The 56,182-nt window shown below is 69.1% G+C and carries 53 protein-coding genes, 4 tRNA genes and 3 pseudogenes (1 of these 60 cut by a window edge); 12 read left to right on the top strand and 48 right to left on the bottom strand.

What is annotated here, in order from left to right:
• The 17 genes from AB0B20_RS25850 to AB0B20_RS25770 form a co-directional block, all read right to left on the bottom strand.
• Positions 1–1,451, bottom strand: partial view of a DNA-directed RNA polymerase subunit beta gene (locus AB0B20_RS25850; RefSeq protein WP_013288641.1) — the 5' portion only. 1,981 nt of this gene lie to the left of the window's left edge; 1,451 of the gene's 3,432 nt are visible here — the first part of the coding sequence; the start codon lies at positions 1,449–1,451; its stop codon lies beyond the left edge, outside the window.
• Between the two features lie 575 nt (positions 1,452–2,026).
• On the bottom strand, positions 2,027–2,413 hold the full coding sequence (gene rplL / locus AB0B20_RS25845) for a 50S ribosomal protein L7/L12 (RefSeq protein ID WP_357383530.1): 387 nt from the start codon (positions 2,411–2,413) through the stop codon (positions 2,027–2,029).
• 54 nt (positions 2,414–2,467) lie between these two features.
• The gene (gene rplJ / locus AB0B20_RS25840) at positions 2,468–3,016 is read right to left on the bottom strand and encodes a 50S ribosomal protein L10 (protein WP_120573081.1); all 549 of its coding nucleotides are present in this window, start codon (positions 3,014–3,016) and stop codon (positions 2,468–2,470) included.
• A gap of 316 nt (positions 3,017–3,332) precedes the next feature.
• A complete protein-coding gene (locus AB0B20_RS25835; RefSeq protein ID WP_357383527.1) occupies positions 3,333–4,022 on the bottom strand; it encodes a hypothetical protein in 690 nt (229 codons plus the stop codon).
• On the bottom strand, positions 4,019–4,795 hold the full coding sequence (locus tag AB0B20_RS25830; protein WP_357383525.1) for an ATP-binding cassette domain-containing protein: 777 nt from the start codon (positions 4,793–4,795) through the stop codon (positions 4,019–4,021). Before AB0B20_RS25830 ends, AB0B20_RS25835 begins: the two co-directional genes overlap by 4 nt.
• Before the next feature lie 82 nt (positions 4,796–4,877).
• Positions 4,878–5,594: a 50S ribosomal protein L1 gene (gene rplA / locus AB0B20_RS25825; RefSeq protein ID WP_357383523.1), complete on the bottom strand. Its 717-nt coding sequence runs from the start codon at positions 5,592–5,594 to the stop codon at positions 4,878–4,880.
• A gap of 88 nt (positions 5,595–5,682) precedes the next feature.
• Positions 5,683–6,114 (bottom strand): 50S ribosomal protein L11, encoded by a 432-nt coding sequence (rplK, locus tag AB0B20_RS25820; protein ID WP_013288647.1) that lies wholly within the window; start codon positions 6,112–6,114, stop codon positions 5,683–5,685.
• A gap of 187 nt (positions 6,115–6,301) precedes the next feature.
• Positions 6,302–7,024, bottom strand: coding sequence for a transcription termination/antitermination protein NusG (gene nusG / locus AB0B20_RS25815; RefSeq protein ID WP_073828961.1), 723 nt, complete (start codon positions 7,022–7,024; stop codon positions 6,302–6,304).
• Positions 7,025–7,059: 35 nt separating this feature from the next.
• Entirely contained in the window at positions 7,060–7,467 is a 408-nt protein-coding gene (secE, locus tag AB0B20_RS25810; protein WP_357383520.1) for a preprotein translocase subunit SecE, read from the bottom strand.
• Between the two features lie 214 nt (positions 7,468–7,681).
• A tRNA-Trp gene (locus tag AB0B20_RS25805) sits at positions 7,682–7,754 on the bottom strand.
• A gap of 127 nt (positions 7,755–7,881) precedes the next feature.
• Positions 7,882–8,274, bottom strand: a complete 393-nt coding sequence (locus AB0B20_RS25800; protein WP_357474221.1) for a MaoC family dehydratase — start codon at positions 8,272–8,274, stop codon at positions 7,882–7,884.
• Between the two features lie 4 nt (positions 8,275–8,278).
• Positions 8,279–8,725: a MaoC family dehydratase N-terminal domain-containing protein gene (locus AB0B20_RS25795; RefSeq protein ID WP_357474218.1), complete on the bottom strand. Its 447-nt coding sequence runs from the start codon at positions 8,723–8,725 to the stop codon at positions 8,279–8,281.
• Positions 8,726–8,845: 120 nt separating this feature from the next.
• On the bottom strand, positions 8,846–9,013 hold the full coding sequence (rpmG, locus tag AB0B20_RS25790) for a 50S ribosomal protein L33 (protein ID WP_013288652.1): 168 nt from the start codon (positions 9,011–9,013) through the stop codon (positions 8,846–8,848).
• A gap of 132 nt (positions 9,014–9,145) precedes the next feature.
• Positions 9,146–9,218, bottom strand: a tRNA-Met gene (locus tag AB0B20_RS25785).
• A gap of 25 nt (positions 9,219–9,243) precedes the next feature.
• Positions 9,244–9,316, bottom strand: a tRNA-Thr gene (locus tag AB0B20_RS25780).
• A gap of 98 nt (positions 9,317–9,414) precedes the next feature.
• A complete protein-coding gene (locus AB0B20_RS25775; RefSeq protein ID WP_357474215.1) occupies positions 9,415–11,943 on the bottom strand; it encodes a bifunctional diguanylate cyclase/phosphodiesterase in 2,529 nt (842 codons plus the stop codon).
• 150 nt (positions 11,944–12,093) lie between these two features.
• Positions 12,094–12,228, bottom strand: a complete 135-nt coding sequence (locus tag AB0B20_RS25770) for a hypothetical protein (protein WP_357383512.1) — start codon at positions 12,226–12,228, stop codon at positions 12,094–12,096.
• A gap of 944 nt (positions 12,229–13,172) precedes the next feature.
• Here AB0B20_RS25770 and AB0B20_RS25765 point away from each other — a divergent pair.
• Entirely contained in the window at positions 13,173–13,847 is a 675-nt protein-coding gene (locus tag AB0B20_RS25765) for a GNAT family N-acetyltransferase (protein ID WP_357474212.1), read from the top strand.
• 169 nt (positions 13,848–14,016) lie between these two features.
• Here the strand turns inward: AB0B20_RS25765 and AB0B20_RS25760 are convergent, their stop codons facing one another.
• The 5 genes from AB0B20_RS25760 to AB0B20_RS25740 form a co-directional block, all read right to left on the bottom strand.
• Positions 14,017–14,523, bottom strand: coding sequence for an HNH endonuclease signature motif containing protein (locus tag AB0B20_RS25760; protein WP_357474209.1), 507 nt, complete (start codon positions 14,521–14,523; stop codon positions 14,017–14,019).
• 303 nt (positions 14,524–14,826) lie between these two features.
• The gene (locus AB0B20_RS25755; protein WP_357474206.1) at positions 14,827–15,408 is read right to left on the bottom strand and encodes a hypothetical protein; all 582 of its coding nucleotides are present in this window, start codon (positions 15,406–15,408) and stop codon (positions 14,827–14,829) included.
• A 55-nt stretch (positions 15,409–15,463) separates the two neighbouring features.
• Positions 15,464–16,900, bottom strand: a complete 1,437-nt coding sequence (locus tag AB0B20_RS25750; RefSeq protein WP_357474203.1) for a site-specific integrase — start codon at positions 16,898–16,900, stop codon at positions 15,464–15,466.
• A complete protein-coding gene (locus AB0B20_RS25745; protein ID WP_018784531.1) occupies positions 16,897–17,082 on the bottom strand; it encodes a helix-turn-helix domain-containing protein in 186 nt (61 codons plus the stop codon). Before AB0B20_RS25745 ends, AB0B20_RS25750 begins: the two co-directional genes overlap by 4 nt.
• A complete protein-coding gene (locus tag AB0B20_RS25740) occupies positions 17,079–18,845 on the bottom strand; it encodes a replication initiator (protein ID WP_357474201.1) in 1,767 nt (588 codons plus the stop codon). Before AB0B20_RS25740 ends, AB0B20_RS25745 begins: the two co-directional genes overlap by 4 nt.
• A 95-nt stretch (positions 18,846–18,940) precedes the next feature.
• Between AB0B20_RS25740 and AB0B20_RS25735 the strand changes: the two genes are divergently transcribed.
• Positions 18,941–19,294 (top strand): hypothetical protein, encoded by a 354-nt coding sequence (locus AB0B20_RS25735; protein ID WP_357474198.1) that lies wholly within the window; start codon positions 18,941–18,943, stop codon positions 19,292–19,294.
• 26 nt (positions 19,295–19,320) lie between these two features.
• On the opposite strand, the gene AB0B20_RS25730 is transcribed toward AB0B20_RS25735, so the two are convergent.
• From AB0B20_RS25730 to AB0B20_RS25705, 6 genes are all read right to left on the bottom strand, one after another.
• Positions 19,321–19,881 carry a DUF2637 domain-containing protein gene (locus tag AB0B20_RS25730; RefSeq protein WP_357474195.1) on the bottom strand — a complete coding sequence of 187 codons (561 nt, stop codon included), beginning with the start codon at positions 19,879–19,881 and terminating at the stop codon, positions 19,321–19,323.
• Positions 19,878–20,069: a hypothetical protein gene (locus AB0B20_RS25725; protein WP_013473706.1), complete on the bottom strand. Its 192-nt coding sequence runs from the start codon at positions 20,067–20,069 to the stop codon at positions 19,878–19,880. Before AB0B20_RS25725 ends, AB0B20_RS25730 begins: the two co-directional genes overlap by 4 nt.
• A 5-nt stretch (positions 20,070–20,074) precedes the next feature.
• Positions 20,075–20,329, bottom strand: coding sequence for a hypothetical protein (locus AB0B20_RS25720; RefSeq protein WP_357474192.1), 255 nt, complete (start codon positions 20,327–20,329; stop codon positions 20,075–20,077).
• Positions 20,326–21,942: an FtsK/SpoIIIE domain-containing protein gene (locus AB0B20_RS25715; protein ID WP_357474189.1), complete on the bottom strand. Its 1,617-nt coding sequence runs from the start codon at positions 21,940–21,942 to the stop codon at positions 20,326–20,328. The genes AB0B20_RS25720 and AB0B20_RS25715 overlap by 4 nt, the downstream gene beginning before the upstream one ends.
• Positions 21,943–22,215: 273 nt before the next feature.
• Positions 22,216–22,611 (bottom strand): transcriptional regulator, encoded by a 396-nt coding sequence (locus AB0B20_RS25710; RefSeq protein WP_357474186.1) that lies wholly within the window; start codon positions 22,609–22,611, stop codon positions 22,216–22,218.
• A 301-nt stretch (positions 22,612–22,912) separates the two neighbouring features.
• Positions 22,913–24,382: a hypothetical protein gene (locus AB0B20_RS25705; protein ID WP_357474183.1), complete on the bottom strand. Its 1,470-nt coding sequence runs from the start codon at positions 24,380–24,382 to the stop codon at positions 22,913–22,915.
• 194 nt (positions 24,383–24,576) lie between these two features.
• Between AB0B20_RS25705 and AB0B20_RS25700 the strand changes: the two genes are divergently transcribed.
• Positions 24,577–25,035: a hypothetical protein gene (locus tag AB0B20_RS25700; RefSeq protein ID WP_357474227.1), complete on the top strand. Its 459-nt coding sequence runs from the start codon at positions 24,577–24,579 to the stop codon at positions 25,033–25,035.
• Here the strand turns inward: AB0B20_RS25700 and AB0B20_RS25695 are convergent.
• The 3 genes from AB0B20_RS25695 to AB0B20_RS25685 form a co-directional block, all read right to left on the bottom strand.
• Entirely contained in the window at positions 25,019–25,795 is a 777-nt protein-coding gene (locus AB0B20_RS25695; protein ID WP_357474180.1) for a glycosyltransferase, read from the bottom strand. The two genes, AB0B20_RS25700 and AB0B20_RS25695, sit on opposite strands and share 17 nt — an antisense overlap.
• Positions 25,783–26,604 carry a GntR family transcriptional regulator gene (locus AB0B20_RS25690; RefSeq protein ID WP_357474177.1) on the bottom strand — a complete coding sequence of 274 codons (822 nt, stop codon included), beginning with the start codon at positions 26,602–26,604 and terminating at the stop codon, positions 25,783–25,785. The genes AB0B20_RS25695 and AB0B20_RS25690 overlap by 13 nt, the downstream gene beginning before the upstream one ends.
• A 149-nt stretch (positions 26,605–26,753) precedes the next feature.
• The gene (locus AB0B20_RS25685) at positions 26,754–27,095 is read right to left on the bottom strand and encodes a precorrin-4 C11-methyltransferase (RefSeq protein ID WP_357474174.1); all 342 of its coding nucleotides are present in this window, start codon (positions 27,093–27,095) and stop codon (positions 26,754–26,756) included.
• A gap of 878 nt (positions 27,096–27,973) precedes the next feature.
• Here AB0B20_RS25685 and AB0B20_RS25680 point away from each other — a divergent pair.
• Positions 27,974–28,396: a GntR family transcriptional regulator gene (locus AB0B20_RS25680; protein ID WP_357474171.1), complete on the top strand. Its 423-nt coding sequence runs from the start codon at positions 27,974–27,976 to the stop codon at positions 28,394–28,396.
• Positions 28,397–28,817: 421 nt separating this feature from the next.
• Here AB0B20_RS25680 and AB0B20_RS25675 read toward each other — a convergent pair whose 3' ends face one another.
• From AB0B20_RS25675 to AB0B20_RS25665, 3 genes are read right to left on the bottom strand one after another with little or no spacing between them, the layout of a single operon-like run.
• Positions 28,818–30,011, bottom strand: coding sequence for a GIY-YIG nuclease family protein (locus AB0B20_RS25675; RefSeq protein WP_357474168.1), 1,194 nt, complete (start codon positions 30,009–30,011; stop codon positions 28,818–28,820).
• Positions 30,008–31,993, bottom strand: coding sequence for a DEAD/DEAH box helicase (locus tag AB0B20_RS25670; protein WP_357474165.1), 1,986 nt, complete (start codon positions 31,991–31,993; stop codon positions 30,008–30,010). The genes AB0B20_RS25675 and AB0B20_RS25670 overlap by 4 nt, the downstream gene beginning before the upstream one ends.
• Positions 31,990–34,707: a DNA methyltransferase gene (locus AB0B20_RS25665; protein ID WP_357474161.1), complete on the bottom strand. Its 2,718-nt coding sequence runs from the start codon at positions 34,705–34,707 to the stop codon at positions 31,990–31,992. Before AB0B20_RS25665 ends, AB0B20_RS25670 begins: the two co-directional genes overlap by 4 nt.
• 599 nt (positions 34,708–35,306) lie before the next feature.
• Between AB0B20_RS25665 and AB0B20_RS25660 the strand changes: the two genes are divergently transcribed.
• Complete coding sequence (locus AB0B20_RS25660; protein WP_357474157.1) at positions 35,307–35,810, top strand: hypothetical protein; 504 nt, start codon at positions 35,307–35,309, stop codon at positions 35,808–35,810.
• Positions 35,811–36,623: 813 nt separating this feature from the next.
• On the opposite strand, the gene AB0B20_RS25655 is transcribed toward AB0B20_RS25660, so the two are convergent.
• Positions 36,624–36,707, bottom strand: a tRNA-Tyr gene (locus AB0B20_RS25655).
• A gap of 147 nt (positions 36,708–36,854) precedes the next feature.
• Between AB0B20_RS25655 and AB0B20_RS25650 the strand changes: the two genes are divergently transcribed.
• A complete protein-coding gene (locus tag AB0B20_RS25650) occupies positions 36,855–37,349 on the top strand; it encodes a YajQ family cyclic di-GMP-binding protein (RefSeq protein WP_013473720.1) in 495 nt (164 codons plus the stop codon).
• A gap of 397 nt (positions 37,350–37,746) precedes the next feature.
• Here the strand turns inward: AB0B20_RS25650 and AB0B20_RS25645 are convergent, their stop codons facing one another.
• From AB0B20_RS25645 to AB0B20_RS25610, 8 genes are all read right to left on the bottom strand, one after another.
• Positions 37,747–39,006, bottom strand: a complete 1,260-nt coding sequence (locus tag AB0B20_RS25645) for an MFS transporter (protein WP_357383506.1) — start codon at positions 39,004–39,006, stop codon at positions 37,747–37,749.
• A 138-nt stretch (positions 39,007–39,144) separates the two neighbouring features.
• A complete protein-coding gene (gene htpX, locus AB0B20_RS25640; RefSeq protein ID WP_357383503.1) occupies positions 39,145–40,023 on the bottom strand; it encodes a zinc metalloprotease HtpX in 879 nt (292 codons plus the stop codon).
• A gap of 149 nt (positions 40,024–40,172) precedes the next feature.
• Positions 40,173–41,639: a proton-conducting transporter membrane subunit gene (locus tag AB0B20_RS25635; protein ID WP_357383501.1), complete on the bottom strand. Its 1,467-nt coding sequence runs from the start codon at positions 41,637–41,639 to the stop codon at positions 40,173–40,175.
• Positions 41,636–43,141, bottom strand: a complete 1,506-nt coding sequence (locus tag AB0B20_RS25630; RefSeq protein WP_357474154.1) for an NADH-quinone oxidoreductase subunit M — start codon at positions 43,139–43,141, stop codon at positions 41,636–41,638. Before AB0B20_RS25630 ends, AB0B20_RS25635 begins: the two co-directional genes overlap by 4 nt.
• A complete protein-coding gene (locus AB0B20_RS25625) occupies positions 43,138–45,063 on the bottom strand; it encodes an NADH-quinone oxidoreductase subunit L (protein ID WP_357383497.1) in 1,926 nt (641 codons plus the stop codon). Before AB0B20_RS25625 ends, AB0B20_RS25630 begins: the two co-directional genes overlap by 4 nt.
• On the bottom strand, positions 45,060–45,440 hold the full coding sequence (nuoK, locus tag AB0B20_RS25620) for an NADH-quinone oxidoreductase subunit NuoK (protein ID WP_357383495.1): 381 nt from the start codon (positions 45,438–45,440) through the stop codon (positions 45,060–45,062). Before nuoK ends, AB0B20_RS25625 begins: the two co-directional genes overlap by 4 nt.
• Complete coding sequence (locus tag AB0B20_RS25615) at positions 45,437–45,961, bottom strand: NADH-quinone oxidoreductase subunit J (RefSeq protein ID WP_357383493.1); 525 nt, start codon at positions 45,959–45,961, stop codon at positions 45,437–45,439. Before AB0B20_RS25615 ends, nuoK begins: the two co-directional genes overlap by 4 nt.
• Positions 45,958–46,548: an NADH-quinone oxidoreductase subunit I gene (locus AB0B20_RS25610; RefSeq protein ID WP_357474150.1), complete on the bottom strand. Its 591-nt coding sequence runs from the start codon at positions 46,546–46,548 to the stop codon at positions 45,958–45,960. The genes AB0B20_RS25615 and AB0B20_RS25610 overlap by 4 nt, the downstream gene beginning before the upstream one ends.
• A gap of 218 nt (positions 46,549–46,766) precedes the next feature.
• Between AB0B20_RS25610 and AB0B20_RS25605 the strand changes: the two are divergent.
• A pseudogene (locus AB0B20_RS25605) lies at positions 46,767–46,934 on the top strand (Uma2 family endonuclease); the annotation flags it as partial.
• A 270-nt stretch (positions 46,935–47,204) separates the two neighbouring features.
• Here the strand turns inward: AB0B20_RS25605 and AB0B20_RS25600 are convergent.
• The gene (locus tag AB0B20_RS25600) at positions 47,205–47,627 is read right to left on the bottom strand and encodes an ester cyclase (RefSeq protein WP_357383489.1); all 423 of its coding nucleotides are present in this window, start codon (positions 47,625–47,627) and stop codon (positions 47,205–47,207) included.
• A 94-nt stretch (positions 47,628–47,721) separates the two neighbouring features.
• On the opposite strand from AB0B20_RS25600, the gene AB0B20_RS25595 reads away from it, so the two are divergent.
• The gene (locus AB0B20_RS25595) at positions 47,722–48,765 is read left to right on the top strand and encodes a glutathione S-transferase C-terminal domain-containing protein (protein ID WP_357383487.1); all 1,044 of its coding nucleotides are present in this window, start codon (positions 47,722–47,724) and stop codon (positions 48,763–48,765) included.
• Between the two features lie 149 nt (positions 48,766–48,914).
• On the opposite strand, the gene nuoH is transcribed toward AB0B20_RS25595, so the two are convergent.
• Positions 48,915–49,877 (bottom strand): NADH-quinone oxidoreductase subunit NuoH, encoded by a 963-nt coding sequence (gene nuoH, locus AB0B20_RS25590; RefSeq protein WP_013288672.1) that lies wholly within the window; start codon positions 49,875–49,877, stop codon positions 48,915–48,917.
• A 314-nt stretch (positions 49,878–50,191) separates the two neighbouring features.
• Positions 50,192–50,758: pseudogene (locus AB0B20_RS25585) on the bottom strand (NADH-quinone oxidoreductase subunit C); the annotation flags it as partial.
• A gap of 101 nt (positions 50,759–50,859) precedes the next feature.
• Here AB0B20_RS25585 and AB0B20_RS25580 point away from each other — a divergent pair.
• Positions 50,860–51,906: a glucose 1-dehydrogenase gene (locus tag AB0B20_RS25580; protein ID WP_357383485.1), complete on the top strand. Its 1,047-nt coding sequence runs from the start codon at positions 50,860–50,862 to the stop codon at positions 51,904–51,906.
• Positions 51,907–51,937: 31 nt separating this feature from the next.
• On the opposite strand, the gene AB0B20_RS25575 is transcribed toward AB0B20_RS25580, so the two are convergent.
• Both AB0B20_RS25575 and AB0B20_RS25570 read right to left on the bottom strand, forming a co-directional pair.
• Positions 51,938–53,254: a DUF2252 domain-containing protein gene (locus AB0B20_RS25575; RefSeq protein ID WP_357383483.1), complete on the bottom strand. Its 1,317-nt coding sequence runs from the start codon at positions 53,252–53,254 to the stop codon at positions 51,938–51,940.
• A gap of 35 nt (positions 53,255–53,289) precedes the next feature.
• Positions 53,290–53,850, bottom strand: a complete 561-nt coding sequence (locus AB0B20_RS25570; protein WP_357383481.1) for an NADH-quinone oxidoreductase subunit B family protein — start codon at positions 53,848–53,850, stop codon at positions 53,290–53,292.
• Between the two features lie 135 nt (positions 53,851–53,985).
• Here AB0B20_RS25570 and AB0B20_RS25565 point away from each other — a divergent pair, with 135 nt between their 5' ends.
• From AB0B20_RS25565 to AB0B20_RS25555, 3 genes and pseudogenes are all read left to right on the top strand, one after another.
• Complete coding sequence (locus tag AB0B20_RS25565) at positions 53,986–54,543, top strand: SigE family RNA polymerase sigma factor (protein ID WP_357383479.1); 558 nt, start codon at positions 53,986–53,988, stop codon at positions 54,541–54,543.
• Positions 54,536–55,723, top strand: coding sequence for a hypothetical protein (locus tag AB0B20_RS25560; protein ID WP_357474146.1), 1,188 nt, complete (start codon positions 54,536–54,538; stop codon positions 55,721–55,723). Before AB0B20_RS25565 ends, AB0B20_RS25560 begins: the two co-directional genes overlap by 8 nt.
• 100 nt (positions 55,724–55,823) lie before the next feature.
• Positions 55,824–56,182 (top strand): annotated as a pseudogene (locus tag AB0B20_RS25555) (hypothetical protein); the annotation flags it as partial.

The raw sequence follows: 56,182 nt of genomic DNA, 5'->3' as shown, positions 1-56,182 counted from the left end.
TACGGCGTCTCGATGAAGCCGAACGGGTTGACCCGGGCGAACGTGGACAGCGCGCCGATCAGGCCGATGTTCGGGCCTTCCGGCGTCTCGATCGGGCACATCCGGCCGTAGTGGGACGGGTGCACGTCCCGGACCTCGAAGCCGGCCCGCTCGCGGGACAGACCACCCGGGCCGAGCGCGCTCAGCCGGCGCCGGTGGGTCAGGCCCGCCAGCGGGTTGGTCTGGTCCATGAACTGGGACAGCTGCGACGTACCGAAGAACTCCTTGATCGCCGCCACCACCGGGCGGATGTTGATCAGGGTCTGCGGCGTGATCGCCTCGACGTCCTGGGTGGTCATCCGCTCGCGGACGACCCGCTCCATCCGGGAGAGACCCACCCGGACCTGGTTCTGGATCAGCTCGCCCACGGTACGCAGGCGACGGTTGCCGAAGTGGTCGATGTCGTCGGCCTCGTAGCCCTCCTCACCGGCGTGCAGCCGGCAGAGGTATTCCACGGTGGCGACGATGTCGTCCTCGGTGAGCGTGCCGGTGGTGATCGGCACGTCCAGCTCGAGCTTCTTGTTGAACTTGTAGCGCCCGACCTTGGCGACGTCGTACCGCTTCGGGTTGAAGAAGAGGTTGTCGAGCAGGGTCTGGGCGTTCTCACGGGTCGGCGGCTCGCCAGGGCGGAGCTTCCGGTAGATGTCGAGCAGGGCCTCGTCCTGGCCGGCGATGTGGTCCTTCTCGAGCGTGGTCATCATGAGCTCGGACCAGCCGAACTTCTCACGGATGCGCTCGGCGGACCACCCGATGGCCTTGAGCAGGACGGTGACGGCCTGGCGGCGCTTGCGGTCGATGCGAACGCCGACCGTGTCGCGCTTGTCGATGTCGAACTCCAGCCAGGCACCCCGGCTCGGGATGACCTTGACGCTGGAGAGGTCGCGGTCGGAGGTCTTGTCCGGCTGCTTGTCGAAGTACACGCCCGGCGAGCGGACGAGCTGGCTGACCACGACGCGCTCGGTGCCGTTGATGATGAAGGTGCCCTTCGGCGTCATCATCGGGAAGTCACCCATGAACACCGTCTGGCTCTTGATCTCGCCAGTGGTGTTGTTGGTGAACTCCGCGGTCACGAACAGCGGCGCGCAGTAGGTCAGGTCCTTCTCCTTGCACTCCTCGATCGAGGCCTTGACCTCGTCGAAGCGCGGAGCCGAGAAGGAGAGCGACATGGTGCCGGAGAAGTCCTCAATGGGACTGATCTCGTCGAGGATCTCCGCGAGACCCGAGCGTGCGTGCGGGTCGTCCGCCGACCGGCCCTGCCAAGCCTCGTTGCCGACGAGCCAGTCGAAGGACTCGTTCTGGATGGCGAGGAGGTTGGGGACCTCGAGGTGTTCGGTGATCCGACCGAAAGAAACTCGGCGGGGCGCGAATGCGCTCGACGTACGACTGGTCTTCGCAGGGCGGGAAGCTGCCAAGATGCGTCCTTCCGAGGACCGGTGCTGCAGAACGGCTGGTACGCGTGCACTCCAATGACCCCACCAGAAATATCCACAATCGGACATTTCCGAGCAGGGGTCAAGTCGGAAGGCAGCGCAAACTAGCAGTGTAGCCGAGAGGCTAACCGCTGTCCAGCCCAACCCGCAGGTCGTCGCGGAACAAGCCCTGGGACCTCGGAAAACCGGGTCGACCGGGCCGCTCGGAACGCGACGCTCCTGCCGGTCCGCTCGGGTGCCGCGGCGGCGGTGCTGCCGTTGCCCTTACCCGAGAGGCGGCCGTTGCAAGCGCGGAAGGTCTTGCTGATGTTCAGCGTGCCTGGCAGGCCGGTGCCGCGTCAAGGGCCGGTTACCGCTCGGGGTGTCTTTCCCACCGACGGGCTACCGGCAGACGTCGCTGACCGGCCGATGAGAGGACGCTGTACGCCCTGCTCACGCCGTTCGCCCGCGGGTGGCACCAACACGGCGGGCGGTGACCCGGTCTCCCGGATCACCGCCCGCCGCGACGCGGTGTGCCCCGGCTCACGTGAGCCGGACGCGCGTCAGGTGGAGCAAGGTCACTTGAGGGTGACCTTGGCGCCCTCACCCTCGAGCTTGGCCTTGGCCTTCTCGGCGGTCTCCTTGTTGGCCTTCTCCAGAACGGCCTTCGGAGCGGCCTCGACCAGGTCCTTGGCCTCCTTGAGGCCCAGGCCGGTCAGCTCACGCACGACCTTGATGACCTGGATCTTCTTGCCACCGTCGGCGTCGAGGATGACGTCGAACTCGTCCTTCTCCGGCTCGGCCTCGGCGGCCGGGGCACCCGGACCGGCCGGGCCGGCCACGGCGACCGGAGCGGCGGCGGTGACCTCGAAGGTGTCCTCGAACTGCTTCACGAACTCGGAGAGCTCGATCAGCGTCATCTCCTTGAACGCGTCGAGCAGCTCTTCGGTGCTGAGCTTCGCCATGTCTGGCGTCCTTTCTCGCAATGAAAACTAAGAACGTGGTGCGCCGGGAGGGCCTCAGGCCGCCTCGGCGCCCTCCTGCTCGCGCTTCTTGTCCGCCAGGGCGGCCGCCGCGCGGGCGGCCTTGGAGAGCGGAGCCTGGAACAGGGCCGCGGCCTTGCTCAGGTTGCCCTTCATGGCGCCGGCCAGCTTGGCCAGCAGCACCTCGCGGGACTCCAGGTCGGCGAGCTTCGTGACCTCGGCCGCGGAAATGGCCTTGCCCTCGAAGACACCGCCCTTGATGACGAGCTTCGGGTTGGCCTTCGCGAAGTCACGAAGCCCCTTCGCCGCCTCGACGACGTCGCCCGAAACGAAAGTCAGCGCGGTAGGACCGGAGAACAGCTCGTCGAGGCCGGAGATGCCCGCATCGGTCGCGGCACGCTTGGCCAGCGTGTTCTTCGCGACCGTGTAGCTGGTCTCCTTGCCGAGCGAGCGCCGCAGCTGGGTGAGCTGCGAGACCGTGAGCCCGCGGTACTCGGTCAGCACGGTCGCTCCCGCGTTGCGGAAGCTCTCGGTCAGCTCGGCGACGGCCGTGGCCTTGTCGGCCCGGATCGGCTTGTCCGCCATGTCCCTCCTCTCTCGTTGCTCGGAGCTGGTACGCCGACGGCGAGCCGGGGCTCGGCGACGGCGGCGGAGGCATCACGACAACGAAAAAGCCCCGGCGCAGGGCGCACGGGGCGAGGGCCGGGGACACGGGCACAGTCGGCGGACCGTGCGTGACACCGAGTTTCGCTTACCGCCCTGCGCGGGTCGCCCGTCGTCGCGGGACCTTCGACCGTGCCGGAGCACGGTGACCAGCGGTCTTTGGGTGGAACTACCGCACCAGGTTACGCGACGTGCGCCGCAGCACCAAATCGCCCGGGGTGCTCCCGGTCACCCCGGCTCAGGCCCGGGTGCGCCGTGCCCAGGCGTAGCCGGTCAACGCCACCGCCGCCCAGAGCGCCGCCCAGCCGGTGAGCAGCAGCCCCTCGCCGGCCGCCACCGGCCCGGTGACCGCCCGCGCGGTCGCCATGACCGGCGGGGCCAGCCACGGCACGAGCGAGCCGGAGAGCCCGAGCACCACGACCCCGACCGCGCCGGTGACCAGCACCGCCACCCCGTAGCCGGCGCTGCGGGTCACCGCCCGGCTGGCGAGCGCGCCGAGCGCCACCGCAGCCGGCAGCGCGAGCAGGTGCGCCCAGAGCCCCAGGGCCACCCCGACGAGCACCGGCCGCTCCCCCGGCTCGACCGCCGTGGTCAACCCACCGAGCGGCCACGGCAGCGCCAGCGCGACGAGCACCACGACGAGCCCCGCCACCAGCGCCGCGAGCAGCCCGGCGGCCCGTTCCCGGGCCGGCCCGGCCACCACCCGGGCCATCCGGCGCTGCACGTCGGGTTCCACGTCCAGCAGGATCTTGGTCTGCCAGGCCAGCACCGGGAACAGCACCACCGCGGAGACGCCGTAGGCCTCCGCCGGCTCCGCCCGGCCGCCGCCGTAGAGGACGCCGAGGACGAGCAGACCCGCCAGCACCGGCGCCAGCGCCCGTCCGGTACGCACGAAGCCGGTCAGCCGCAGCCGCGTCAGCGCGATCACCGGGCCACCTCCGGCGCCGGGGGCGTGGCGGGAGGCGGGACGGCGTGTTCGCGTACCCGAAGGATCTGGTGGCCGTCGGCGCGCAGGCGGGCGACGGCGGCGGACAGCCCGGCGGCCGGCACCGCCAGCTCGACCACGGCGACGGCCGCGCCGCCCGACGACGCCGCCTCGGTCACCGAGCCGTCGGCGACCGACAGGTGCCGGGCGCCGGGCAGCCGGACCGTCTCACCCCGGTGGTCGCTGACCAGCACCGTGCCGCCGTCGGCCAGCACCTCGCCGATGATCTCGGGGACCGACTCGCGGGCGGTGGCGTCCAGCCCCTCCCAGGGCTCGTCGAGCACCAGCAGGCCGGGCGGGCGCAGCAGCGCCTGCGCCAGGCCGACCTTCTGCGCGGTGCCCTTGGACAGCCGCGGCAGGCGCACGTCGTGGAAGCGAGTCAGGCCGAGCCGCTCCACCCAGTGGCGCACCGCGCGGTCGACGGCGGCGCCGGACAGGCCGGCGACGCGGCCCATCCCGGACAGGTAGGCCCCGACGGTGAACGGCTGGTCGGCGGGGAAGCGCTCCGGCACCCAGCCGACGACCGCCGGCCGGTCGGCGACTCGGCCCCGGCCCGGGCGCAGCACCCCGGCGGCGAGCTGGAGGATCGTGGACTTGCCGGCGCCGTTGCGGCCGAGCACCACAGCCGCCTCGCCCGGGCCGATCGCGACGTCGACCTGCCGCAGCACCCACGGGCCGCGCCTGTGGTAGCGGAGCCAGACGCCATCGAACCTCATGCGGCCGACAGTGCCACACCGGACGGACGAACGGGGCCCCGCCACAGCGTGGTGGCGGGGCCCCGTTCGGGAGTACGCGTGCTCAGCCCTCGGCCGAGCCCTCCTGGAAGTTCTTCACGACCTTCGGGTCGACCGGGACGCCCGGGCCCATGGTGGTGGTGAGGGTGACCTTCTTGAGGTAGGTGCCCTTGGCCGCGGACGGCTTGGCCCGCAGCACCTCGTCCAGCACCGCCGCGTAGTTGTCCACCAGCTGGTTCTCCGAAAAGGAGGCCTTGCCGATGATCAGGTGCAGGTTGGAGTGCTTGTCCACCCGGAAGGTGATCTTGCCGCCCTTGATGTCCGAGACGGCCTTGGTGACGTCCATGGTCACGGTGCCGGTCTTCGGGTTCGGCATCAGACCGCGCGGGCCCAGGATCCGCGCGATCCGGCCGATCTTGGCCATCTGGTCGGGCGTGGCGATCGCCGCGTCGAAGTCCAGCCAACCACCCTGGATACGGGCGACCAGCTCGTCGGTGCCCACCTCGTCCGCACCCGCGGCGACGGCCTCCTCGGCCTTCGCGCCGGCGGCGAAGACGATCACGCGGGCGGTCTTACCGGTGCCGTGCGGCAGGTTGACCGTGCCGCGGACCATCTGGTCCGCCTTGCGGGGGTCGACGCCGAGGCGCATCGCGACCTCGACCGTGGCGTCGAACTTGGTGTTGGTGGTCTCCTTGGCCAGCTTGACGGCCTCGACCGGGGTGTAGAGCTTCGACCGGTCGATGACGTCGGCGGCCTTGCGGTAGCTCTTGCTGCGCTGCATTTCTGGTGACTCCTGTGGTCTCTGGCGGGCGCGCGGCGTGCGCGGCCCTCCCACGAACAGAAAGATCGGGTGGAGCGGTGGAGCGAGGTCAGTCGGCGACGGTCAGGCCCATCGACCGGGCGGTGCCGGCGATGATCTTCTCGGCCTGGTCGATGTCGTTGGCGTTGAGGTCCGCCATCTTCTTCTCGGCGATCTCGCGCAGCTGGGCGCGGGTGACCGAGCCGACCTTCTCCTTGTGCGGGACGCCCGAGCCCTTCTGCACACCGGCGGCCTTGATCAGCAGCCGGGCGGCGGGCGGGGTCTTCAGCACGAAGGTGAACGTGCGGTCCTCGTAGACGCTGATCTCGGCGGGGACGATGTCGCCCCGCTGAGACTCGGTCTGCGCGTTGTAGGACTTGCAGAACTCCATGATGTTCACGCCGTGCTGGCCGAGCGCGGGGCCGACCGGCGGCGCCGGGGTGGCCTGGCCCGCCGGGAGCTGAAGCGTGAACGTCTTGACGAGCTTCTTCTTCGGAGGCATGTCTCTTCCTGGGGCTTGGAACTGGGATTCTCGCCGGTCCGCGGGCGCGCACGGTCAGCACGGTGCGGACAGCCGACGTTCTAGGGTAGCGCAGCCGTCGGCCACCCTCCGCGCCGAGGTCGGCGGGCGGCGAAACGGCGCACCGGCGGCCACCCCCGAGAGGGCGGGCCGCCGGTGCCGACGTACGTCAGATCTTGGCGACCTGGTTGAAGTTCAGCTCGACCGGCGTCTCCCGGCCGAAGATCGACACCAGCACCTTGAGCTTCTGCTGGTCGGCGTTGATCTCGCTGATCGTCGCCGGCAGCGACGCGAACGCGCCGTCGGTGACGGTGACCGAGTCGCCGACCTCGAAGTCGAGGACCTTGACCTCGGGCTTGGCCTTCTTCTGCTCGGTCTCGACCGCCGGAGCCAGCCACTTGAGCACCTCGTCGAGGCTCAGCGGCGCCGGCCGGTCGGCCCGGTCGGTCGCGCCGACGAAGCCGGTGACCCCCGGGGTGTTCCGGACGCAGGAGTAGGACTCGGCGGTCAGCTCCATCCGGACCAGGATGTAGCCCGGAAAGACCTTCGCCTGCACCTGCGACCGCTTGCCGTTCTTGACCTCGACCTCTTCCCGGGTCGGCACCTCGACCTGGTAGATGAAGTCCTCCATGTCGAGGGAGGTGATCCGGGTCTCGAGGTTGGTCTTGACCTTGTTCTCGTAGCCGGCGTACGAGTGCACCACGTACCAGTCGCCGGGCGCGTAGCGCAGCTTCTGGCGCAGCTCGGCGACCGGGTCGAAGTCCTCGTCCGGGGCCGGCTCGGTGGTCGGGAACTCCGGCTCGCTGGCGGCCTCGACCGACTCGTTGTTGGCCGCCGTCGCCACCGTGGACTGCTCGTCCGGGGTTCCGGCGGTCTCGTCGTACTCAGGCACGCTCGCTCACTTCCGTCAGTATCGCTGTCCGCAGGTCAGCTGGGCTCGCCGAAGACCCACAGCACCGCCTTGGCGAAGCCGTAGTCCAGGCCGGCCACGATCGCCAGCATCACCGCGACGAAGGTGACCACCACAGCCGTGTAGGTCAGCAGCTCCTTGCGGGTCGGCCAGATGACCTTACGCAGCTCTGCCACGACCTCGCGGAAGAACCGCGCGATGCGGGCGAACAGCCCGATCCGCTCGGTGTCCTTGCGGGTCTTCCGGCCCTCGGCCGGCTCGGCCTGCGCCCGCTTACGGGTCGCGGTGCCACCCCGGGAGACCGGTTCGTCCGCGTCGGTGGCGTCGTCGTCGGCCACGTCGTCGTCGGCTACGCCGTCGACGGTCGCGTCGTCGTCCAGACGCTCGTCGCCGTCGTCCTCGCCGCGGCGCTTGCTCTTGGCCACTTCGCCCTCCGTGCGGGATATGGGGTCGCACGCCGGGCGGCGTGCGCGGCGTGTTGGTCACGCCGGCCGGACCAACCGTCCCGCGACGGGCCGCGGCCGGCGGACCGGCCGGGAGGTCCCGAACGCCTCGGAGCCACCCCACCGATGCCACCACCACGGGCCGAGCGCCGCCGGTGAGGGCGGCGCGACCCACGGAACGGTCAGGCCTGAGGCGCAGGGGTGACAGGACTTGAACCTGCAGCCTGCGGTTTTGGAGACCGCTGCTCTGCCAATTGAGCTACACCCCTGTGCGGCAACTCACCTCCACCCGGACACGCTGTGCCGAGCGGGGGTCACTTGCCCCACGGCGGACCAGTGTACGGGTAGTCGTGCGACTTTCCCAACCGGTCTACCCCTCGCGCGTCGGGCGGACCCTCAGCGCGTCGTGCGGATCAGTGCCCGGGCCTGCGACAGCACCTTCTCACCATGGCAGGTGGCGGTGACGTCCAGCCTGGTCAGACCGTCTTCGGTGATCTCCTTGACCACCGCCGACACCTCGATCTCGGTGCCCTCGTCGGTGTCCGGGACGACCACCGGGCGGGTGAACCGGACGCCGAAGTCGACCACCGCGTCCGGCGCGCCGGCCCAGCCGGCCACCGCCCGGCCGACCAGGGCCATGGTGAACATGCCGTGGGCGATGACGCCCGGCAGCCCGACGCCGGTGGCGGTGCGGTCGTTCCAGTGGATCGGGTTGAAGTCGCCCGAGGCGCCCGCATAGCGGACCAGATCCGCGCGGGTCACCCGGTACGTCTGGGTGGGCAGCTCCATGTCCTCAGCCCTCCCCGCGTACGACGATCTTGGACCAGACGGCGACCACCGGCTCACCGTCCACGGTGCTCACGTCCGTGCGGGTGGTCAGGAAGCCGTGCCCGCCCCGGCTGGTGACCTCCTCGATGGTGTTCACGCACACCAGCTCGTCCCCGGCCACCACCGGCCGGGTGTACGCGAACCGCTGGTCGCCGTGCACCACGCGGCTGTAGTCGACACCGAGCGCCGGATCCTCGACGATCTGCCGGTTGGCCGCCATGGTGACGACCACCGGGAACGTCGGCGGCGCCACCACGTCGCGGTGACCGAGCGCCCGCGCCGCCTCCGGGTCGTGGTGGGCCGGGTCGGTCGCGCCGACGGCGGCGGCGAACTCGCGGATCTTTTCTCGGCCCACCTGGTAGGGGGCGGTCGGCGGGTACGTACGGCCGACGAAGGACGGGTCCAGGGACATGCCGCCGAACCTACACGGAAAACACGAACGCCGATCCGCCCGGTCGGGCGGCCCGGAGGCCACCCGTCAGGTGGATCGGCGTTCGAGAAGCTGGTGCGGTGCCGGCTGCGCCGGCCGCGATCAGCGGGTCTCGCGGTGGACGGTGTGCTTGCCGTCCCGGGGGCAGAACTTCTTCAGCTCGATGCGGTCCGGGTCGTTACGGCGGTTCTTGCGCGTGATGTAGTTGCGCTCCTTGCACTCCACACACGCCAAAGTGATCTTCGGCCGGACATCGGTCGCCTTCGCCACGGCGGAGTGCCTTCCTCGCTCACGGATAACAACTACGGCGTGTCAGCCTACGTGCTGACGACGCGGACATGCAAAGTGGGCGCCTGTGGCGCCCATCCCACCGGCCACCGGGCTGGGCCCGGAGGACGAGAGTAGCGGTGGCCGGACTTGAACCGGCGACACAGCGATTATGAGCCGCTTGCTCTGCCATCTGAGCTACACCGCCGTGGCGGGTCCAGCCGGACCCTCTGAGCCCCCTTACGGAATCGAACCGTAGACCTTCTCCTTACCATGGAGACGCTCTGCCGACTGAGCTAAGGGGGCCTGCCCGATCACCCCTGGGGGGGTGTCGCGCAGGGGAAACAGTACACGACCGCGTCGCGGAGGTGAAATCGGATCCCCCAGGTGAGTGTCCGCCCTGGTCAGGGCACCACTCGCAGGCGCGGCAGCTCCCCCGCCACCACCGTCTCCGGGTCGACCTGGGCACCGAACCAGGCCTCCAGCCGCTCGTACGGCAGCGGGCGGCTGAACAGGAAGCCCTGGCCGATCTCACAGCCGATGTCCTGGAGCAGCTCCAGGGTCAGCTCGCTCTCCACACCCTCGGCCACCACCGCCAGGCCGAACTGCTGGGACAGCGTCACCACCGCGTTGACGATCGCCAGGTCGCCCGGATCGGTCGCCATGCCCTGCACGAACGACCGGTCCACCTTCACCTCGTGCACCGGCAGCCGGCGCAGTTGCGCCAGCGACGAGTTACCGGTGCCGAAGTCGTCCACCGAGAGCCGGACACCGAGGTCCCGCAGGCTGCGCAGGGTGGGTATGGGACGTTCGGTGCCGTCCAGGACGCCCGCCTCGGTGACCTCGAGCGTCAGCTGCTGCGGCGGCACGCCGTACTCGGCCAGCAGATCGCGTACCAGCGCCGGGAAGTGCTGGTCGGTGAGCGTACGCGCGGCGAGGTTGACCGCGACGGACAGCGGCTGTTCGCCGTGGCTCCAGTCGCGGCTGCGCCGCAGGCTCTCCCGGAGCACGAACTCGGTGAGCCGGCCGAGCTGGCCGGTGTGTTCGGCCACCGCCACGAAGTCGTCCGGCGCCACCGTGCCGTGCGCCGGGTGCTCCCAGCGGGCCAGGCACTCCACGCCCACCAGGCGGCGGTCCCGCAGCGTGACCTTGGGCTGGAAGTAGACCTCCAGCTCGCCCTCGTCCAGCGCCCGTTGCAGGTCCCCGGCGAGGCCGAGCCGGCGCAGCGACCGGGACTCCAGCGCCGGACTGTAGAGCTGCACGCTGCCCGGCACCGACTTGGCCGCGGTGGCGGCCAGGTCGACGCGTTGCAGCAGCGCCACCGCGTCACTGCCGTGGTCGGGGTGGACGGCCACGCCGACGACCGTGTCCACGTCCAGGGTGAGCGCGTCGAAGACCATCTCGTCGCGGATCTGTTCCCGGAGCTGGGCGGCGAGGTCCAGCGCCGCCTCGGTGCTCTCCAGCCGGAGCGTCACCAGGAACTCGTCCCCGCCGGCCCGGCCGACGAGCGCCGAGGAGGGCGCGCAGGCGCGCAGCCGCTCGGCCACCTCGACCAGCACCTTGTCGCCCGCCGCGTGGCCAAGCGACTCGTTCACCTCGCGGAGCCGGTCGACGTCGAACAGCAGCAGCGCCACCACCTCACCGGGCGCCGCGATCCGGACCGCCTCCGCCACCGCCGCCGTCATCCGCCGGCGGTTGGGCAACTTGGTGAGCGTGTCGTGCTCGGCGTCGTGCCGCAGCCGGTCGACCAGGCGGGTGTTCTCCAGGGCCACCGCGGCGTGGGCGGCCACCGTCTCGAAGACCGCTATGTCGGCCGGGGTGAAGTGGTTGCCGTCGCCGAGCCGGTTGGCCACCTCCAGGGTGCCGATCACCACCGGCCCGGACCGCAGCGGCACGGCAACCGCGTCCTTGATCCGCCGCTCCGCGAGGTCCGCGCGGAACTCGTCGTCCGTCGTCACGCCGTGCCCGACGGCCACGGTACGACGGGCCGACCGCACCTTCTCCCGCAACGCCTGCGGCGTACGTGCCTCGTCGAGCAGGCCGGGGTCGTCGACCCGTGCGGTCAGCAGCGTCTCCGGGTGCCGGCCCTGGGCCGGGAGCCAGAGTGTGGCGTACTCGGCCTGCATGAGCGACCGCACCCGGCCGAGCAGGGCGTCGGCGAGCGTTCCGCTCTGCCCGCTCTCCACCACGGCACGGGTCAGGTCGTAAAGGTCGCTGAGGGTGCGGTGCTGCCGGAAGAACTGGGCGTACGACCGGTAGACCAGGACCAGCCCCGCGCCGAGGGCGGACAGCAGCAGCAGCGACCACCACGTGCTGCGCACCAGGATCAGCACGATCAACCCGACGGACACGTTGATGGCCGCCGTCAGCAGACCGGCCTTTGCGCTGCGCAGCGCGCCCCGCCCGGTCTGCCAGCCGTGCAGGAGGGTGTGCACCGCGACCACGCTGACGACGCTCACCAACAGCACCATGCTGACGGCGGCGACGATGCTCACCCAGGTGCGTGGCCCGACCCCCTGGATGGGCGGGAGCGCCTGGAGGACCAGCACCCCCAGCGAGGTGCCGGCGGCAGCCCGCGCCACGTTGAACCAGACCTTCGGCGCCGAGAACCGGTGCCGGATGTGCGTGATGACCGCCGTCAGCGTGTAGATGACCACCACAGTCAGCGGCGGCAGGAAGTAGAGCGCCAGGACCAGCGGCAGCTCGGTGAGGGTGACGCCGAGCGTCTGCCGGCGTACGACCAGGCTCAGCAGGGGCAGCCCGGCGACGATCATGAGACCCAGGAAGAGGAGCGCCTGCGGCCAGCGGCCGAAGGGATCGTCGGCGAGCAGGCCGGTCATCGTGGCGCACGCCACCGCGACGAGCGCCATCGGCGCCGTGATGATCCAGGCGTCCTCAGAGGACCTGCGTCGTGACTGATCGCGACGGATCATGCCGCTCCTTCGGATTGGCGGCGCGCCGCCCCCGTCGTCGACCCCGACAGTCGCCCGACTGATGCGTGCGAGTCGTGCCCGACTGATGCGCTGGTGTCGTGCCCGACTGACGCGCGGACGTCGTGCTCGACGGCAGACCGGAGAAGCCGGTCACTGCCAGACGATGTCCAGGGTCTGAATGCCCCCGTTGATGCCGCCGAAATCGACACCGCCGACACTGCCGCCCACGAGGGCGGCGAGCACAAGGAGTGAGCCAAGCAGCCGGCCCAGCCTTCGACCAGACATGATTGCTCCTGTCGAGAGAATTTCAGAGAGGGTGGAGGTTCCACGATCGTGCCACACCACACGCACCCACAAAAGCGCTGCGCGTGCCTCCATGACGCCCCGAACAGAGGAATCATCCGTTCGTCAGGCGTGCCCCGACCCTCCGGCCCAGGATGAGGTCACGATCAGTCCGGCCGCCGCCACGAAAGGCGCGCACAGCGACTTCAGGCGTAAAGCGCACCTTATCGTCTGATTCCCTCATCAGGCCCTCCACCGACTCACGCGCAGCCACAGTGACGGCTCACGCGCCTCGGCCTCCCGCTCCCCGGACAGCCTCTACCATCATCGATACCTGAGGCAAGGTTTCACGCCGGACGAACCGTGTCAATCATCAGTCAAGGGCTCTCCGGCTCATCTCTCCTCCCATGCCCGACAGATGCCGGTCCGACAGCCCACCTGGGGCGACGGCGCAGCGGCAGGGCTAGTGGCCGACTCAGGGACGACGTGCGGTCAGGGACCTACGAGGTGCGGTCCTCGTGTGAGTACGCGGAGCGGGGTCCGATCAAGTTCCGCAGGTGTCGTCGGCGTCTCCGGCCCCCGTCGCCCCGATCCAGCCTGTACCGGCGGTTCGGCCTCCTGCCTCTCGGCCTCCCAATCGCCACCACACCGCAGAGCCGATTCAGATGTCGGGTCTGAACCTCCGGAACGACAGCCATAGCCACTCCCTAAATCGAGGAGGCCGAGGTCGCAGGATGCTGCCGATTGAGCGACTGCACGTCCCGGACGCTGGGCCTAGCGGGCGGGCCGGCACCACAAGGGCTACCAGCCTTCCGGACGGGGCCAAGGTCGTTCGTCCGGTAGGGCGTCCCCGTTCGGGAAGGCTGGACTGTCTACGACTGCCCGGCAAGGAGATCCGCCAACCCCTTTGGGCGACGGCAGAGGGCAGGGCAGGGCATGATGCTCGGATGACGTTGGTCGATATCTGGCCCGTGCGCGGTGTGCGGGTGACGACGTCCGTGCTTGAGCTGGTTGTACCGGGTGAGGACGAGCTTGCCGAACTGGCGATTCATGCGGCAGCCGGCATCTACGATCCGCAGGACCGCTTTCTGGCGCGTTCGCCGGTAGCGGGGTGGGAGTCGGGGCCGTCTCCCCAGGCCGAGTGGTCGTTCCTGCGGTACTGCTGGGCGTCCCTGGCGGACTGGCGGCCGGGCAGATGGAACCTGGTAATGGCTGTGAAGGTCGATGGCGTCTGCGTCGGGGTGCAGGAGATCGGCGCGCAGGGCTTCGGGATCACCAAGACCGTCTCGACGGGGTCATGGATCGCGCGGCGGTTCCAGCGGCGTGGTTACGGCAAGGAGATGCGGGCCGCCATCCTGCACCTCGCGTTCGCCGGGCTGGGAGCGGAGCGCGCCGAGTCCGCCGCCTGGTCCACCAACGCGCCGTCGCTGGGAGTCTCGTGGTCGCTTGGCTATCAGTCGAACGGCACCACAATCCGGGCTTTCGAGGGTGCCCGCCAGGAGCAGATCAACCTGGTGCTCGACCGCGAGCGGTGGGAGAGCCACCGCGACGACATCACGATCCACGGACTCAGCGACGAGGTGCTTGAGCTGATGGACGCCAAGCGGGCCGCATCCCGGTGATGGCCGCTGCCCACGTGGCCGCACGTCCGTTGGGCTGTACGGCCACCGGTAAAACCAAGCTGGCCGACAGGCGTGGATGACGAGCGGCGGCAACCGACGAGTTGAGCAGGTCAGCCGCACCAGTCGACGCCAGCCGACAAACAGGCTTGATCCTTGCAAGGGCAATGGCTCAGCCCACCGGTTGAGCTTGCGCCCAGCGCGTAACGAACTCTCGGCCGCTCTGGGTGAGGCCAAAATGCTTCATCATGGGCATCCCCATGATGAAGCCCTTCGGTCCTCCCAGGTCGACCGGCACCAGCAGACCGTCGCGGATCAGGTAGCTAAGCATGATCCTGAAGCCACCTGGTAGCTGGATCACGGACATCTCGGGCTCCGCCGCGAAGATTTCCAACAACCTGCGTTCAAGGTCGCCGTAGCGGTGGTTCAAAACAGAGAGGTTTGCCTTGTACTGGAACATTGCCTTGCGATCGATGTGCCCTTGATCGTAACGGGAGTGACACGTCGGGCAGAGAGCGATGATGTTCGCGAAGGTGTGCTCTTGGACCTTGCACCAAGGGTCAATGTGAGCGAACTCCGTTGGCACCTGGCGACACGTCGGGATCGCGCAGCGGTGGCCGGCCTCGACCAGGACGTCCCGCTGTATCGCCATGGGGATCGGTGGCCTTCCCTCTGGCATCTCGTCTCCCATCAGTACGTGCCAGCTACATGCCCGATCAGACGGACTAGCAGGGTCGACCGTGGTAAAACCGCGCGGAGACGACGAAGGCCCCCAACCTTGCATTTCCGCAGGTCAAGGGCCTTGCCGATCCCTGGTGGCGGGTAGAGGATTCGAACCTCTGTAGCTTTCGCGACGGATTTACAGGGCGTCCGTGATCTTGCCCTGACTAGCGGCGTTGACCTGCTGTTTCTCTACATCGACCACCGCGCCCGCATACGAGCGCCCACCATCCGCCCACGCCCCGACACTGCCCACCTACCATCACGATTGACCTTCTCGAAGGACGTGCTCACACGGTCGTTCGGCGCCGAGGTGCCAGACGCTCCCCGCCACGGCGACGGTATAGGCGACCTCGCTCGCCTGCCGGTCCGCGGTCTCGACCGACAGTCGCATCGACAGAGGCTCAGTCCCGAACGCAGTCGCACATTCGAGCCTCAGCTTGACTTTGACCCATCCGGTACCGCCGGGACGTAGCAACAGGGACTCTCCGGTACCACGTACCAGAACGCCCGGTCCTTCCCCGGCAACCGCAACAAGCGTGATCGGCGCAGGGCCAGTGTTGATCACTGCCAGCTGTCCATCCATCTGGAAGACGCCTTTGACGTCCCCGCCGCCGGTTCCTGCCGACACAGGGATTGCGACGAGTGATACCGACCTAACCCGGTCCCGCTCTTCCTGCGATTTTCGCAGCTCGTTGACACCGACACCACCAAGCACAGCACCGATCAGCAAGGCCGCGACCAGCCGAACGACCCTTGACCTGCGCATCAGGCGGTCAGGGCGGTCCACCGCTGACTGGCGACCATCTTCGTCTAGATCGATCACTCCACGCTCCGCCAACATCGCGTCAGCCTAGGGCTCACCTCCGCGCCGGTCTGCCCTCTCCTCAGTTCTGCCATCAGCCGAGAGCCTCGCCGATCTTGTCGTTCATGGTGTCGTCGCCGCCGTCGATGCAGTTGGCGTAGACGCGGAGCAGGACGGCGACGCCGTGGCCCAAGCGCCGGGCGACCTCGGTCGGCGGGACGCCGGCATTCAGCCAGAGCGAGGCTGCCGCGTGCCGCAGGTCATAGGGCCGGCGAACGAGCGGCGAGGCGACCTGTGATTCGGTCAACGCCTTCTCCCGGGCGAGCTTCCACCACCGGTCGTAGACCGACTCGGAGAGCGGTCCGCCGTGCAGGCCGCGGAAGTACCGACCATCCGGACCGATCCCGTGGTTGTCGACGTGCTCGCACAGCAGCTCGACGAGTCGGGGCGGGATCGGGACCGTCCGAGTTTCGGCCCTCCCCCGGTGCTTGAGACCGCGCCGCTCGTGCGAGCCGCCGTCATCGGTCCAATGCGAGCCGGCGCACGGCGATGTGCCGGCGAGCACCAGGCGGCCCCAGCGATATTCGATCTTCTCGTGCTCACAGGACCGGGAAGGCTTGACCGCCGCCAGGTCGTCGAAGCCCGCGCCGCAGTCGGCGCACCGCCCCGACAGGTCGCAGTCTTCCCGCCGCAGGTCGGCCGCTTCCGAGGGCCGCATGCCCGCGTAGTAGAGGCAGCCGAAGAACGCCGTGACCTTGTCCGCCCGTTTGCCGAGAGATTTCACCGCCTCCAGCAGCGTGGCGACCTGGGCCGGGTTCGCCACCACCCGCCGGTCGATGGACTGCGCCACCTCGGGAGCGGTCCACTGGACCTTGTCGACCGGGTTGGAGTCGATCAGCTCCAGCTCGACGGCGTACCCGAGCACGTTGTAGAAGGTGGCCCGCTTCCGCTGGACGGTGGAGGCAGCCGCGGGCTTGCCGTCGAGCCGGACGCAGAGGCTGTCGAGGACTCGGCGGACCATCGCCGGCGAATCCAGCTCGACGACCGGCAGGGAGGCCGTTTCCAGCCAGGCCAGCGCCGCCGCGTGCTCGGTGGGGATCTCGTTGGACCAGCGGCGCGGGTTGAGGCCGTAGAGGTACAGCGCCTCACGGAGCAGGGGTTCCGCCGGTCGGCCCCGCTTGGCCGGGCGGGTCAGGGTCACCGTGATCGAGGTCAGCGCCTCGACGATCGACCGCCGGGTCTTGGCCGCCGCCCGGGGCCACTTCATCTCGACGTACGCGCGGCTGTGCGCGTACCAGGTGGTGGTGTTCCTGGCTCTGGCCTCGGAGACCGGGCGGCCGGTGGCCGGGTCGAAGGGCTCCCCCGCGTTGGCCGCCTGGACCAGCTCTGCGCGGAACGAGTGCGCCAGGGCCTTGGTACGGAACATCTCCTCGAAGCGTTGGCCGCTGACTGCCCAGCGAACTCGCCAGGGTCGCGCCTTCCGGTCGGCGCGTTTGGTGATCTCCCAGATCTGGACCTCGTAACTCTTCACGCCGCGTCCTGCTCCAGCTCACCGAGCCACCGACCAAGCGCCGACCGGCGGACCCGAAGCTGCCCGTTCGGGAGCTTGATCACCCGTGGTCCCTTGCCGGTCTGCCGCCAGTAGAACCAGGTCGAACGCGGTACCCGCAGCTCGGCGAGCACTTCCGGCACGGTCAACAACTCCTCGTTCACTGCCTTACCTCCCCGTGGTGCTGTGCGTCGTGCTGAGTTGCCGAAAGATCTGGCGACCCCTGGGCGGCCCGGTCCTTGGCGGCGAGTAGTTCGGACCGCCAGCGGGCGCGTTCGCTGATGGAGCGCATGAGCCGGTGGGCCAGCGGTCCCACGTCGGGGTCGTCGGGTCGGGCGAGTTCCCAGGCGTGCCGGATCCGTTCGGCGGTGGCGCCCTGGTCGTCGGCGAGCTGCCCGGCGGTGGCGCTGTCGGTGGTGGCGCCGAGCAGTGCCCGGACCCAGGCGCGCGCGTCGTGCTTGTGGTCGGCGAGGGTCTTGCCGGACCAGTCGCGGGAGATGAGGATGCGCCGGCCGCCGATGCCGAGGGTGTCGCGCTGGTGGACCTTGCCCTTGCAGCGGCCGGGCTTGAGCTTGGCGTGCGCCTTCTTGGGCTGGACGCCGTAGAGCAGCCAGTTGGCGCATCGCTCCGTGCAGGGGGTGATCTGGAGTTGCTGCCAGAGCCGGTCGAGGTGCTTGCGCTGCCGGTCGGTGGTGGCCTTGTGGACGTCGCCGGTGTGCTTGGTGATGTATTTCGTGACGTACCGGATGGTCCGTTCGGCGTCCTCGGTGCCGGGCATGACGCCGCGGGCGTCGACCTGGGCGCCGAAGCGGACGACGTGCACCGGTTCGGCGTCCGGGTCGTCGTCGATTGCGTCGAGGGCTTCCGTCCAGGTGGTCAGCGGCTCCCGGGTATCGGGGTCGACCCACCCGGCTGCCTGGTCGTCCCAGACGGGGAGCCGGTCGAGGGTGTACCGCTGGGCGTCAACCGCCGGCCACCACACCTGGTGATAGGTCGCCGCCGCCACGGTGCGCAGCACGTCCCGGGGGATGGTGCCCCGGATGGCGAAGTGGGCGTGTGGGGCGAGGCGACGTTGCGGCTCGACGCAGCCGGCGTACTGGACGTTCCAGCCCTCGCAGCGGCGCAGGTTCTGCCAGAACCGGTCGAGCAGGCGGGGGAAGTGCACTGCGTCCCAGGCGGCGCGGCGGTAGTCGTACCGATCGGGGTTGAGCGGGGTGCCATCGGGGCGGACCGGGCCGTACGAGTCGAGGGTGAGCGTGAGCCACATCGACGGCCGGAACGTCGCGCCGTCCGAAGCGGTGTAGGTCTTGCCAACAGTGCGCCGCTCGACCTTGCGCCGAGGTAGCTCGGGGGCGTCCTGACGTCGCTTGGTGGAACGCTTGCGCCGGCGGCCGGGTTCGTCGTCGGAGTCCTCGTCGTCGGTGGCGTGAGGTGGCCCGACGCGCCCGCGCAGGCCCTCGGCGGCGATGGCTTCCTCTACCTCGCGGATCGCCTCGTCGAGGTCGGTTACCTGCTCCCACTGGGCGGCGCGTACTGCCTCGTCGCGGGAGAACTCCAGGTGTGCGCGGAAGAGGATCAGGGACTTCTGTGCCTCGGTCGCAGGCTCCGGGCCGGGTAGGGGTTCGTCGTCGCGGTGCCAGCCCTCGCGGATCTGGGCCTGGCGTAGCCGGCGGTTCTTCTTGGCGCAGGGCGCGCACTTGTCCTCGCGGGTCGCGCCGCAGGGCAGGTCGATGACCTCGGTCAGGCCGGTGTCGAGATCGGTGCGACGCATGGCGAGGGGGCGCACGCAGACGCCGTACTCGGCGGCGATCTCCTTGAGCACGTCGACCGAGCGGGGCAGCGCCATGCGGGCCGCCCGCGACCCCGGCCGAGGAGCAACCGGGGCCGGGGCGGCAGGGGCGAGGCCGGGCAGAGTCGGAGCCGTCATCGGCCCACCCCAGCCACGGGTCGAATGCGGTGGTCCCGAGCGCGGGTGCGCCGGTACTGTCCGGGCTCACCCAGAATCCGAGCGGCGAGGTCGACATGAGCAGCGATGGCGGTACGACGGTGCTGTGGCGCCCGACCGGGCCGGAAGAGCTGGATCTCGTCCGCGAGTCCGGATGGCGGAAATGGCCGCCGCGCCTGCCGGATCAGCCGATCTTCTACCCGGTCCTGAACGAGGACTACGCGGTCATGATCGCCCGGGACTGGAACCTGCCCGCGTCCGGCGTCGGCTACGTCACCCGCTTCGGGGTCGAGTCGGAGTTCCTGAGTCGGTACCCGGTCCGCCAGGCCGGCGGGAAGACCATCCTGGAGTTGTGGGTACCGGCCGAGGAGTTGGACGAGTTCAACGCCCACATAGTCGGCCTGATCGAGGTCGTGCACGAGTTCCGGTAGCCGCCGGCCGGCGGCGGAGGTCGCCGTCATCGGATGATCCCGACGACCTGGGGGCGGTTGGGCTGGACGACGCCGAGCGGAGGCAGCACCGCGGCCGGGGCCGGGCGGACCGCCGGAGCGGGCGCGGTCGGCTGCTGGGGCTCGGGCTCGGTGACGACTTGCTCGGGAACCTCGTAGGTCCAGTCGACCGGCGGTTGATCCGGTTCGGGTGCCGGGGCGGGTGCGCTGGACAGGACGACCTTGACCAGGGCGAGGAACGCCAGCGACGGCACGGCGGCCACGATCCAGCCCCACACGGACGGTTCGGCTTCCGCGACCTGGGCGGCGAGGGAGAGCAGGGCGAACGCGACCAGGAGCACGCCGACAAGGCCGACCGGGCGACCGGCGCGACGGCGGGCGCGGATCTCCAGGCCGAGGTAGATCGCCATCAGCTCAACGGCTACCGCATTGGCCCAGCCGATCCAGTCGGGCTGCCCGTGGGCCACGGTCAGGTCGTGGACGTGGGTGAAAGCGGCGGCGCCGGCCATGATCCCGATGGCGAGCAGGATCAGCAACCGGATGCCGGATTCGGCTCGGTGGCGGATCATTCGAAGTCGCCTTCCGGGATGCGGATGGTGACGGTGATGCGGATGCGCTGGCCGTCGAGGTCGTCCCGGCGGCGGACCATGTGCGCCAGGCCGTGCAGGGCGGCGGCGAGCCGGTCCGGAGAGCCGTCGAGGTCGATGTTCAGCGGCTTGATGCGGTGGGTGCCGAGGAAGAAGCGCTTGAGGGACATCGGGGCTACCTCCGGTCCGGGGTGACGCGGGTACGAATGTGGTCGGGCGGGTCGCCGAGGGAGGCGACCGCTTCGGAGAGGCAGCGCCACAGCGCCCACGCCTCGTCGGGGGTCAGGTGCATGCGGCGCCGGCCACCGCCGACGGCGAGATAGACCGGGTACGGGTCGGGCCGGTCGGGGTCGACGCGGACGGACACCGCAGTGCTGCTCGCGCCGTCCGGGTGCGGTGCGCGGAGCCGGTAGAAGGTCGGGGCGGTCACCGCGACTCACCCCCGTCGGCGTCGAGGATGTTGCGCAACGCGTCGGGCAGTAGTGGCCCGCGACGCTGCCGGGGCAGGGCCGGCCGGACCGGTTCCGGCGTCGACTCGCGGCCGACCTGAGCGAGGATGTCCGCGGCGTCGGCCGGGGCCGGGTACTGCTGGGCCAGTTCCCGGATGTGGTCGTCGGTGACGTAGGAGAACCGGACCCGCATCGGTTCCGGGGTGCCGTCGAGGATCACGTAGCCGACGCCCTTGGCCCATCGGGGCATCTGGTCGGCCAGGGCGCCCCGGTTGCGGGCACCGTCGCCCAACACGAGGTCGACCTGAGCCGCCTCGGTCAGACCGAGCGCGATACGGGTCGGGAACAGGTCCCGGAACGGCAGCACCTCCTTGCGGGGGTCCTGCAACGCGGCCACCACCAGGACGCCGACGCCGGCACCCTGGGACAGCAGCAGCCCGAGCGAGCCGGCGATGCGCTTGCGCAGGTCGACGTCTTGCAGGTACGCGGTCAGCGCGGCCATCTCGTCGATGACGACCACGACCAGGGGGTCAACCTCGGTCGGGGTGTGCACCCGGACCCTGCCGGCGAGCCGGGTTTGCCTCTCTCGCATCACCGCCACGGCCTCGTCGAGGAGATCGGCCATGGCCTCGAAGGACTTGCAGGCGAACCGGGCGAACAGTGGCCGGCCCATGGCGAACTCCATCCCGCCCTTGGGGTCGATCACCCAGAGCCGGACCAGGCCCGAGGTGATGCCGCCGGCCAGCGCCCGGACCAGCGACCAGAGCACCGAGCTCTTGCCGGACCGGGTCGCCCCGCCGATGAGGACGTGCGTGGCGAGCAGGTGCAGGGACCATGTGCCCAGGTCTTCCCGCCGAGCCAGCGGCAGCGCGGTGAAGTCGGGAACGGCCGGGGCGTCGAACGGCGCCACCACCGGCCGCAGGGCGTCGGTGCGGACGAGCACCAGGTAGACCACGGTCGGCCGGTCTCGGAACCGCACCCGGTCGGCCAGCCGCAGCAGCAGCGCCCAGTAGCCGGTACGGGTCGTCGGGTCGTCGGGCCGCTCGGAGTAGACACGGGCGTGCCGCCGGCCGAAGGCGTACGCCAGGTTAGCCGTGACCTGTTGGAAGTCGGCAGGGGTCTGCCCGCGGACCATGCGGATGGTCAGCACGTCGAGTGCCTGATCCGAACGCACGCGCAGCAGCTCGGGCAGGACGGCGCGACGGTCGTACATCTCGGCCAGGCCGCACAGAGTCATGGCCTCGCGCCACGCCCGCCGGTAGACGAAGACCTGACGGAACCGGCCGAGCAGCGGCCCGGCGCACCACCGCCACCAGGACGTTTCATCACGCCAGCGCCACACCGCGGACACCGCCGACGCCAGGACCAGTGGCACGACCAGGCCCGCCCAGCCGTAGTCGGCATAGAGGACGACGGCGAGCACGACCAAGCCGACGGTGACCGGGTGGCGCAGGCACCACCAGCAGCCCCGGGCGAGCCAGCGCAGCGCCAGGACGAGCACGGAAGCCCACATCGGCAGGACGAACCGCTTCGGCTGGATCATCAGCAGATCCCCGGCGGTCGTCACCACCACCTCGCCACGCGGGCGGCGCATCATCGCGCACCCCGTAGCGACACGAACCGACCCGACGAGTCCCGGACCGGAGGAAAGGGAAGAACGAGCTGCCCGATGCAGAGCGGGCAGCGGTCAGCCACACCGCCGGCCGGGTCGAACCGGGACTGACACACGCCGCACCGAGGCTGAGCCGGGGCAGGCGAACGCCTACGCTTGGACACGTCACTACCTCTCTCGACAGAGCAGGGGAAGAGACAGAGGGCGGGGCTGCCGTCCGCCAAGACCTGACAGCCCCGCCCCCACCTGATGCGGCTACGCCGCCGCCTTCGGGGTCACGCCCGCCGGAGCGCGCATACCGGTCGCCCGCAGCGAGTACGCCATCCGGTTGTTGTTGGTCACGTACGGCGTGACCGTCATGCCTTCGAACTCCACCGCCTCGAACGGGGCGCCCGTCGGCGGGACTGGCTGGTAGTCGGCGGAGATCTTGACCGTCGTCTCCCGGGACCGCTTGCCAAGCTCCGGGTCCAGGTCCATCACGCGGACCTGCCACACCCGCTGGCCGGTCAGCTTGTCCTTCGCCGGGCTACGCCGGCCCGTCTTCTCGTCGTAGTCCTCGACCTCACCCAGGGACTCGGGGACCAGGGCGCATCCCGCCGGGAACACGTCCTCGCAACGCACGGCGAACCTCGTACCGCCACGCAGAGCCATCGCTCAACCTCCAGGTTGTTGGCATGTCTGCCAAGTTGAGACTCCAAGGTAGACGGCACTTGGCAGACAAGCCAACAAGCGGCGGCGACCGTGCCGGACCTAAAACCGGCAATTGGCTCTAATCACTCGACCATCGCGACACCGTGTGCTGGTCAGGACACGCCGGAGCGCAGCGCGAAAAGCGCAGCGCAGCCGCAAGGCGATTAAGACGGAGCGAAGGAACAGCACAAGCAGGCGTAGCCCGGCATGCAGCCAGAGGTGCTAATGCGAGCCAGCAACTACAGCCAGACCCGCGCGCCTATCAGGGTTGCGAAGAAAACGGAATATTCAGCGCAATCATCAGGCCGTTGTGGATCCACCAGGGCCCAGACCGGTTGTAATCGTAAGTATTCCGGCGATGGTAGAACTGAACGTATCCGGCGTTCGGCCTGAAGTTGCCGATAGCGCCCTGCAAAAAGAGATACTCAGCAAGATCGTCAAGTGTAACCGAGTCTTGTATGCCTGCGGTTTCGATGGCGCTCTTGAGCGCCTCCCGCGTGAATTCCCTCCCAGGCATGGCTTGCAATACTTGTGGAAGCCGGTTGATTACCTGCTGATCAAGCAAGCCCGTCGCCTCCGAGAGAATCTCCGACAAGAGATGAGAGGAGGAGAAGTTGTCCGCAGCCGAACGAACCTGCGAACTCGACAAAGATCTACCAGGAGATGCCTTCTCCTTGAGTGCCCCGAACAGTAGATTCATATCCCGGGGCGTATACCTGGTGAAATCTAGCAAGTAGCGCAAGGTGGACTTAGGTCGCGCCGACGGTCCCAGCTCGACAAAGTCGGGCAACAAACTCAGCAGGTCATTTACCTCGACCTGAGCCTTGCGTGCAACGTAATCCCACAGCATGACATCCCTGGGGTCCCTGGCCTCAGCACCCCAGTCAATGTTGATACCACCATCAGCGGCAATCTTGGCCGAGTCGGCGAAGTTAATCCGCCGAAAAACGTCATTTCTGCACATAATTAGCAGAAAGATACTTCTATTCCCAGCGCGAAGCAGGCGCTGAGAGATCCAGTCGGAAGCTCGCACGAGTGCTGCAAGCGTTCGCCAGTACGACTCGTTGTCTCCGATTGCTTTATCGAGACCATCGATTGACAGAAGGTGCCTGTTACTCGTGACCGATGCAGCGGCCAAACGGATCACAGCGTCGCCCAACTGAGGAAGGCTCACTGAGTCCGTGTCCGCAGACTTCCATTCAGTCGAAGCGATCTTTGGAATACTGATCGTGGACTTGCGCTCTCTGATCCTACGCAGCACCTTCGGATAATCATCATCAGCCAGGCCCGCGCTCTTCAAATCCGCCAACAGTTTGAGAGCCTGTGGGTCTCGACTAAGATCACACGCCCCGTCTTGAATCAAAGATTCGAGCATGCGCACGCCAATGAATAGCTTCCATGCGGCATCAGTAAGGGCCGTGACCTCGCCGGAAACCAGCCTTTTCTCAAGCGAGTACAAAGGACTTTGCGAACGGTTCAGCTCGTCAAAGTCGACAAAATTTGTAAATACCGCATGCTCGCCGATTTCCCTCTTCCACTTTAGCGCCACATACTGAGCGGCAGCGCTTTTTCCGGATCCTTTCGGTCCGAGGATCAAGAAGGTCTCGTGATCCAACACGCGCCCTGGAAGGTTCCAGCGATCGAGATAGGTATTTACGAACCGATCGGGGTCATGCAGCACATCCCTCTCGGCGGAAGCCCGGCCAAAATATAGCCTGGTGATGTCGAGCATCCGAGACTCCTGTCGGTTCAGCAGAAGATTCAAGGCTAGCCAACTGATTTAGCTTTACTGACCTGCCAACAAACGGCGCGTCTACGCCAATCCGCTATATCGGATATTTACGCCAAGTTTTACACAAGCAACCAAGGGTACATATGCGTCAAACTGCCCGCAAGAACGAACACAGTGGGGTTACTGGCATGAGCATGGACCATGAAAGTAGGAGACACCCGGGGGTGGCGGTGGATCGTGCCCACAGCCGTCCGGACGGAATCGACGATAATACCGTCGAAGCTCTCGGAGAACTGAGCAAAGCGCTTGAGACGATTCACCGGGTACGAGGTCACCTGTACTCGGCGCACCAGCTCGTTGGCGGCGCGGATCTCACCCTTGATCGGGTGGTGAAGCTGCTCCGTGAGGCCGGGCACGACGACACGGCCGACCGGGTCGAGCACGAGCTGTTAGGCCGTAACCTGCTACCCGGCCGTTGGACGTTCCAGATCGTGGAAGAGTTCGACGACGGCTACTACGCGGCGTTCCAGGACATCGAGCGGGACGCCCGGGAGAAGCTAGCCGGCGGTCGGCGGCACATCTACGAGGCGGAGATGAAGGAACGGCGGCGTACCCACGGGATGCCGGGGCACGAGGCTACACCAGAGGAGTGAGCGGTAGACCGTTCGGCAGCATCGACGCCAGGGCGTTAGCTCTGGCCTCGATGATCCTCATCCGGGCCTGATACTCGGCCGGTTCCCGGTGTGCAGCCTGGCTGGTGACCTGGCCGGGCCACTTGCGGTAAAGCAGCCCGTACTCCCGCGTGAAGTAGCCGGCGCTGACGGCGTTGGCGGCGAGCAGTAGGCCCGTGTCCTCGGAGGCGGGAAGGGCCATCCAGCCGCCCAGGGCGAAGACGAGATCCCGCCGTAGACACAGGGTCGCCGGGTGCACCGATGCGCGGTAGTCGTTGGCTTGCCAGAACGACAGGACTGCGCCGCGGTCGACGACGCCGCCGGCTGGATCCTTGTCCCATCCGGCGGTCGACCCGTCGGGCAGCAGATCGAGTACCCGCGAGGTGGTCCAGCCGATCTGCGGGTGCGCGTCGAAGGCGGCGATGTCCCGAGCGAGCGCGCCGGGGGTCAACTGGTCGTCGGCGTCCAAGACCTTGATGAGTTGCCCGGCAAGTCGGGAAAGGGCGAGGGTGCGGGCAACACCGGGCCCGCCGGGGCGGCCGGTGCCGAGACTGATCCGGGGATCATCCGGCAGCACGTCGACCAGGGCGCCGGTCTGCCCGTCCTCTTGGACGAGCCATTGCCAGGCCCACCCGGTTGGCATGTCCTGCTTGGCCAACGACTCGTAGGCGCCAGCAAGGTGCTCGATGCTGGGCGCATGGACCGGAGTGATAACCGAGACGAGCTGCGTCAAGTTTTCCACCGCTGGAGCTTGTGGGAGTAGACAAGCTCAGTCCGGTCGCCCGGCATCACCACGTCGGCAACCTCGACGACCCGGCCCGTGGTGTCGACCGAGGTCTTCCGGACGGTGAGCACGGAGACGCCCGGGTCGATGTCCAGCAGTTCGGCCTCGTCCGGCGACGGCGGACGCGCGCGGATCTCGTCGTCGATCCGGTCCAGCTCGATGCCGAGCGTGTAGAGCTGGTGCTGGGTGCCGCCCGGCCATGGCTCCTTGCTCTCGTCGAGCAGGTCCGGGTTCGCGGCCACCAGGTCGTACGGCAGGTAGGAGTACGACACGGTTAGCGGTGCGCTCTCGTGGCGGGAGGAAGTCCAGTAGACCCGGCGCAGCAGTGGCGTGCCCGGGTCGACCTGCAAGGCCGCCGCCATCTCCGCATCCGCCTCCACCCGGGAGTACTCCGCATGAAACTTCAGGTCATCGACGGTCAGGCCGGTGTCGTGCTCGGTAGCGCCGGTCTTCAACCGCTCGGTTTCGTCGAGTAGGACCCGGTCCTTCTCCCACTGGTACCGCTCGCTGTTGCGACGGCGTACCCGCTGCCGAGGCGCCCGGACGTAGGTTCCGCGCCCCTGCTCGGCCCGGACCAGGCCCCATTCCCGGAGCTGCCGGATGGCATTGCGGACGCTGGTACGGGAGAGGCCCGACGACTCGGCCAGCTCGGTCTCACTGGGCATGAGGGTGCCCGGGGCCATCTCTCCGGCCATGATCTTTACCCGCAACTCCTCCGCGAGTTGCAGGTAACGAGGGCGCCAGTCCCGGCCATGCACACCGGTCACCGTACCCCCTAGACGTTCCAACGTCTGCCAGGTGGTCCCGCCCGAAGGCCGCTCGGGAACGGGAGGGACCGCTACCGCTGCTCGCGGGGGCTGCCCACGACGAGGGCCAGGAGTACGGGGAACGGCGACGCCCCGACGGCTGCCGGAATTCAACCCGTCTCCCCCGTCCGATGGCCCTGACTGGCCGGTGCTCGCATCACGTCACGGGCGCGTGTCAGCTCGTCGATCAGCCGGTCGAGCTGCACCGCCGAGAGAAGCACAGTTTGCGTCGCGCCGTAGCGGGTTGCGTCGAGCTTGACGGCCAAGTCCCGACGCGCGAACCGGTCGATGAGTAGCTGAAGGCTGACCCAGCCGGTTCGCTCCCGGCCAATGGTGGCGATGAAGCCGCGATGCATCGGGTCGTTCGGTCCGCAGCCTCGGCACCATCCCGGACAGACGGCCGACGTGGCCGACGTCGGGACGCTTTCGGCCATGGGCTGGCCCTCACTCATCGTCCGCTCCCTGGTCGCCGCTGGCCTGCCTCAACAGGCCGCGGAAGTGTTCGACCAGTTGGGCCACCTGGGGTAGCGACAACTCCGCCCAACCGTTCCCCGCCCGGCACGTCGAATGCACGGCGACCAACGGCTCCAGGGCGTCAGCACCGATGAGGTAGGTCGCGACGGCTCCGCTCCACCGGATGTCACCAACCCGGAGCATCGGTCCTCGGTGACGCCGGGCCATGTGCGCCATTACTGGCGGGACCAGGTGGCCGCAGCGATCCGGCGCACACCAGTCCGGGTGGCTCGTGATCTCGGCCGGCTTGTTCGTCCGCCTCATCGCGGCCACCGCCCACCATTGCCCCGATAGGACTGCGCCAGCGTCATCAGCGGCGCGTACCGCAGCGTGGGCAACTCCCGCGTCGGCCCCGCAGACCACCAGTACGTCGGCGCGGCATTGGACGGCACGCGCCGAGTCGGCAAGGCGTTGCTGTCGGCGGCCGGAGCCAGCGGACGCTTCCGGGACCACCAGGACGAGAACCAACGGCGTCGACGATGAGAGCCGGACATCGCACCTCCACAGGTAGGCGGGGACCGGTGGCCAGCCACGGGGGAATGCAGCCGGCCACCGGCCCGGATGAAGGCACGGCGCACCGTCCGACACAGACGGGTCGGGTATCGCCGAGCCAACTTGTACGCGCGGCTACCGCAACCGGTCCGACAGGACGCCGCGCATGAGGTGCGACCAGGGCCGGCGCGGCACCACCCCTGATACGAGCCGTCACCCTGGCCGCACACAGAGAAACGTACCTACAAGTGGACGTGTTGTCTATACGTCGAAACATGTCGCTGGGTCGGCACTTGGTAAGACAAGTGCCAGGTACGGTGAACAGGTGCCCACCCCGCACTACGGCCAGCCCCGCTACCGCGCCATCGCCGAAGAGCTGAAACAGCGCGTCGAGAGCGGCGCCATCCCGCCCGGGGCTCTTCTGCCAACTGAGAGTGCACTCACCGCTGAGTTCCGGGCAGCGCGCGGCACGGTGCGGCAGGCGATCGCCGCGTTACGCGAAGCAGGATTGGTGGCCACCGAACACGGTCGCGGCACCTACGCAACCCCCCGGCAACACGAGCGCAGGCTAGACGAAGATCCCGAGACGGAGACGAAACAGCGCCAAATCGTCGCCGACGAGGAGCTTGCAGCCCTCTTCGCTGTCGAGGTGGGCGTCGCCATGGTTGAACAACAGAGCCTCATCCGAACCAATGGAGCCGTCCGAGCAGTCGTCAGAACCTACCGATTGCTTCCGACAGAGGGATAGAGCAGTTGCACTTTCGGTACGCCCTCAAAGCGAACGGATTGGCCACTCGCGCCGCCGCCTGGGCGCGTCTGCCCTCGTCCCGCAGCCGGTCGGGCCAGCCACGTCAGACGCCGCCGGCTGGCGTGAGACGCAGGAAGCCGAGGGGCCACGAAGCGATAGCAACAGGGCGTGCCAAGCCGCCCCTCCTCGGTCAAGGGTGCTTCGCATCGCTACGCGGGGGTCCTGCGAAGCGCCCTTGATCGAGGAGCCTCTGCGGCCCTTTGGACCGGCGTCAACCGGCCGGCCACAGCCTGCTCGTGGGGTTGCGCGCCGCCCACCGCTCCCGACCTAGTCGATGTCAGGCCGGAAGGAGGGGGGATGGTGACCTCGACAACCGAGCCTCGTCTTAGCGGCGGTCCCATCGTTGCCTGTGCTTCCCAACCTATTGGCCATGCTTGACAAGCTTCTGTGTCTGCGGATCGTAAACGTAGCTGACGATGTCTCCGGAGATGATCAGGTTGATCGCTTGGTCGATCACCCCCCGTGGGACAACGAACCACTCTGACGGGTCGTAGTCGCGGCCCTTCGCGTCGACCTGGGTGAGGTCAAGCTGCGCTTTAGCGAAGACCCGATGCAGGAGGTTCTCCAGCGCGGACGCCTTCAGGTTGTACGTGCGGTAGCTCGCCAGCACGTCGACCGCGGCCATTAGGTACGTCGCCGACCTCTCCGCGTTTTTGACCCGCTTCTCGACCGAGCCTCGCGTGAAGCCGATTTTGTGCAGGTTCTTGATGGCAGCAATCTGAGGGTCCTCGCTACGCGATCGCAACACGTAGATGTAGCCGCTCATCTCGTCATCAGCGAGGATTTCGGGCACCCCACCCTCAACGACGATCTGACCGTCCTCATCGCTCAGCCTAATGGCTAGGGACTGCCGGTACATCGACGACTCCGTGCCGTTCTCAAAAATGCACCGGAGCCGCTCGCGCTTGTACTCACGCACGGCCGTCTTTTTGTACTCCGTCTCGCCGACCTCAGCTACAAACAGCATGATTCCATTGAGGACGAAGAATGTTCCGGGAACGATGTGAGTCATGCCGGGGTACGGCAGGAGCTTGCTTGCTCCAGCTCGAAGCTCGGCATGCTTCTGCTTAAAGAGCGGCTCAAACTGCTCGAAGTCCTCAGCCTTTTCCCGACGCGCAGCATCCCCGGAGTCATGCACCTGGCGACGTATCGGCAGGTCGGAGACGTCCAGCAGCCCGAACTCGTCGCCGAGTAGGTCTAGATCGCCGCCTTCCAGTAAGTCATCGAGAGACGTCGGCGCGTCGGGTGTCTCGAGGAGGCCAAACTCGTCGAGCGGCTTTAGGGTTGCGATCTTGTAGTCAGACGCAAGAATCCCATCCAGGCGCGCACCGAGCTTGCGTTCGGCGACGTCCCGGGTCGTCGAGCTGGGAACTCGCCCGTGAGTACGGCGAAACGCCACGACCTCCAGAAACGCTCGCTCAAGACGATCTGCCGAAGATGTCTTGGTTGGCTTCTCGGACGCATTCAACAGACCATCGAAGTCGGAGTCAAAGATCGCCTCGATGCTGGTCGGGAGCACCGCATCGACCTCTCCGTTGTCCGCGCTACTGCTCATGACTCGTCTGCCATCCGTGTCGCTCGCGCGACCGCATCGCGTTCCTGCTTCTTCCGCTGCAGAAATAGCAGCACTTCGGCGTACCGCTTCTCGATCGGCTCGTCGGAGCGCACGTTCGGCTTGCGACCGTTGACCTTCACCCACTGCTGGATTTTCGGCCACGCCGTTAAAGCTTCCTCTTCGGTGACCTCGACACGGGTCGCTGTGATCGCGTCGGAGATGATCCGCAGCACCGACGGCGTGACTGACTTGGAGATGACCTCGAAGGCCCGCTGGAACGGGTTGACCGAGTCGATGAGGTTGATGTTAACGTCGTCGATGTTGACGAACTTCTCGGACATCTTGATGAACCGCTTGTCGCCGACCTCGCGGACCTCGCCGTTCTTGATGACCGAATCCACGACGACCTGCTGGCGCAACTCCTCGACCTGCGAGTCGTCTAGATCGGGGTAGCGTTCCCGGATGATCTTCGGGATCAGCACCTTGTTCGTCGTCTGCGGGTCCACCGAGCCTGCGGCAGCTTTTGCGAAAGTATCATCCTGCAGGATCGTGGCCTTAAGGTCATTGAGGTCGGTCTCGACGATCTGCTTCACCCGCTCAGTGCTGGGCTCCTTAAACCCCTTGATCTTGATGACCCCCGGCGGGGCCGGCTCGTCGTCGCCGGTGCGCTTGGTCTTGAACTCGAAGTTCTGGGCCAGCACCTGCTCCATTAGCAGCGACGCGGTGATGGCCTTGAGCATATTGTTCACCGACACCTTCACCTCGCTCTGGGAGGCATCAGGCTCAGCGATCAGGTTCGTGAACTGGGCGTGATCCTTACCGGGCGAGTCGCGGGTAACACGGCCGATGATTTGGATGACCTCTGTCAACGAGGCCCGGTAGCCGACGGTAAGGGCGTGCTCGGCGAACGGCCAGTCGAAGCCCTCCTTCGCCATCCCGAGCGCGAGGATTACGTCCACAGCAGCTCGTTCCTTCGAAGCGACTGTGGAGAGGTAGTGCAAGGTGTCGGCACGCTTCTTTTGATCCGTGTCATCCACGAGGTCAGCCAGGCGCAGGGTAGCGCCGGTGTCGGACCGACGGATGCTGATGATGCCGGTCTCGGGGTCGGTGGACTCGACGTGACCGATCGAGTCGATGATGAACCCGACCTCTTCGATCTTGTCCTTCGTCGACTCGCCAGAGTTCACGTTCGGGATGTGGATGATTGTCTTCTTGTCAAGGTCGAAGACCTCGCCGATCGCGTCGGTGTAGCGGCCCTGGTAGAAGTGATGGCCAATACCGAGTGAGTGCAGGTGCTCGTAGCCGTTGAGCTGATCGTAATAGTTGAACGTAACCGGCGTGAATTTGGCTTCGTCCTCGGCGGACAGCACGGGGACCGAGTCCCCGCGGAAGTACGAACCCGTCATCGCGACGATGTGAACGTCCGATCCATTCATGACCTCGTGCAGCAGCGAACCGAGGCGGCTGGCCTCAGTGTCGGCGGAGACGTGGTGAAACTCGTCGATGGCTAGCAAAGTGCCGTTGAACGCATCGGGTGCGAGCTTCTCGAACGCGAAGCGCAGCGTCGCATGGGTGCAGATCAGCACCGGATCCGGGCCGTTCAGGAAGTCGATGAACGCGCCGACCTTGCCCTGTGAGGAGCCAGGGTCGCAGAGGTTGTGCTTCGGCTTGACCTCCCAGTCCGCAAAAAACCCGGACTTGGTGAGACTTGTCGAAGCGAACGACGCGCCGATCGACCGCTCCGGCACCGCCACAATCGCCTTCCTACGGCCCTGATTGTACAGCTTGTCGAGGGCCACGAACATCAGTGCACGTGACTTACCCGAGGCTGGCGGGGCCTTTACCAGCAGATGCTGGGCATGGCGCTTGGCGAAGACGCGCTGCTGCATCTCGCGCATGCCCATCGCGTCGGTATTGACCGATCCGCCGGTGCGGGCGTACGTGACATCGACGATATTGGCCGGCCTCGTGACTGGGCTCACTTACGCGTACTCCTCGCCTTTTTCGCCGGGGCCTTCGCGGCCTCCTCGGCGGTCATCGCCTCATACATAGCGAATAGGTCCGACAACCGCTGCTCATCCGTCTCGTATCCCCGCTTGGAGTAGATCGAATCAACCAGTGTGTCTACTTCAGCGTGCGCGGCCTGGAGGTCAGCAGGCATGTTGTCGGGGTCGTACAGCTCCGCCAGCGTCCTCTCACAGTGGTACTCGCGGACATCGAGAACCCGCAACGCCGCCACCGTGAGCGATTCTTTCACTGCACTCGACAGGGGCGGGACGGGGAAGTTATTGTAGACGATTGTGTTCGAATAATTGAAGTTGATTCTCCTTCTCCCAGCCACCGCATTTACCCACGCCATATGCATCTGCGATGTCAGGAGCGCGAACAGCCAGGGGCCCGCCCCATAGATTGCGAATCCCGTATTGGAGATCAAGGTTTCCGGACCCAGGTATCCAATAGGGATGTACTTTCGAAGTCCAGAAGAGTTGCTTGGAACAATAATCGACTCAGTTGGCTGATAGCGAACTTCACCGAAGCGGTACGGAGTGCCAGCAAGTTTTTGAGTTGCCAATCGGTCACTTCGCTGGCGATGATCCCTGACTCGCTCGACTCGCTCCGCTATGGGCGCGATGCTGAGGGCGTCGCTCAGCGACGACGGTTCAATCCATAGGGCGTACCGGTCCACCCCGCCGATGAATTCGTTGGCGCCCAGGAAGCGCTTGATGAACGCCTCGGCCTCGGGGTTCGAGTCAATGAGCCGCCCACGGTCGGCATGAGTAAGCAGCAGCGCTCCGCCGTCGTTAGGCATGCTTCCGAAAGACATAGCGGGGAGGTTGGAGAGTGGCGTCCTCCGAGCCATAATGAATACATTTCCACCCTCGGCCAGATATCCATTGATGTTGGATGCAATAATCTGCAGGCCGTCGTCAAACAGATACTTCGGCTCGCGACTAGCGTTTCGCAACCCAATAACGGCGACGGTCACGTCGGCATTCTTCCGCGCGTTGTTATCCCACTGAAATCCTGGGTACGCGAACCCAATCTCAAGGCCCTTGTCAAAGATCATCGGGAACATCAGTCCCACGTGCTCACCTTGGGCAACCGTTTTCGTGGTAACGAAAGCTAACCTGGCGCGGGTGCCTTCGATGTAGTCGGCGCCCTTGACAAACCACAGCGCGATGTAGTTGAGGTTCTTCGAGTGCGCACGCTCCCCGAAGACGAAGGCGTAATCTGCCTTCTGGTCCACCGTCTGTCGCTTTGATCCAGAGTAGGGAGGATTGCCGATGAGGAAGATTTCCTCGTCGCCACCGTTAGGACACACCGACCGCCAGTCGACACGTGCCGCGTTTCCTTGTCGAATTTGGCCCGTCTCTTTGAGAGGGATCAGCGGAATCGAGAGGTTGAACTTCTCCTTAAATTCCGCATTCATCTGGTGTTTAGCGATCCAGAGTGAGAGGATCGCCACCTCCGCGGCGAAGTCGTCGAGCTCAATGCCGTAAAAGTTCTCGATATTGATTCTCGATTGAGCGAACAGCACCTGGTGCCTGGGGTCGAGTTCGGCAAGGCGCTCCAAGATCGCATGCTCGAGACGGCGCAGCTCCTTATAGGCGATGACGAGGAAGTTGCCCGACCCGCAGGCGGGGTCGAACACCTTGATCGCGCTGATCCGCTCCAGCAGGGCCTTGAGCCTGCGGATAGAGTCGAAGCCGGCGTCGAGCTGCTCTCGGAGGTCATCGAGGAAAAGCGGCTCGATAGTCTTGAGGATGTTTGGAACCGAGGTGTAGTGCTGCCCGAGATCGCTGCGCTCCTCGGGGTTGACGACCGCCTGGAACATGGACCCGAAGATGTCCGGGTTAATCTCGCTCCAGTTTAACGTTCCCAACGCGATAAGCAGGTCACGGGCGGCCTTACTGAAGGTGGGTACGGAATAACCGGAGCCCATCGTGAACAGTCGGCCGTTAACATAAGGGAACGAAGCCAGGTACCTCGGCTTGCCAGCGGCGCCCTCGGTGTCCAAGGCGTCAAACAGCGCGGACAAAAAATCGCCTACATCCGACCCGTCGGCCTGGGTGTGGGAAGCGACCGCGTTGGTGAACTGACTCTCGGCGAAGATCCCAGTATCTTCGGCGAAGAAGCAAAACAGTAAACGCGCGAAAAACACGTTTAACGTGTGACGCCCGTGGGTTTCATCCATCAACCCGGGATTGGCAATGAGAAGCTCATCGAAAAGCTTGCCCATTCGCTCGGCCGCCTTGACGTCCGCGTGAGCCTCAGCGACGTATTGGGCCTTCTCCATGCCCGCCCAAGGCAGGAAGAACGTGAAGTGCTGATCGATATCACGGATCGGAATCATCAGATTCTCGCCAGTCTTGGTGTCGACGGCGAGCATCTCCTTGTAATCGGTGACGATCACGAAGCGGGTGCGGTATCTCACCACGGACGGCGAGGTCTTCAGCTTGTCGATGACCGCAAGAGGATCGCCGGTCGTCTCCTTGAAATAGACGACATTCTTCTGCGCGACCTCGGTCGCTTCGTCGGCCGCGACGCTGAGGGATCCGTTGCGAAGACGGGTGACGTTGCCCAGGGGTTTTCCGTAAGCGAGTAGCAGATCAAAGATGAACTCGCGATCATACGACTCCCGGCCCCCGAGAAGAGCGACGCGCTTCTCGACGGCCTTCAGATTAAGCCTCGCCATAGCAAATCCTCTTTCGCGAACAACATCATCGTAGCCGCCGGCTGAGGCTCACCCTCGGAACGAGGACCGCCCGCTGGCGGCGTCGATCCACAGGGTGAGTCTGTAGGAGCGACAACCCAGGGCGTCGGCAAGACAAGGAGGATGCAGCGCCGTGCCGTGCCCCAGCTGTGAGGCTGATGACCCGGGCGGCGTGGATCGTCATGGTGCCGATAGACGCAGTGCATTCAGCGGGTTGAGGTCGGTGGGCAGACCGCAGTCGGTGATCAGGGCTGAGGAGACACCGAGCAGTGTACGGGTCTTGGGGTCGAGCGTTGGCGTCCGGTGGACCCAGCTGGCCGACCATCGCATGACGGTTCACGACGTGGCCGGGATTGCTGTCTAGAAGGCAACGATGATGGACGAGACGAGCCGTCACGCGGCAGGCAGTAGAGCCGACCAGACGGCGTCGCTGTCGGCAGCTTGCAAGTGCCCGACTATCGCCAAGGGGAACGAGCTTTGAGGATCAAAATGCCCGGCTTGTCGTACTGCAACTGGTTTGCCCGAACATCGCTACGGAGGGGCACAAAGATGCAGCGTTGGCATGGCGGTAGATTCACTTCGTGAGCCGGTCGTACCTGTTGATCCTAGGAGAACGCGACGCGATCGCATGGGTGCTGCGAGAGCAACGGATGGCCTTTCCAGGCACACCGCGCGCGGAGATTGGCGCGTTGGCTGTCGGTGATCGTCTGTTCCTATACGCCACACGCAGCGCTTGGCACAACCCGACCCGCGACCGCGGGCGGATCTTCGGCTGGGCAACGGCACAATCAGCTGTACGTGAACTGGACCAGCCAGTTGAGATTGCCGGCCGCGAGTTCGTCTCCGGATGCACGCTTCAGATTGAGGGGCTCGCCCCGTATCCCGGCGGCGTCGAACTTCAGCCCATGATCGAGCAACTGGATGCCTTTCCGAAGCGGAACGCATGGTCGGTCTATCTTCGGCGCGCCTTGGTAGTGCTTCCCGCGGCGGACGCTAGGCTGATTGGCCGGCGGCTACGACCGCTGCTACAGAGACACGAGGACGCCAGACTGACCTATCCTGGCGCTGTCGCCTATCCGACCTAACGGTCATTTGTGCAGTATCGGCACGCCCGGGTTACCCCTGCCGGTCGATAGGTTGCCGATATCGAGGGCGCGACCAGCAGCGAAGGTGCGACCTCTGCGGCTGGTAGGGCTAACTACGCGCAGTTGACCCACGCCAGCCGCACCGTGAAAGACTTGAAGTACAGCAACCGACTGGACCGCTACCCCACTCATTGAGTCGAATGATGTGGCTGGCCCTTGTTTTGGAGCTGATCCGGAGGGCGCAGAGTTTGTAAGCGAGAAGTTTCTTTCACTCCCGCCTATCGCCCGCGCGCTGCTGCCGATTTCCTCTGTTCTGGATCAAGGCGCCGCGCTTCGCGCGGCGCGGGACGGTAACCCGGCCGGCGGCAAGCCGCCCCGGCTGCCTTCGGCGCCGGGGCGGAGAGCCACCGACTGCCGCCGGACCGCCGCCCCAAGTCTGTTGATGCGGCCGGCGGCACGATCACGGCCAGGCGGTACGGAAGCCGAACCGGTCGGCCTCGTCGACGATCAGGGCTTCCGGCTGCCGCGCCAGTCCAACCCCGGGACTGGCTTGCCGCCGATCGCTCTCCCGCAGCCGGCGACACCTCACCGCGGACCCCTCAGCCGCTCGCTACACACACGGGCTCCGCCAGGCCGGACCAGGCCACGAACCCCAGCGTTCGCAGCCCCAGAAGAGCCCTCAGCGAGCAAGATCGACCTGCCCACCATCTGCCCACAACCAGTCGTTAACGGCTGGACTCAGTCGGACTCGGCCGGACGAACGACAACGGCCCCCGATCAGCATCTCTGCTGGTCAGGGGCCGTCTCTGCACCTGGTGGCGGGTAGAGGATTCGAACCTCTGTAGCTTTCGCGACGGATTTACAGTCCGCTCCCATTGGCCGCTCGGGCAACCCGCCAGGGCACACCACCGCGTCGCAACGCGGCAGCGGAAGCAAGGATAGCGGTTGCCCCCGGCACCACCGCAACCGGGTACCGTCAGGAGGTCCCACGCTGGTCAGTGCGGGACGGACCAGGACAGACCGCCGGACAGCAGGAGCATGAGCATGGCAGCGAACCCGTCGTTCGACATCGTGAGCAAGGTCGACCGGCAGGAGGTCGACAACGCCGTCCGCCAGTCGGAGAAGGAGCTCTCGACGCGGTTCGACTTCCGCGGCACCGGCGCCGAGATCTCCTGGTCGGGTGAGGAGGCGATCAGCCTCCAGGCGGAGACCGAGGAACGGGTCCGGGCCGCACTGGACGTCTTCAAGGAGAAGCTGGTCAAGCGGAACATCTCCCTGAAGTCGCTCGACGCGGGCGAGCCCCGGCAGTCGGGCAAGATCTTCAAGATCGACGCCAAGGTGGTGCAGGGCATCGACTCGGACAAGGCCAAGGCGATCAGCAAGAAGATCCGCGACGAGGGCCCGAAGGGCGTGCAGGCGCAGATCCAGGGCGACCAGCTCCGCGTCACCGGCAAGAAGAAGGACGACCTCCAGGCCGTCATCGCGCTGCTCAAGGGCGAGGACTTCGGGCTGGCGCTTCAGTTCACCAACTACCGGTAAGCACGACCGCCGCCGGTCGATCGAGTGGTGGCAGGTGACCGCATCGGTCCCCTGCCACACGTACGGTCCGGACCGGTGCGGGATGTGAGGGCCGGGAGCGGCAGTCGTCGCTTCCGGCCCTTTCTGCCTTCAGGCGACTTCCTTGGGGTACGGGCCGGGTGTGCGGTCGGGTGGGAGCCATGGCTCTCGCGATGTTCCTCCCCTATCGACCGGTGCTCCGCCAACCGTGCTTCGCCGGCTTCTGCCGGGGCTCGCGGCCTCCGCTCTCGGTGACGTGGCTGGCAGTACCGCTGGGCACGATGCTCGGCGGCCAGGCGGGCCCGCACGACCAGCCCGGCCGGGCGGGCGCGCCGGGTGATCGGGTACGGCCCCGGAGCGCTCTGCGACGGGTGAGCGGTCAGGCGACGAGCGTCTGCTCGGCGCGTACCGCTGTGGCCTCGGCCCGGGCGATCGGGCCGCCGGGCAGCGCGGCGACCGCGGCCCCGACGGCGACCGCCACCCCGGCGAAGACGAACGCCCAGGAGACGCCGCCGGCGTGGTCGATGATGAGACCCGCGATCGAGCCGCCGGCGGCGCTCGCCGCGATCGACATGGTGACCACCCAGGTGTACGCCTCGTTCAGCATGCCCGCCGGGGTGATCCGCCCGACGAGCGTGTTCTCCAGGGTGAGCGCGGGGGCGATGGCCGCGCCGCCGAGCACCAGCGCGACGCCGAGCGCGGCCGGGCCGGGCATCACCGCGAAGACGGCGAAGCTGGCCGCGACGGTGCCGAGCAGCCAGGCGAACTGGCGGGTCATGTTGGCGGCGGGCTTGCGTACGCCGAACCAGAAACCACCGATGGCGCTGCCGACGCCCCAGACGGCGAGCAGCACGCCGGCCAGGCTCTCCGGGTCGTCGGCGCCGGAGTTCCCGGCGAAGGCCGGGACGATGACGCCGGAGGCGCCGAACGCGATGCCGAGGCTGGCCACGCAGAGCAGCAGCGCGGGGAAGCCGCCGAGGCGCAGCGGGCCGAGGCCCCGGGCGTGGTGCTCGCGCGGGTGCGGGCGCCAGCCGCGCATGACCCGGCCGAGCGCGACGGCGCCGGTGCCGACCAGGGTGACCACGGCGGCGCCGACGAGCGCGGCGGAGGCGTCGGCGAACAGCACGAAGCCCGCCACCAGCAGCGGGCCGATCACGAAGACGACCTCGAAGAGGGTGGTCTCGGCGGCGAGCGCGGTGTTGCGCAGCTGCGCCCGGCCGGTGGCGGGTGCGGTGAGGTCGTTCCAGGCGCCCCGGATCGCGGCGGTGAGCGGCGGGTACGTGGCTCCGGCGAGGCCCGCTGCCAGGTAGATCAGCGCGAGGTTGCCGCTGTCGGAGCGGGTGGCGGTGAGCAGCCAGATCAGCGCGAACGGGTGGGCCAGCGCGGTGGCCAGCAGGACGGGGGTGGGTCCGACCCGGTCGGCGATCCGGCCGGCGACCGGGCTGAGCGCGGCGCCGGAGAGCGCGTAGATGCCCCCGGCGACGGCGGCCAGGGAGTACCGGCCGGTGACCTGCTCGACGACGAGCAGCAGCGCCAGCGGGGTCATGCCGATCCCGAGCCGCCCGATGATGCCGAGGACCAGCAGCATCGGAGCGCCGGGGATCCGCCAGACGCCCTGGTACTGGCGCAGTGCGGCCACTGTCAGACCTCCAGGAGGGTAATGAGTGGGAGACGTTTCGACCCTAACGGCGCGGCATGACCGGGGGAAACGCATTGTGCCCGGACACACCACCGCGCCCGCGTCGGGGACGCGGGCGCGGTGTGGGCGTACGGCGGGTCAGCGCTGGAACTGCACCGGCCCGGAGTTGCGGGCCATCTGCTCCAGGCGGGCCACCCGCTGCTCCATCGGCGGGTGGGTGGCGAACATCGCGGCGATGCCGCCGCCCCGCTTGAACGGGTTGTCGATCATCAGGTGGGCGGTGCTGGCGAGCTGGCCCTGCGGCGCCAGCGGACGCGCCTGCGTACCCATGTGGATCTTGCGGAGGGCGCTGGCCAGTGCGAGCGGGTCGCGGCTCAGCTCGGCGCCGGACTTGTCGGCCTGGAACTCGCGGCTCCGGCTGATCGCGAGCTGGATCACCGTGGCGGCGATCGGGCCGAGGATCAGCGTGAGGAGCAGCACTGCCGGGTTCGGGCCGTCCTCGTCGTCGGACGAGCCCAGCGGGATGAACCAGGCGAGGTTCGCCAGCATGGTGATGATGCCGGCCAGGCCGGCCGCCACGCTGGAGATCAGGATGTCCCGGTTGTAGACGTGCGACAGCTCGTGGCCGATCACGCCACGCAGCTCCCGGTAGTCCAGGACCTCCACGATGCCCTGCGTGACGCAGACCGCCGCGTTCTCCGGGTTACGGCCCGTGGCGAACGCGTTGGGCTGCGAGGTCGGGCTCACGTAGAGCCGGGGCATCGGCTTGCCGGCGAGCGTGGAGAGCTCCCGCACCATCTGGTACAGCTCGGGGAACTGTGCCTCGCTGACCGGTTGCGCCTTCATCGAGCGCAGTGCGAGCTTGTCGGAGTAGAAGTAGGTGACGCCGTTCATCAGCAACGAGACGACGACGGCGATGACGAGACCGCCGCTACCGCCGAACCAGTAGCCGATCGCGAGGATCAGCGAGGTCAACAGGCCGAGCAGCGCTGCGGTCTTGAGACGGTTGTGATGCACGATCTCTCCTTCGGTGCACGGGCCCTTGCGGGAGGCCCGCTGACCGGTTCAACACACCGGTACCCGTCAACCATCCGGCTCATGGCTGAAAGTTGGCTGGATGTTGCTGTGCGCAGGCTGAGGCGGTCGCCCATCCGGGCAGGAACCGGTCAGCGCGCCGCGACGTCCAGCACCAGCTGCGGTGCGAAACCGATCACCACCGCCGCCACGGTGGCCACGCCGAGCGCCAGCGCCACGGTCCGGGCGGGCCGGACCGCCGCCGCGTCGGTAGGCGTCGCGTAGAGCGAGGCGGTGACCCGCAGGTAGTAGGCCAGGCCGATCACCGCGTTCAGCGCCACCACGAGCGCCAGCCATCCCGCGTGCCCGGCCAGCAGCGCGCGTACCACTGTCACCTTGGCGAACAGCCCGGCCAGGCCCGGCGGCAGCCCGGCCAGCCCGATCAGCGCCAGCGCGAACGCGCCGCCCACCCACGGATGCCGCCGCGCCGCGCCACGCAGGTCGGCCAGCGTGCCGCCGTCGCCGTCCGCCGGGCGCAACGCCACCACAGCGGCGAACGCGGCCAGCTCCAGCAGCACGAAGAAGATCGCGTACGCGACGGCTGCCGCGTACGCGCCCGCCGGCGCGTCGCCGGTGCGGCCCGCGGCCAGCGCCAACGCGCCCAGCGGGGCGAGGATGTACCCCGCCTGGGCCACCGACGACCAGGCGAGCAACCGCACGGTACGCCTCTGACGCAGCGCCACCAGGTTGCCGACTGTCATGGTCAGCACCGCCAGCGCCGCCAGCACCGGGCCGGTCATGTCGCCGGGCAGGGCCCGCTGCACCACAGCCAGCAGCGCCACCACGCCACCGAGCTTCGAGGCGGTCGACAGGTACGCGGCCACCGGCAGCGGCGCGCCGTCGTACGTGGCCGGGGCCCAGGCGTGGAACGGCACGGCGGCGACCTTGAACGCCAGCCCGGCCACCACGAGCGCCGCCGCGACGCCGGTCAGCGGCAGACCGGTCAGGTCGTCGCGGGCGGCCAGTGTGGCGCCGAGCCGGTCCAGGTGCAGCGTGCCGGCGACCGCGTAGAGCAGTGCCGCGCCGAGCAGCGTCACAGTGGTGGCGACCACGCTCACCACGAAGAACGTCACCGCCGCCTCGGCACCGGCGAGGCTGCCCCGGCGCAGGCCGACGAGCACGTACAGCGGCAGCGTCAGCGTCTCCAGCGCCACGATCAGCGTGATCAAATCACCCGCCGCGCCGAGCACCACGCCCCCGGTCATCGCGCAGGCGAGCAGGAAGCAGTACTCGCCGACCGGGGTACGCCCGGCGCGCAGCAGCGGGCCGGACAGCGCCAGCACGCCGAGCGTGAGCAGGGCGATCACCGCCCCGACCAGCGCGGCCCGGCCACCCCACACCCAGGAGCAGTCCGCGCCCACGCAGAACGTGCGCCGCTCACCGGCCGCCCCGACCAGTGCCGCGCCGGCCGCGGTGCCGGCCGCGCCGAGCGCCGCCACCGCCACCGTGACGGCGGGCCGGGCCACCAGCAGGTCGAACAGGAGCACCAGCACGGCCGTGCCGGCGGCCAGGTACGCAGGCAGCATCGCCAGGTTGTCGACAGGCTGCACCAGGCTCATGGGACGACCCCCAGCAGCGCCTCCACCGGGCCGGAGGCGTACGACAGGACCAGCGCCGGGGCCAGGCCGACCGCGAGCGCGAGCAGCACCAGCGGCGCCCAGGCGGTCAGTTCCGCTCCGGCCAACCCGGGTGCGAGCCCCGCCACCGCCGGACTGGGCCGCCCGTGGGTGACCCGGCGCAGCAGCCGCAGGAAGTACGCGGCGGTGAGCGCCCCGCCCAGCGCGGCCAGCACTGCAAGCGTCAGCCAGAGCGGGCCGCCCCGCCGCACGGCGGCCACCACGGCGAACGCCTCACCCCAGAACCCGGCCAGGCCGGGCAGCCCCAGCGAGGCGACGGCCGCGAAGCCGAGCAGCCCGGCCAGCCGGGGCGCGGTCTCCCGCAGCCCGGACAGGTCGGCCAGCGAGCCGGTGTGCGCGCGGTCCTTGACCGCACCGGCCAGGAAGAACAGCAGGGCGGTGATGACGCCGTGGGCGATGTTGCCGATCAGCGCGGCCTGGAGCCCGGTGGCGGTGAGCGTGGCGACCCCGAGCAGCACGAAGCCCATGTGCCCGACGCTCGAATAGGCGATGAGCCGCTTCAGGTCGTCCTGCGCGAGGCAGACCAGGCCACCGATCAGGATCGCGGCGACGGCGAGGACGCCGAGCACCGGCGCGGCCCAGCGGGCGCCCTCCGGGGCCACTCCCACGGCGACCCGGATCAGCCCGTACGTGCCCATCTTGAGCAGCACCCCGGCGAGGATCACGCTGCCGACGGTGGGCGCCTGGGTGTGCGCGTCGGGCAGCCACGAGTGCAGCGGCCAGAGCGGGCTCTTCACCGCGAACGCCAGCGCCAGCAGCGTGAACGCCGCGAGCTGGGTGCCCCGGGACAGCCCGCCGCCGCCGGTCAGCGTGACCAGGTCGGCGGTGCCCGCGGCGGCCACCACCACGTAGACGCCGACCAGCAGCAGCACCGAGCCGAACAGCGTGTAGAGGGCGAACTTGCGGGCCGCCCGACGCCGGTCCGCGCCGCCCCAGCCGGCGATCACCGCGTACATCGGCAGCAGGACGACCTCGAAGAACAGGAAGAACAGCACCAGGTCGAGCGCGAGGAACGTGCCGAGGATGCCGACCTCGACCACCAGCAGCAACGCCACCAGCGCCCGCCCGCTGCCGCTGCCGGTCGGCACCCGCCACAGCGTGTACGCGCAGCACAGCAGCGTGAGCAGCGCGGTCAGCACCACGAGCGGCCAGGAGATGCCGTCCACGCCGAGGTGGAAGCGCAGGTCGAGCCCGGGCACCCACGGCAGGTCGACCTGATGCCACGGCTGCACCGCCGGGCGGGGCCCGTACCCGAACCAGCCGTGCTCGCCGCCGACCAGCGGCAACGTCGCCAGTAGCGTCAACGCGGCCGCGGCGGTGCCGACCACCCGGCCGGCCCGGTCGCCCGGCACGACCGCTGTGGCCAGCGCGCCGAGCGCCGGGACCGCGACCACGGCGACCAGCAGGACCTGCCCGAACGTCATGACGTGACTCCGATCAGGGCGGCCGCCAGGCCGATCAGCAGGGCGCCCGCGAGCACCCCGGCCGCCGCGCGCGGCAGCGCCGCCCGGTGCAGCGCGGCCAGGCCGCCGCCTGCCTCGGCCGCCGCCCGGCCGCTGCCCTCGACCAGCCCGTCCACGCCCAGTTCGTCACCGGTACGCACGGCCCGCGCGAGCGCGCCCGCCGGGCGTACGACGAGAGTGTGCTGGACGTCGTCGAGCCGGAACGCCCGGGCGAACACCGGCCGCAGCGGACCCAGGAAGCGGGCCGGGTCGGCGGCCGGGTCGCGGCGCCAGCCCGCCCAGGCGACGCCCGCACCGGCGAGCAGCAGCAGGAACGGCAGGATCAGGTTCGGCGCGAGGTGGACCAGCTCGACCGCCTCGCCGGTGTCGTCGCCCGGCACCCGCAGCCGGTCGGCGAACCACGGCGCGAACGCGGCCAGGCCCAGCAGCGCGGCCGGGACCGTGAGCAGCAGCACCGGCCAGCGCAGCAGCGCGGGCGGGTCGTGCGGGCGCAGCAGCGGCGTGCGGGTCGCACCGAGGAACGTGCGCAGCAGCAGGCGGCTCGCGTACCAGGCGGTCACCGCGACGCCGACCAGCCCGGCCAGCCAGACCAGCCAGCCCACCCAGGCCGCCGTCGGCCCCACGCCGTCGAGCGCGGCCGCCTCGGCGGCTGCCAGCACGCCGTCCTTGCTCCAGAAACCCGAGAGCGGGGGTACGCCGGCGAGTGCGCCCAGGCCGACCACCATGCACCAGAACGTCACGGGCATGGCGGTACGCAGGCCGCCCATGCGGGACATCAGCGTGGTGCCGACGGCGTGGATCACCGCACCGGCGGCGAGGAACAGCAGCGCCTTGAACGCGGCGTGGGTGAGCAGGTGGAACAGCGCGGCAGCGGGTGCGCCGACCGCCAGCGCGCCGGTCATGTAGCCGATCTGCGAGACCGTCGACCAGGCGAGCACCCGCTTGATGTCGTCCTGCGCGGTGGCGGCGAACGCGCCGAGCAGCATGGTGATCGCGGCCATCACACCCAGCACGGCGAGCGCGGCCGGTGCGCGCTCGAACAGCGGGAACAGGCGGGCCACCGCGTACACCCCGGCGGCGACCATTGTGGCGGCGTGGATCAGCGCGGACACCGGCGTCGGACCGGCCATGGCGTCGGGCAGCCAGGTGTGCAGCGGGAACTGGGCGCTCTTGCCCGCCACCCCGGCGAGCAGCAGCAGGCAGGCGGCGGTGAGCGTGCCGGTGCCGTAGTCGTGGGCCAGCACGTCGGCGATCCGGAAACTGCCCGCGCCCACGCCGAGCAGCGCGATGCCGAGCAGGAAGCCGACGTCACCCACGCGGGTGACCAGGAACGCCTTCACCGCCGCGCCTGGTGCCTCGGGCAGCCGCCGGTCGTGGGCGATGAGCAGGTACGAGCAGATGCCCATCACCTCCCAGCCGACCAGCAGCATGATCAGGTCGCCGGACACCACCACGGTGAGCATGGCGGCGGTGAAGAGGCTCAGCTGGGCCGCGTACGGCGGGTAGCGGTGGTCGACGTCCACGTCGTCGTGCGGGCCCCGGCGCAGGTAGCCGATCGAGTAGACCTGCACGGCCAGCGCCACAGTGGCGACGGCTGTGGCGACGAGCACCGCGACACCGTCCAGCCGCAGGCCCAGCGTGACCCGCAGGCCGCCCAGGTCGACCCAGGTGGTGGACGCCTCGACCGGGGCGTCCACGCGGACCAGCAGCGCCAGCGCGGCCAGCAGTGACACCGCCGCACCGGCCACGCCGAGCGCGACAGCCGCCCGTCGGGCCCCCGCCCGGTCCGGGCGCGGGGCGGGCGGCAGCAGCAGGCCGAGCAGCCCGGCGACCAGCGGCGCGGCGGGCAGCAGCGCGGCGAGCCACAGCGTCGGTGTGCTCACCGGACCGCTCCTTCCGCGCCCGGCGCTGCCGTCGCCGGCTGCCCGACGGGGGTCACCGCGACGCCCGGTTCCGGCTCGGCCAGCGGCACGTCGTCGACAGTGACGCTGGCGCGCAGCCGGTAGAGCTGGAGCACGATGGCCAGCCCGACACCGATCTCGGCGGCGGCGAGCACGATCACGAACAGCGCGAACACCTGCCCGGAGTGCGGCAGCACGGCCTTGACCGTGGTGTCGGCGGTGACCAGCACCAGGTTCACCGCGTTCAGCATCAGCTCCACAGCCATCAGCACCAGGACGGCGTTGCGGCGGCGCAACACGCCGTACACGCCGAGGCCGAACAGCAGCGCGGCGGTGACGTACGGGATGACCGGCCTCACGGACGCCCGCCCTCGTCGGCGGACCGGCGGCCGATGTCGGGGCGGGAGAGCACGATCGCGCCGACCAGCGCGGCCAGCAGCAGCACCGACAGCACCTCGAACGGCAGCACCCAGGAGCGGAACACCTGCTCGCCGATGCGCTCGGCGGTGCCGGCGGCGGGCAGGTCCACCCGGGACCAGCGGAACGCGTCGATCAGCAGCACGGCCAGGCCCAGACCGCTGCCCGCGCCGACGAGCGCGGCGGCCCAGCCCGGCCGGTCCAGGTCGTCCGACGGGCCGATCGGCGCGCGGGTCAGCATCACCGCGAACAGCAGCAACACCACCACCGCGCCGACGTAGATGAGCACCTGCACCCAGGCCACCAGCTCGGCGGTCAGCACCAGGTAGTCACCGGCGAGCGCGCCCAGGCAGACCACCAGCCACAGCCCGGCCCGGACCAGGTGGCGGGTGGTGACCACCAGCGCACCCGCGCCCACCGCCACCGCGCCCAGCGCGAGCAGCAGCACGTCCGCACCGGTCATGAGGCGGCGCCTCCGCCCGGATCGGCGGCGGCGTCGGGGCGTACCCGAGTGGGAGCCGGACGGGCCGACGGACCCGCCGCCTTCCGGGCGGCGGTGGTCTCCTCCTTGGAGGGGTCGCCGAGCGGGTCGTGGGCCGGCGGCGGCGGCACGGTGGCCATCCACTCGCCCAGGTGGTCCTTGTCGTGCAGCAGGTCCTTGATGTCGTACTCGGCGTACTCGAACTCGGGCGACCAGTAGAGCGCGTCGAACGGGCAGACCTCGACGCAGATGCCGCAGTACATGCAGAGCGAGAAGTCGATGTCGAACTTGTCGAGCACGTTGCGCTGGCGGGGGCGGGCGGCACCGGGCACCGCCACCTCCTCCTTGTGCGAGTCGATGTAGATGCACCAGTCCGGGCACTCGCGCGCGCAGAGCATGCAGACGGTGCAGTTCTCCTCCAGCAGCGCGATCACGCCACGGGAGCGCGGCGGCAGCTCAGGCTCGACGTCCGGGTACTGCTGGGTGGTCGAGCGGCGCGTCATCGTCTTCAACGTGACCGCCAGGCCCTTCACCAACCCGGCACCGGGCACTCCACCGTGCTCGCTCATGCCGCCCATCCTGCCCTGTGGCCCGGGCGAGCGCGACCACCACCCGGCTCTTGGCGGCGGTATCGTGAGCGCGGGGAGAACGACGCACCGGGAAGGGCTGGTCGGTGACCACTGACCTGGAGAGTTTCCGGCCGCCCCCGGGCGGGTGGACGACCGATCATCTGGACCTGCTGCCGGAGGACGGGCACCGCCGCGAACTGCTCGACGGAGTGCTGCTCATGTCGCTGCGCGGCCGGACCCACCAGAGCATCGCGGCCCTGCTCATGGTCGCGCTCGACGAGGACTGCCCCGACGGGTACGACGTGACCCAGGGTGTGGAGGTGCGTATCAACCGCACCCGCTCCTTCATCCCGGACGTGCTGGTCACCACCGCAACCGCCGCCGCGCGCGAGCCGTCCCGGTACGAGCCGCACGAGGTGGTGCTCGCCGTGGAGATCGTCTCGCCAGCACCCGGTCCATCGACCGCGTCCTCAAGCCGGCGCTCTACGCCCAGGCCGGGATTCCGTTCCACTGGCGGATCGAGATCGAGGACGAGGACATCGTCGTCTACACCTACAAGATCGATCCGGTGCACGAGGTCTACACGGAGACCGGGCGGTGGACGAAGTTCGTCGACACCGGCGAGCCGTTCCCGGTGAACCTGCCGATCAGCCGGATCACGCCTCGCCGGGTGTGAGCGGCGGCAGCATCTCCACGCCGAGCTGCTGGAGCACCTGGAACAGCTCGTTGACGCTCCACACGTCCAGGATCCGGCCGTCGTCGTCGAAGCGCAGGAACGTCGCGCCCGAATAACTGACCACGCGGCCGGTCGGCGGCACCGGGCCGAACTGCCCGGCCTGGGTGCCGGCGGCCCGCCAGCGCACCGCCACCCGCGCACCTGTCGCCACCACTTCGACGATCTTGTAACGCAGGTCGGGGAACGACGCACGCCGGTCCCGGTGCCACGCGAGCACCGCCGCCGGGCCGGCGCCGCCCAGCCCCGGGCAGTCCGCGGCCACCAGCTCGTACGCGCTCTCCTCGCGCCCGGCGTTCCACACGTCGGCGACGAAACGCCGGGCCGCCGCCTCCACATCGGTCACGGCCGGCAGCCTATGCCCCTCTGTGACGCACTCGCCCTGCCGGGAGCCGCCGGAGCGGCGATGATGGGAGCGAAAAGCGAACTCGGAGGTGGGTGTGGGCAGCGACGACGAGGTCCTGGACCGGACCGGCGGCAAGTACGTGGAGCCGGGTGGCGAGTTCACCCGCGACCAGCGCTACATCGCCACCCGGATCACCGCCGACGGGCGGAACGACTGGCCGGTGGAGCCGGGCCGCTACCGGCTGGCGGTCAGCCGGGCCTGCCCCTGGGCCAACCGGCTGATCATCGTCCGCCGCCTGCTCGGGCTGGAGGACGCCATCTCGATGGCGGTGGCCGGGCCGACACACGACAAGCGGAGCTGGACGTTCGACCTGGACCCGGACGGCAAGGACCCGGTGCTGGGCATCTCGCGGCTGGCCGAGGCGTACTTCGCCCGCTTCCCCGGCTACGAGCGCGGCATCACCGTACCGGCGCTGGTCGACGTGCCCACCGGGCAGGTGGTGACGAACGACTACGCGCAGATGAGCCTGGACCTGACGACCGAGTGGATGGCGTACCACCGGCCGGGCGCGCCGGACCTCTACCCGGAACCGCTGCGCGGCGAGATCGACGAGGTGAACGAGGTCGTCTTCGCCGACGTCAACAACGGCGTCTACCGGTGCGGCTTCGCCGGCAGCCAGGAGGCGTACGACAAGGCGTACCACAGGCTGTTCGACCGGCTGGACTGGCTGAGCGAGCGGCTGGCCGGGCAGCGCTACCTGGTCGGCGACACGATCACCGAGGCGGACGTACGGCTGTTCACCACGCTCGTCCGCTTCGACCCGGTCTACCACGGGCACTTCAAGTGCAACAGGCAGAAGCTCAGCGAGATGCCGGTGCTGTGGGCGTACGCGCGGGACCTGTTCACCACGCCCGGGTTCGGTGACACGATCGACTTCGTGCACATCAAGCGGCACTACTACGAGGTCCACCGGGACATCAACCCGACCGGGATCGTGCCGCTCGGCCCCGACCTGAGCAACTGGCTCACCCCGCACGGCCGGGAGGAGCTGGGCGGCCGCCCCTTCGGCGACGGCACCCCACCCCCGCCCCCACCCCCCTCCGAGCGCGTAGACCCGTCCCACACCCCGTTGCGCTGACCCGCGCCCTCACCCCGCCCCGCCCCGCCCCGCCTCGTCGATCTTGCACTTTGGGCCCTGAAGCTGAGGGCTTTGCCCCTTTCGCCGGGGCATAAAGTGCAAGATCGCCGGGGAGGTGGGGAGGGCGGGAGGGAGGTGGGGAGGGCGGGTTAGAGGGCCAGGCGGACTGCGGCGGTCAGGACGAGCTGGGCCAGGGCCAGGGGGACCAGGACCAGCCAGCAGAGGCGCTGGAGCTGGTCCTCACGCAGCCTCGGGTAACTCACCCGCAGCCAGATGATCACGAAGGCGACGGCGAAGACCTTCAGCAGCGTCCACAGCCAGCCGAGCTGCGCGTCGGCGAACGGACCCTGCCAGCCACCGAGGAACAACACAGTGGTCAGCGCCGCGATCACCACGATGCCGACGTACTCGGCGAGCAGGAAGAACGCGAACCGCAGGCCGGTGTACTCGGTCATGTAGCCGAACACCAGCTCGGAGTCGGCCACCGGCATGTCGAACGGCGGGCGGCGGATCTCCGCCAGCCCGGCCACGAAGAAGATCACCATGGCCGGCGCCTGCCACAGCAGCCACCACGGCTGCCACGCCTCCACGATGCCGGGCAGGCTGAGCGTGCCCGCCGCCATCGCCACCGAGGCGGCGGCCAGCACCAGCGGCAGCTCGTACCCGAGCAGCTGGGCCGCGCCGCGCAACCCGCCGAGCAGGCTGTACTTGTTCGCCGACGCCCAGGCGGACATGAGCACGGCCAGCACGCCGACGCCCACCACGGCGAGCACGAAGAACAGGCCGATGTCCAGCGGCTGGGCGACCAGGTCACCCGGCCCGAGCGGGATGACCAGCAGCACCAGCAGGTACGGCACCAGCGCCACCGCGGGCGCCAGCCGGAACACCGGCCGGTCCGCGTCGCGCGGGGTGACGTCCTCCTTCTGCACGAACTTGATGCCGTCGGCCACGAGTTGGGCCCAGCCGTGGAAGCCGCCCGCGTACATCGGGCCCAGCCGGCCCTGCATGTGCGCCATCACCTTGTGCTCGGCCTGGCCCACGATCAGCGGCAGGGTGAGGAACGCGACAAGCACTCCGGCCACCCGCAGGACCAGTTCCAGCCAGTCCGGCATCAGCTCTCCCCCGTCGCGCCGGGTTCCGGCTCCTGGCGGGGCGGCCCGGTCGGCCGCTCCCCCGGCAGCGGCCGCCCGAGCGGACCCGCCTCACCGGCCGCCGGAGCAGCAGCGGACCCCGCCCCGGCCTCCCCGGAAACAGGCCCCTCCGGAGCATTCCCGGCAGTCGGCCGCGCCGGACGCTCAGCGGCAGCAGGCCGCGCCGGGCGCTCACCCGGGGCGGGCCGCGCCGGGCGTTCCCGGGCCGGGCGGGCCGGCGTACCCCCGCGGGGGCCCTCACCGGCACCAGCCGCACCCGCCGGCGTGGGCGTCGTGCCCCACTCCCCCGGCGCGGGCACGCCCGGCGGGCGGACCGGCCGGCGTCCGCCGCCCGCCTCCGACTCGCCCGGCTCCTTCGCGCCAGGCCACGGCTTGGCGACCCGGGAGGCGAGGACGAACTCCTTGCGCAGCGGGTGCCCCTCGAACTCCGGCGGCAGCAGCAGCGGTCGCAGCTCGCCGTGGCCGGCGAAGTCGATGCCGAACATCTCGTGCGTCTCGCGCTCGTGCCAGGCGGCGCCGGGGAACAGGCCGACCACCGACGCGACGACAGGCGTGTCGCGGGGCACCCGGGTGCGCAGCAGCAGCCCGTGCCGGTGCCGGACCGACCAGAGGTGCAGCACCACGTCGAAGCCGTCGGCCAGCTCGTCCACCGCCGACAGCCAGTCCAGGAAGTCGAGATCCAGCTCGGCGTCGTCGCGTGCCGCACGCACCGCGTCCGCCCAGCTCGCCGGGGGTACGTCGACGGTGGCGCGGGCGTACCCCTGACCGCCGGACACGGACGCGGTGGCCTCGACGGGCGCGAGCAGCGCGACCACTCGCGAGCCGACCTCTTCCGGAGTCATGCGCTGATCCTATGGCCGACGGCTGCGGACCGGGTCGGGCCGCCCGGGCCGGATCGTCGCTTTGCCGGACGCGCGGCGGCAGCGCGCGGAAAGATGGGTCCGTGCGCGCTGTGACTGTGACCCCCGGTGTCCCGGATTCGCTGCGGCTCGCCGAGGACTGGCCCGAGCCGCCGCCGGAAGAAGGCGCGATCCTGGTCGAGGCGCTGGCGGTGGGTGTGTGCGGCACCGATCACGAGATCGTGGCCGGCGAGTACGGCGAGGCGCCGCCGGGCCAGGATCGGCTGGTGCTGGGGCACGAGTCGCTGGGTCGCGTGCTGGACGACCCGACCGGCACGTTGCAGCCCGGCGACCTGGTCGCGGGCGTGGTCCGCCACCCCGACCCGGTGCCCTGCGCGAACTGCGCGGTGGACGAGTGGGACATGTGCCGCAACGGGCGGTACACCGAGCACGGCATCAAGGCGCTGCCCGGCTTCGCCCGGGAACGCTGGCGGTTGCAGCCCAAGTTCGCGGTCGGCCTGGACCCGGCGCTCGCCTCGGTGGGCGTGCTGCTGGAACCGGCGAGCGTGGTGGCGAAGGCGTGGGACCACATCGAGCGGATCGGCCGCCGTGCCGAGTGGAAACCGCAGACCGTGCTGGTCACCGGCGCCGGCCCGATCGGGCTGCTGGCCGCGCTGCTCGGCAGCCAGCGTGGGCTGTCGGTGCACGTGCTGGACCGCAACACCACCGGGCCGAAGCCGGAGCTGGTCCGGGCGCTCGGGGCGACGTACCACACGGCGCCGGTGCCCGAGCTGGACGTGAAGCCCGACGTGGTGATCGAGTGCACCGGCGCTCCCACGGTGGTGCTGGACGCCATGTGCAAGGCCGCGCCCACCGGCATCGTCTGCCTCACCGGTGTGTCGAGCGGCGGCCGGACCGTCAACTTCGACGCCGGGGCGCTCAACCGGGAGCTGGTGCTGGAGAACAACGTGGTGTTCGGCTCGGTGAACGCCGGGCGGCGGCACTGGGAGATGGCCGCCGAGGCGCTCGCCCAGGCCGAACAGTCGTGGCTGACCTCGCTGATCACCCGCCGGGTGCCGCTGTCGAGCTACCGCCAGGCGTACGCCTCGGTCGGTGAGGACATCAAGACGGTGCTGGACTTCACGCAGTGAGCCGGGGCGCCGGATCCGGTGCCCCGGCCCTTCAGATGCCGGGTAGCCGGCCGTTGCGGAACAGGTCCACGAAGAGCTGGTGGTCCTCGCGGGCCCGGATCCCGTACCGGTGCCCGAAGTCGACCAGGTAGTTGACGAACCTCTCCGGCTCGGCGTCGACCACGGCGACGATCGCCTCCTCGGTGGAGTAGTCGACCAGGTCGTGGCTGGACTCGTCGTCGGCGACCGAGTGCATGCGGGCCACCGCCCGGCCCAGGTCGGCGAGCACGCCGGACAGTTCCTCCGGCTCGTTCACGTCGGCCCAGTCCAGGTCGGCCGCGTACGGGGAGACCTCGGCGACGAGCTGCCCGACACCGTCCAGCTCGGTGAAGCCCAGCCACGGGTCGGCGTGCGCCTGCAACGCGCGCTGCGACTCGGCGGTGCGGTGCCCCTGGTGCCGGAAGTACGACCGGACCCGCTCGTCGTCGACGTACCGCGCCACGGCCGGCACCTGCGCCTGCTTCATGTAGATGACGACGTCGTTCTCCAGCGCCTGGGTGTGCCCCTCCAGCAGCACGTTGTACGACGGCAGCCCGGCCGACCCGATGCCGACGCCCTTGCGCAGCACCACGTCCTTGATGCCGGTGGCCACCGGACGCATCCGGGTGGCCGACTGCGGCAGCGTGTGCAGGTAGTCGGCGAACGCCGCGCAGACCTTCTCCCGGGTGGCGTCGTCGATCTCGTACACACCGTCGCCGAGGGAGAACCGGCGCTCGTAGTTGTCGACAGTGGTCTGCCCGGCGAGCAGGTCCACCCGGGTGTTCAGCCGTGCCTGCTGGAGCACCCGCCGCAGCACGCCGTCGGCGTTGTCGAGCGTGATCGAGCCGATCGCGTCGTCCCCGCCCGCGGCGATGGCCCGCAGCTCGGCCAGGTACGACCGCGCGAAGCCCGCCACCAGCTCGCCGATCACCCGGTCGGAGAGCGCCTTGGCGTAGCCGAGCAGCGCCACGCTGGCGGCGAGACGCTTCAGGTCCCAGGTGAACGGCCCGACGTACGCCTCGTCGAAGTCGTTGACGTTGAACACGAGCTGCCCGGAGGCGTTCATGTAGGTGCCGAAGTTCTCGGCGTGCAGGTCGCCGTGGATCCACACCCGGCTGGTCCGCTCGTCGAGGAACCTGTCGCTGCCGAAGTCGCCGCGCTGGTCGGCGTAGAACAGCGCGGCGCTGCCCCGGTAGAAGGCGAACGGTGACGCCGCCATCTTGCGGAACTTGCGGCGGAACGCCGCCGGGTCGATCGCCATGGACGCGCCGAACTCCTCGGTCAGCACGTCGATGATGAATGCGGAGCGCTCCTCCGCGAGGTCGGTCATGGCCGCAGGCTAGCCCCGCGCCGCCACCCGGCGGTTCAGCCGGCCGGCGGGCGTACCGGGGGTGCGGTCAGCGACTCGACCGGCCGCGCCACCGCGTCCGCCGGGGAGGTGAGCGCGTCGGGGCGGGCCACGCCGCCGATGCCGGACTGCTCGGCGGCGATCTTCTCCTGAAGGCGGAGGATGCCGTGCAGCAGCGCCTCCGGGCGCGGCGGGCAGCCGGGCACGTACACGTCGACCGGGATGAGCTGGTCGACGCCCTTCGTCACCGAGTAGGAGTCCCAGTACGGGCCGCCGCAGTTGGAGCAGGCGCCGAACGAGATCACGTACTTCGGCTCGGGCATCTGGTCGTAGAGCCGCTTGACCGCCGGGGCCATCTTGTCGGTGACGGTGCCGCTGACCACCATGAGGTCGGCCTGCCGGGGCCCGTGGGCGAACGGGATCACGCCGAGCCGCATGAAGTCGTGCCGGCCCATGCTGGTCGCGATGAACTCGATGGCGCAGCAGGCAAGGCCGAAGTTGAAGACCCAGAGCGAGTAGCGGCGGCCCCAGTTCAGCACGAACCGGATCGGCTCGCCGAGCACGGCCGGCACCTGCATCTCTGGCCTCCGTTCCGCTGTCCCCGAACCGACAGTCAACCACAGCGCCGGACCGGCAACTTCCGCAACCGGTACGGGCGTCAGGGCGTGTGACCGACGTGACCGCGTCGGCGGTACGCACACGGGGAGGACCAGGTGACGGTGACGAGGGAGCCGATGCTCGACGAGCCACCCGAGGGGACAGCGAGGCGCGTCGAGAGGCGCGAGGCGGTCGACTTCGACGGGCTCTACCACGCACACTTCCGGTCCCTGACGCTTCAGCTCACCGCCTACTGCGGTGACCTGTCCCAGGCGCAGGACATGGTGCAGGAGGCGTTCTGCCGGGCGTTCGCCCGCTGGTCCCGGGTGTCCCGCTACGACGATCCGGTGGCCTGGGTCCGCCGGGTGGCCTGGAACCTGGCCACCAGCCGCTGGCGGCGGCTGCGGACGGCCCAGGCGTGGCTGCACCGCCAGCGGGAGGAGTACGTGCCGGGGCCGGGGCCGGATCGGGTCGCGCTGACCGCCGCGCTGGCCGAACTGCCGCCGCATCAGCGCCGCGCCGTGGTGCTGCACTACCTGGCCGATCTCAGCGTCGCGCAGATCGCGGCGCAGGAGGACGTGCCGGAGGGCACCGTCAAGTCCTGGCTGTACCGGGGGCGGGCCGCGCTGGCGGCGAAGCTCACCACCACGAGCGAGGTGAACCACAGTGACTGAGCCCGACGACATCCTGATCGGCGGCGAGTTCGCCGAGTTCCGCACGGCGTACACGCCTGTGGTGCACCCGGCCGGGACTGCCGCGGTCCGGCGCACGGTCCGGCACCGCCGCCGGCGGACAGCGGTGGTCACCGCGGCGGCCGTGGTGCTCGCCGTGGTGATCCCGGTGGGCGCGAACGCCGCCCTGAACCGGAGGCCCGGACCGCCCCCGGTGCCCGCGCAGACAGTCACCCCGACTCCGTCCGAGAGCACGTCGCCGCCACCGTCGACACCGCCGAGCACCACCGCCCCGACGCGGAGCGCGCCGGACGGACGGATCAGCCGGGCCCAGCTCCTGGCGGCCCGGATCGACCTCGTGTCGTGGGCTGGCGCACCGAAGACGTGCGTCAGCGACAACGTCCGGCTCCGGTCCGGGCCGCAGGACGACTCGGTCCCGACGCTGCTGGCCGGACCGGAGTACGGCGACCTCGACGACGACGGCGCCACCGAGACGGTCGTCCTCGTCGCCTGCCGCATCGGCGAGGCGTCGGCCAAGCAGGTGCTCGCCCTCGACCGGGACCGGGACGGCCGGATCGTCACCATGGGCCGGGTCGTCGGCACCCGTGAGGGCATGGGTGACATCACCGATTTCTCGGTGCGGGACGGCGGGGAGGTCCGGGCGCACGTCGCCGACATCCAGCCCTGTTGCAGCACGCCGGAGTGGGCGCCGCAACGGCAGTGGCGGACGTACTCCTGGAGCGGCGAGCGGTTCCGGCAGGTCGCCGGACCCACCGGGTTCGGCACCGACCCCCGCCTGACCGACCTCGTGCTGACCGCCCGGGACGTGGTGGCCGGGCCGCCGGACAAGGCGGGGATCCGCAAGGTCACCGTCACCGTGACGGTGGAGAACCGGGGGCCGGTGGACGTACCCCGGCTCGGCTTCTCCGGCTGGTACGACCTCGTCCGGCCGAACGGTTCCGACCTGGACCGGTGCCGGGGCGTGCGGTCGGACGGGTCCGACGCCTGCGTGCTGGACCCGCTGCCGGCCGGTGAGCGCAGGAGCTACACCTTCACGTTCGGCCATCCGGTGCCCGCCAGCGGCCCGCCGACGCTGCGGGTCGTCCACTACGACTCGCAGGAGCGGTACTGGAGCGACCTGAACTGGAAGAACAACGAGGTCGAGCTGACCTCAGTCGGCTGACCGACAGATCGCAACCGACCGTCGGATCCCGACGTGTCACAGGCATCGGACGGGCGGAGATGCCGCCGTCCGGCAACGGGGAATCACGGGAGGAACAGCAATGACCACACGTACGGCACGGACCGCCACCGCACTGCTCGGTGGGGCCGCCGCACTGATCGCCCTGGCCGCGCCGGCCACCGCCGCGCCGAGCGCCGCCACCGGCCGCGTCGGCGTCACGGCGCAGCGGCTCGTCCTCGACCCGACCGACAGGGGGTACGTCGGGACGCTCACCGCGACGGTGACCAACCGGCGGTCGACCGCGACGTCGGTGAGCCTGGTCGTCACCGAGCCGGCGGGGGCGTCGTTCACCTCCATCGAGCCCGGCGGTGGTTGCCTCTACAACCGCCTGGTGGAGAACCGGCTGGTGATCACCTGCGGCGGCGACCAGATCGAGGCGGGCAAGAGCCTCACCTTCCG

Source organism: Micromonospora sp. NPDC049151 (assembly GCF_040648395.1).
GTDB lineage: Bacteria > Actinomycetota > Actinomycetes > Mycobacteriales > Micromonosporaceae > Micromonospora.
This window is presented reverse-complemented; position numbering and strand designations above follow the sequence as displayed.

Excerpts from the sequence above, each read along its gene's own strand:
- AB0B20_RS25735 (WP_357474198.1), top strand. The coding sequence starts at position 18,941 with ATGAGCAGCGATGGCGGTACGACGGTGCTGTGGCGCCCGACCGGGCCG.
- rplK (WP_013288647.1), bottom strand. The coding sequence starts at position 6,114 with ATGCCTCCGAAGAAGAAGCTCGTCAAGACGTTCACGCTTCAGCTCCCG.
- AB0B20_RS25675 (WP_357474168.1), bottom strand. The coding sequence starts at position 30,011 with ATGAGCAGTAGCGCGGACAACGGAGAGGTCGATGCGGTGCTCCCGACC.
- nuoH (WP_013288672.1), bottom strand. The coding sequence starts at position 49,877 with ATGCCGGACTGGCTGGAACTGGTCCTGCGGGTGGCCGGAGTGCTTGTC.
- AB0B20_RS25665 (WP_357474161.1), bottom strand. The coding sequence starts at position 34,707 with ATGGCGAGGCTTAATCTGAAGGCCGTCGAGAAGCGCGTCGCTCTTCTC.
- AB0B20_RS25775 (WP_357474215.1), bottom strand. The coding sequence starts at position 11,943 with ATGATCCGTCGCGATCAGTCACGACGCAGGTCCTCTGAGGACGCCTGG.
- AB0B20_RS25650 (WP_013473720.1), top strand. The coding sequence starts at position 36,855 with ATGGCAGCGAACCCGTCGTTCGACATCGTGAGCAAGGTCGACCGGCAG.
- AB0B20_RS25830 (WP_357383525.1), bottom strand. The coding sequence starts at position 4,795 with ATGAGGTTCGATGGCGTCTGGCTCCGCTACCACAGGCGCGGCCCGTGG.
- AB0B20_RS25630 (WP_357474154.1), bottom strand. The coding sequence starts at position 43,141 with ATGACGTTCGGGCAGGTCCTGCTGGTCGCCGTGGTCGCGGTCCCGGCG.
- AB0B20_RS25705 (WP_357474183.1), bottom strand. The coding sequence starts at position 24,382 with ATGCTCGACATCACCAGGCTATATTTTGGCCGGGCTTCCGCCGAGAGG.
- AB0B20_RS25715 (WP_357474189.1), bottom strand. The coding sequence starts at position 21,942 with ATGCGCCGCCCGCGTGGCGAGGTGGTGGTGACGACCGCCGGGGATCTG.
- AB0B20_RS25710 (WP_357474186.1), bottom strand. The coding sequence starts at position 22,611 with ATGGCTCTGCGTGGCGGTACGAGGTTCGCCGTGCGTTGCGAGGACGTG.
- AB0B20_RS25725 (WP_013473706.1), bottom strand. The coding sequence starts at position 20,069 with ATGTCCCTCAAGCGCTTCTTCCTCGGCACCCACCGCATCAAGCCGCTG.
- AB0B20_RS25765 (WP_357474212.1), top strand. The coding sequence starts at position 13,173 with ATGACGTTGGTCGATATCTGGCCCGTGCGCGGTGTGCGGGTGACGACG.
- AB0B20_RS25570 (WP_357383481.1), bottom strand. The coding sequence starts at position 53,850 with ATGCAGGTGCCGGCCGTGCTCGGCGAGCCGATCCGGTTCGTGCTGAAC.
- AB0B20_RS25615 (WP_357383493.1), bottom strand. The coding sequence starts at position 45,961 with ATGACCGGTGCGGACGTGCTGCTGCTCGCGCTGGGCGCGGTGGCGGTG.
- AB0B20_RS25730 (WP_357474195.1), bottom strand. The coding sequence starts at position 19,881 with ATGATCCGCCACCGAGCCGAATCCGGCATCCGGTTGCTGATCCTGCTC.
- AB0B20_RS25635 (WP_357383501.1), bottom strand. The coding sequence starts at position 41,639 with ATGAGCCTGGTGCAGCCTGTCGACAACCTGGCGATGCTGCCTGCGTAC.
- rplL (WP_357383530.1), bottom strand. The coding sequence starts at position 2,413 with ATGGCGAAGCTCAGCACCGAAGAGCTGCTCGACGCGTTCAAGGAGATG.
- rplA (WP_357383523.1), bottom strand. The coding sequence starts at position 5,594 with ATGCAGCGCAGCAAGAGCTACCGCAAGGCCGCCGACGTCATCGACCGG.
- AB0B20_RS25795 (WP_357474218.1), bottom strand. The coding sequence starts at position 8,725 with ATGTCCCTGGACCCGTCCTTCGTCGGCCGTACGTACCCGCCGACCGCC.
- AB0B20_RS25575 (WP_357383483.1), bottom strand. The coding sequence starts at position 53,254 with ATGACCGACCTCGCGGAGGAGCGCTCCGCATTCATCATCGACGTGCTG.
- rplJ (WP_120573081.1), bottom strand. The coding sequence starts at position 3,016 with ATGGCGGACAAGCCGATCCGGGCCGACAAGGCCACGGCCGTCGCCGAG.
- AB0B20_RS25755 (WP_357474206.1), bottom strand. The coding sequence starts at position 15,408 with ATGTTGGCGGAGCGTGGAGTGATCGATCTAGACGAAGATGGTCGCCAG.
- AB0B20_RS25700 (WP_357474227.1), top strand. The coding sequence starts at position 24,577 with ATGGACCATGAAAGTAGGAGACACCCGGGGGTGGCGGTGGATCGTGCC.
- AB0B20_RS25760 (WP_357474209.1), bottom strand. The coding sequence starts at position 14,523 with ATGCCAGAGGGAAGGCCACCGATCCCCATGGCGATACAGCGGGACGTC.
- AB0B20_RS25770 (WP_357383512.1), bottom strand. The coding sequence starts at position 12,228 with ATGTCTGGTCGAAGGCTGGGCCGGCTGCTTGGCTCACTCCTTGTGCTC.
- AB0B20_RS25740 (WP_357474201.1), bottom strand. The coding sequence starts at position 18,845 with ATGACGGCTCCGACTCTGCCCGGCCTCGCCCCTGCCGCCCCGGCCCCG.
- AB0B20_RS25685 (WP_357474174.1), bottom strand. The coding sequence starts at position 27,095 with ATGAGTGAGGGCCAGCCCATGGCCGAAAGCGTCCCGACGTCGGCCACG.
- AB0B20_RS25610 (WP_357474150.1), bottom strand. The coding sequence starts at position 46,548 with ATGAGCGAGCACGGTGGAGTGCCCGGTGCCGGGTTGGTGAAGGGCCTG.
- AB0B20_RS25800 (WP_357474221.1), bottom strand. The coding sequence starts at position 8,274 with ATGGAGCTGCCCACCCAGACGTACCGGGTGACCCGCGCGGATCTGGTC.